Annotated in this window: 58 protein-coding genes (2 of these 58 running past the window's edge); 47 read left to right on the forward strand and 11 right to left on the reverse strand. The window is 65.0% G+C overall.

Going from position 1 to position 57,177, the window contains the following annotated elements:
• From ASG84_RS00575 to ASG84_RS00590, 4 genes are all read left to right on the forward strand, one after another.
• Nucleotides 1–16: the end of a helix-turn-helix domain-containing protein gene (locus ASG84_RS00575; protein WP_045198858.1), read on the forward strand. 452 nt of this gene lie to the left of the window's left edge; the window shows 16 of its 468 coding nt (coding positions 453–468); the start codon falls outside the window, past its left edge; the stop codon is at nucleotides 14–16.
• On the forward strand, nucleotides 9–797 hold the full coding sequence (locus ASG84_RS00580) for a heparin-binding hemagglutinin (protein WP_057475116.1): 789 nt from the start codon (nucleotides 9–11) through the stop codon (nucleotides 795–797). Before ASG84_RS00575 ends, ASG84_RS00580 begins: the two co-directional genes overlap by 8 nt.
• A gap of 72 nt (nucleotides 798–869) precedes the next feature.
• Nucleotides 870–1,157: a DUF2516 family protein gene (locus ASG84_RS00585; RefSeq protein WP_371828356.1), complete on the forward strand. Its 288-nt coding sequence runs from the start codon at nucleotides 870–872 to the stop codon at nucleotides 1,155–1,157.
• Nucleotides 1,158–1,238: 81 nt separating this feature from the next.
• Nucleotides 1,239–2,264 carry an alpha/beta fold hydrolase gene (locus ASG84_RS00590; RefSeq protein ID WP_057475117.1) on the forward strand — a complete coding sequence of 342 codons (1,026 nt, stop codon included), beginning with the start codon at nucleotides 1,239–1,241 and terminating at the stop codon, nucleotides 2,262–2,264.
• On the opposite strand, the gene purU is transcribed toward ASG84_RS00590, so the two are convergent.
• Both purU and ASG84_RS00600 read right to left on the reverse strand, forming a co-directional pair.
• Complete coding sequence (gene purU / locus ASG84_RS00595; protein ID WP_057475118.1) at nucleotides 2,261–3,145, reverse strand: formyltetrahydrofolate deformylase; 885 nt, start codon at nucleotides 3,143–3,145, stop codon at nucleotides 2,261–2,263. The genes ASG84_RS00590 and purU overlap by 4 nt on opposite strands.
• 13 nt (nucleotides 3,146–3,158) lie before the next feature.
• Nucleotides 3,159–4,001 (reverse strand): class I SAM-dependent methyltransferase, encoded by an 843-nt coding sequence (locus ASG84_RS00600; protein WP_057475119.1) that lies wholly within the window; start codon nucleotides 3,999–4,001, stop codon nucleotides 3,159–3,161.
• A 59-nt stretch (nucleotides 4,002–4,060) separates the two neighbouring features.
• Here ASG84_RS00600 and deoC point away from each other — a divergent pair, with 59 nt between their 5' ends.
• Nucleotides 4,061–4,711, forward strand: coding sequence for a deoxyribose-phosphate aldolase (gene deoC / locus ASG84_RS00605; protein WP_057475120.1), 651 nt, complete (start codon nucleotides 4,061–4,063; stop codon nucleotides 4,709–4,711).
• Between the two features lie 63 nt (nucleotides 4,712–4,774).
• Here the strand turns inward: deoC and ASG84_RS00610 are convergent, their stop codons facing one another.
• On the reverse strand, nucleotides 4,775–5,521 hold the full coding sequence (locus ASG84_RS00610) for an LmeA family phospholipid-binding protein (protein WP_057475121.1): 747 nt from the start codon (nucleotides 5,519–5,521) through the stop codon (nucleotides 4,775–4,777).
• Between the two features lie 110 nt (nucleotides 5,522–5,631).
• Here ASG84_RS00610 and ASG84_RS00615 point away from each other — a divergent pair, with 110 nt between their 5' ends.
• Nucleotides 5,632–6,219 carry a type IV toxin-antitoxin system AbiEi family antitoxin domain-containing protein gene (locus ASG84_RS00615; protein WP_057475122.1) on the forward strand — a complete coding sequence of 196 codons (588 nt, stop codon included), beginning with the start codon at nucleotides 5,632–5,634 and terminating at the stop codon, nucleotides 6,217–6,219.
• Nucleotides 6,220–6,271: 52 nt separating this feature from the next.
• Here ASG84_RS00615 and ASG84_RS00620 read toward each other — a convergent pair whose 3' ends face one another.
• The 3 genes from ASG84_RS00620 to ASG84_RS00630 form a co-directional block, all read right to left on the reverse strand.
• Nucleotides 6,272–6,970, reverse strand: a complete 699-nt coding sequence (locus ASG84_RS00620) for a class I SAM-dependent methyltransferase (RefSeq protein WP_057475123.1) — start codon at nucleotides 6,968–6,970, stop codon at nucleotides 6,272–6,274.
• Nucleotides 6,971–7,049: 79 nt separating this feature from the next.
• Complete coding sequence (locus ASG84_RS00625; RefSeq protein WP_057475124.1) at nucleotides 7,050–7,553, reverse strand: DUF2505 domain-containing protein; 504 nt, start codon at nucleotides 7,551–7,553, stop codon at nucleotides 7,050–7,052.
• Between the two features lie 11 nt (nucleotides 7,554–7,564).
• A complete protein-coding gene (locus ASG84_RS00630; RefSeq protein WP_057475125.1) occupies nucleotides 7,565–8,074 on the reverse strand; it encodes a DUF2505 domain-containing protein in 510 nt (169 codons plus the stop codon).
• 58 nt (nucleotides 8,075–8,132) lie between these two features.
• Between ASG84_RS00630 and ASG84_RS00635 the strand changes: the two genes are divergently transcribed.
• The 3 genes from ASG84_RS00635 (at nucleotide 8,133) to ASG84_RS00645 (ending at nucleotide 12,011) form a co-directional block, all read left to right on the forward strand.
• Nucleotides 8,133–9,149: a UDP-N-acetylmuramate dehydrogenase gene (locus ASG84_RS00635; protein WP_057475126.1), complete on the forward strand. Its 1,017-nt coding sequence runs from the start codon at nucleotides 8,133–8,135 to the stop codon at nucleotides 9,147–9,149.
• A 62-nt stretch (nucleotides 9,150–9,211) separates the two neighbouring features.
• Nucleotides 9,212–10,762 carry an MBL fold metallo-hydrolase gene (locus ASG84_RS00640; protein WP_057475127.1) on the forward strand — a complete coding sequence of 517 codons (1,551 nt, stop codon included), beginning with the start codon at nucleotides 9,212–9,214 and terminating at the stop codon, nucleotides 10,760–10,762.
• A gap of 52 nt (nucleotides 10,763–10,814) precedes the next feature.
• Entirely contained in the window at nucleotides 10,815–12,011 is a 1,197-nt protein-coding gene (locus ASG84_RS00645) for a L,D-transpeptidase (RefSeq protein ID WP_057475128.1), read from the forward strand.
• A gap of 100 nt (nucleotides 12,012–12,111) precedes the next feature.
• Here the strand turns inward: ASG84_RS00645 and ASG84_RS00650 are convergent, their stop codons facing one another.
• A complete protein-coding gene (locus ASG84_RS00650) occupies nucleotides 12,112–12,867 on the reverse strand; it encodes an SDR family NAD(P)-dependent oxidoreductase (protein ID WP_057475129.1) in 756 nt (251 codons plus the stop codon).
• A 334-nt stretch (nucleotides 12,868–13,201) separates the two neighbouring features.
• On the opposite strand from ASG84_RS00650, the gene ASG84_RS00655 reads away from it, so the two are divergent.
• From ASG84_RS00655 to ASG84_RS00700, 10 genes are all read left to right on the forward strand, one after another.
• Nucleotides 13,202–14,485 carry an ROK family protein gene (locus tag ASG84_RS00655; protein ID WP_200936472.1) on the forward strand — a complete coding sequence of 428 codons (1,284 nt, stop codon included), beginning with the start codon at nucleotides 13,202–13,204 and terminating at the stop codon, nucleotides 14,483–14,485.
• Between the two features lie 11 nt (nucleotides 14,486–14,496).
• On the forward strand, nucleotides 14,497–15,360 hold the full coding sequence (locus ASG84_RS00660; protein ID WP_057475130.1) for an alpha/beta fold hydrolase: 864 nt from the start codon (nucleotides 14,497–14,499) through the stop codon (nucleotides 15,358–15,360).
• A 98-nt stretch (nucleotides 15,361–15,458) separates the two neighbouring features.
• Nucleotides 15,459–16,787 carry a D-inositol-3-phosphate glycosyltransferase gene (mshA, locus tag ASG84_RS00665; protein WP_057475131.1) on the forward strand — a complete coding sequence of 443 codons (1,329 nt, stop codon included), beginning with the start codon at nucleotides 15,459–15,461 and terminating at the stop codon, nucleotides 16,785–16,787.
• A complete protein-coding gene (locus tag ASG84_RS00670) occupies nucleotides 16,784–17,281 on the forward strand; it encodes a YbjN domain-containing protein (RefSeq protein WP_057475132.1) in 498 nt (165 codons plus the stop codon). Before mshA ends, ASG84_RS00670 begins: the two co-directional genes overlap by 4 nt.
• A 58-nt stretch (nucleotides 17,282–17,339) precedes the next feature.
• Nucleotides 17,340–18,770 carry a nucleobase:cation symporter-2 family protein gene (locus ASG84_RS00675; protein WP_057475133.1) on the forward strand — a complete coding sequence of 477 codons (1,431 nt, stop codon included), beginning with the start codon at nucleotides 17,340–17,342 and terminating at the stop codon, nucleotides 18,768–18,770.
• Between the two features lie 75 nt (nucleotides 18,771–18,845).
• Entirely contained in the window at nucleotides 18,846–19,937 is a 1,092-nt protein-coding gene (locus tag ASG84_RS00680) for a BMP family lipoprotein (RefSeq protein WP_235581474.1), read from the forward strand.
• A 22-nt stretch (nucleotides 19,938–19,959) separates the two neighbouring features.
• Nucleotides 19,960–21,462, forward strand: a complete 1,503-nt coding sequence (locus ASG84_RS00685; protein WP_057475135.1) for an ABC transporter ATP-binding protein — start codon at nucleotides 19,960–19,962, stop codon at nucleotides 21,460–21,462.
• Nucleotides 21,446–22,675, forward strand: a complete 1,230-nt coding sequence (locus ASG84_RS00690; RefSeq protein WP_235581475.1) for an ABC transporter permease — start codon at nucleotides 21,446–21,448, stop codon at nucleotides 22,673–22,675. Before ASG84_RS00685 ends, ASG84_RS00690 begins: the two co-directional genes overlap by 17 nt.
• Nucleotides 22,672–23,940 carry an ABC transporter permease gene (locus ASG84_RS00695; RefSeq protein ID WP_057475137.1) on the forward strand — a complete coding sequence of 423 codons (1,269 nt, stop codon included), beginning with the start codon at nucleotides 22,672–22,674 and terminating at the stop codon, nucleotides 23,938–23,940. The genes ASG84_RS00690 and ASG84_RS00695 overlap by 4 nt, the downstream gene beginning before the upstream one ends.
• A gap of 99 nt (nucleotides 23,941–24,039) precedes the next feature.
• On the forward strand, nucleotides 24,040–25,629 hold the full coding sequence (locus ASG84_RS00700; RefSeq protein WP_057475138.1) for an AMP-binding protein: 1,590 nt from the start codon (nucleotides 24,040–24,042) through the stop codon (nucleotides 25,627–25,629).
• Nucleotides 25,630–25,722: 93 nt separating this feature from the next.
• On the opposite strand, the gene ASG84_RS00705 is transcribed toward ASG84_RS00700, so the two are convergent.
• Nucleotides 25,723–26,688, reverse strand: coding sequence for a glucosyl-3-phosphoglycerate synthase (locus tag ASG84_RS00705; RefSeq protein ID WP_057475480.1), 966 nt, complete (start codon nucleotides 26,686–26,688; stop codon nucleotides 25,723–25,725).
• Nucleotides 26,689–26,721: 33 nt separating this feature from the next.
• Complete coding sequence (locus ASG84_RS00710) at nucleotides 26,722–27,744, reverse strand: alpha/beta hydrolase (protein ID WP_057475139.1); 1,023 nt, start codon at nucleotides 27,742–27,744, stop codon at nucleotides 26,722–26,724.
• Between the two features lie 261 nt (nucleotides 27,745–28,005).
• On the opposite strand from ASG84_RS00710, the gene ASG84_RS00715 reads away from it, so the two are divergent.
• The 11 genes from ASG84_RS00715 (at nucleotide 28,006) to ASG84_RS00765 (ending at nucleotide 40,414) form a co-directional block, all read left to right on the forward strand.
• A complete protein-coding gene (locus ASG84_RS00715; RefSeq protein WP_057475140.1) occupies nucleotides 28,006–29,454 on the forward strand; it encodes a condensation domain-containing protein in 1,449 nt (482 codons plus the stop codon).
• Nucleotides 29,451–30,902 carry an MFS transporter gene (locus ASG84_RS00720; RefSeq protein WP_057475141.1) on the forward strand — a complete coding sequence of 484 codons (1,452 nt, stop codon included), beginning with the start codon at nucleotides 29,451–29,453 and terminating at the stop codon, nucleotides 30,900–30,902. The genes ASG84_RS00715 and ASG84_RS00720 overlap by 4 nt, the downstream gene beginning before the upstream one ends.
• A 104-nt stretch (nucleotides 30,903–31,006) precedes the next feature.
• Nucleotides 31,007–32,215: a lipase family protein gene (locus ASG84_RS00725; RefSeq protein WP_057475142.1), complete on the forward strand. Its 1,209-nt coding sequence runs from the start codon at nucleotides 31,007–31,009 to the stop codon at nucleotides 32,213–32,215.
• Nucleotides 32,212–33,978: a CocE/NonD family hydrolase gene (locus tag ASG84_RS00730; protein WP_057475143.1), complete on the forward strand. Its 1,767-nt coding sequence runs from the start codon at nucleotides 32,212–32,214 to the stop codon at nucleotides 33,976–33,978. Before ASG84_RS00725 ends, ASG84_RS00730 begins: the two co-directional genes overlap by 4 nt.
• A gap of 35 nt (nucleotides 33,979–34,013) precedes the next feature.
• The gene (locus ASG84_RS00735; RefSeq protein WP_442970895.1) at nucleotides 34,014–35,213 is read left to right on the forward strand and encodes a lipase family protein; all 1,200 of its coding nucleotides are present in this window, start codon (nucleotides 34,014–34,016) and stop codon (nucleotides 35,211–35,213) included.
• A gap of 167 nt (nucleotides 35,214–35,380) precedes the next feature.
• Nucleotides 35,381–35,914, forward strand: a complete 534-nt coding sequence (locus tag ASG84_RS00740; protein ID WP_156399332.1) for a DUF3558 domain-containing protein — start codon at nucleotides 35,381–35,383, stop codon at nucleotides 35,912–35,914.
• 12 nt (nucleotides 35,915–35,926) lie between these two features.
• Nucleotides 35,927–36,328, forward strand: coding sequence for a hypothetical protein (locus ASG84_RS00745; RefSeq protein ID WP_082520710.1), 402 nt, complete (start codon nucleotides 35,927–35,929; stop codon nucleotides 36,326–36,328).
• Nucleotides 36,329–36,483: 155 nt separating this feature from the next.
• Nucleotides 36,484–37,650: a low temperature requirement protein A gene (locus tag ASG84_RS00750; RefSeq protein ID WP_057475146.1), complete on the forward strand. Its 1,167-nt coding sequence runs from the start codon at nucleotides 36,484–36,486 to the stop codon at nucleotides 37,648–37,650.
• Between the two features lie 12 nt (nucleotides 37,651–37,662).
• Nucleotides 37,663–38,418, forward strand: a complete 756-nt coding sequence (locus ASG84_RS00755; protein WP_032380367.1) for a phosphoglyceromutase — start codon at nucleotides 37,663–37,665, stop codon at nucleotides 38,416–38,418.
• 137 nt (nucleotides 38,419–38,555) lie between these two features.
• A complete protein-coding gene (locus tag ASG84_RS00760; RefSeq protein WP_057475147.1) occupies nucleotides 38,556–39,728 on the forward strand; it encodes a sensor histidine kinase in 1,173 nt (390 codons plus the stop codon).
• Nucleotides 39,725–40,414 (forward strand): response regulator transcription factor, encoded by a 690-nt coding sequence (locus ASG84_RS00765; protein ID WP_057475148.1) that lies wholly within the window; start codon nucleotides 39,725–39,727, stop codon nucleotides 40,412–40,414. Before ASG84_RS00760 ends, ASG84_RS00765 begins: the two co-directional genes overlap by 4 nt.
• A 68-nt stretch (nucleotides 40,415–40,482) precedes the next feature.
• Here the strand turns inward: ASG84_RS00765 and ASG84_RS00770 are convergent, their stop codons facing one another.
• A complete protein-coding gene (locus ASG84_RS00770; protein WP_057475482.1) occupies nucleotides 40,483–41,235 on the reverse strand; it encodes a hypothetical protein in 753 nt (250 codons plus the stop codon).
• Nucleotides 41,236–41,313: 78 nt separating this feature from the next.
• Between ASG84_RS00770 and ASG84_RS00775 the strand changes: the two genes are divergently transcribed.
• From ASG84_RS00775 to ASG84_RS00815, 10 genes are all read left to right on the forward strand, one after another.
• Entirely contained in the window at nucleotides 41,314–42,267 is a 954-nt protein-coding gene (locus tag ASG84_RS00775) for a Ppx/GppA phosphatase family protein (RefSeq protein WP_057475149.1), read from the forward strand.
• Nucleotides 42,264–43,397, forward strand: coding sequence for a hypothetical protein (locus ASG84_RS00780; RefSeq protein WP_057475150.1), 1,134 nt, complete (start codon nucleotides 42,264–42,266; stop codon nucleotides 43,395–43,397). The genes ASG84_RS00775 and ASG84_RS00780 overlap by 4 nt, the downstream gene beginning before the upstream one ends.
• Nucleotides 43,398–43,408: 11 nt before the next feature.
• On the forward strand, nucleotides 43,409–44,251 hold the full coding sequence (locus ASG84_RS00785; protein ID WP_057475151.1) for a sugar phosphate isomerase/epimerase family protein: 843 nt from the start codon (nucleotides 43,409–43,411) through the stop codon (nucleotides 44,249–44,251).
• A gap of 22 nt (nucleotides 44,252–44,273) precedes the next feature.
• Complete coding sequence (locus tag ASG84_RS00790; RefSeq protein WP_057475152.1) at nucleotides 44,274–45,131, forward strand: thioesterase family protein; 858 nt, start codon at nucleotides 44,274–44,276, stop codon at nucleotides 45,129–45,131.
• Between the two features lie 18 nt (nucleotides 45,132–45,149).
• Nucleotides 45,150–45,965 (forward strand): pyrroline-5-carboxylate reductase, encoded by an 816-nt coding sequence (gene proC / locus ASG84_RS00795; RefSeq protein WP_057475153.1) that lies wholly within the window; start codon nucleotides 45,150–45,152, stop codon nucleotides 45,963–45,965.
• Nucleotides 45,966–46,092: 127 nt separating this feature from the next.
• Nucleotides 46,093–46,329, forward strand: coding sequence for a helix-turn-helix domain-containing protein (locus ASG84_RS00800; protein ID WP_008713658.1), 237 nt, complete (start codon nucleotides 46,093–46,095; stop codon nucleotides 46,327–46,329).
• Nucleotides 46,330–46,535: 206 nt separating this feature from the next.
• On the forward strand, nucleotides 46,536–46,637 hold the full coding sequence (locus ASG84_RS26760) for a 30S ribosomal protein bS22 (RefSeq protein ID WP_003402602.1): 102 nt from the start codon (nucleotides 46,536–46,538) through the stop codon (nucleotides 46,635–46,637).
• Between the two features lie 144 nt (nucleotides 46,638–46,781).
• Nucleotides 46,782–47,948 (forward strand): NAD-dependent epimerase/dehydratase family protein, encoded by a 1,167-nt coding sequence (locus tag ASG84_RS00805; protein WP_235581477.1) that lies wholly within the window; start codon nucleotides 46,782–46,784, stop codon nucleotides 47,946–47,948.
• A complete protein-coding gene (locus ASG84_RS00810) occupies nucleotides 47,941–48,981 on the forward strand; it encodes a lysophospholipid acyltransferase family protein (protein WP_057475155.1) in 1,041 nt (346 codons plus the stop codon). Before ASG84_RS00805 ends, ASG84_RS00810 begins: the two co-directional genes overlap by 8 nt.
• Nucleotides 48,982–49,003: 22 nt before the next feature.
• Nucleotides 49,004–49,492, forward strand: coding sequence for a GNAT family N-acetyltransferase (locus tag ASG84_RS00815; RefSeq protein ID WP_057475483.1), 489 nt, complete (start codon nucleotides 49,004–49,006; stop codon nucleotides 49,490–49,492).
• A gap of 9 nt (nucleotides 49,493–49,501) precedes the next feature.
• Here the strand turns inward: ASG84_RS00815 and ASG84_RS00820 are convergent, their stop codons facing one another.
• Nucleotides 49,502–50,437, reverse strand: a complete 936-nt coding sequence (locus ASG84_RS00820; RefSeq protein ID WP_235581499.1) for an HAD family hydrolase — start codon at nucleotides 50,435–50,437, stop codon at nucleotides 49,502–49,504.
• 286 nt (nucleotides 50,438–50,723) lie between these two features.
• Here ASG84_RS00820 and ASG84_RS00825 point away from each other — a divergent pair, with 286 nt between their 5' ends.
• From ASG84_RS00825 to ASG84_RS00855, 7 genes are all read left to right on the forward strand, one after another.
• Entirely contained in the window at nucleotides 50,724–51,005 is a 282-nt protein-coding gene (locus ASG84_RS00825) for a glutaredoxin family protein (protein WP_057475156.1), read from the forward strand.
• Nucleotides 51,006–51,160: 155 nt separating this feature from the next.
• Nucleotides 51,161–51,991 (forward strand): redox-sensing transcriptional repressor Rex, encoded by an 831-nt coding sequence (locus ASG84_RS00830; RefSeq protein ID WP_057475157.1) that lies wholly within the window; start codon nucleotides 51,161–51,163, stop codon nucleotides 51,989–51,991.
• The gene (locus tag ASG84_RS00835; protein WP_057475158.1) at nucleotides 51,988–53,400 is read left to right on the forward strand and encodes a glutamyl-tRNA reductase; all 1,413 of its coding nucleotides are present in this window, start codon (nucleotides 51,988–51,990) and stop codon (nucleotides 53,398–53,400) included. The genes ASG84_RS00830 and ASG84_RS00835 overlap by 4 nt, the downstream gene beginning before the upstream one ends.
• Nucleotides 53,401–53,405: 5 nt before the next feature.
• The gene (gene hemC / locus ASG84_RS00840) at nucleotides 53,406–54,374 is read left to right on the forward strand and encodes a hydroxymethylbilane synthase (protein WP_057475485.1); all 969 of its coding nucleotides are present in this window, start codon (nucleotides 53,406–53,408) and stop codon (nucleotides 54,372–54,374) included.
• Nucleotides 54,375–54,533: 159 nt separating this feature from the next.
• On the forward strand, nucleotides 54,534–56,096 hold the full coding sequence (locus tag ASG84_RS00845) for a uroporphyrinogen-III synthase (RefSeq protein WP_057475159.1): 1,563 nt from the start codon (nucleotides 54,534–54,536) through the stop codon (nucleotides 56,094–56,096).
• Nucleotides 56,097–56,171: 75 nt separating this feature from the next.
• Nucleotides 56,172–57,146, forward strand: coding sequence for a porphobilinogen synthase (hemB, locus tag ASG84_RS00850; RefSeq protein ID WP_057475160.1), 975 nt, complete (start codon nucleotides 56,172–56,174; stop codon nucleotides 57,144–57,146).
• Nucleotides 57,143–57,177, forward strand: the beginning of a protein-coding gene (locus ASG84_RS00855) for a hypothetical protein (RefSeq protein WP_057475161.1). Its footprint extends 589 nt past the window's final position; only the first 35 of its 624 coding nucleotides appear in the window; its start codon is at nucleotides 57,143–57,145; its stop codon lies beyond the right edge, outside the window. Before hemB ends, ASG84_RS00855 begins: the two co-directional genes overlap by 4 nt.

The raw sequence follows: 57,177 nt of genomic DNA on the forward strand, positions 1-57,177 counted from the left end.
GACACCCGATGTCTGATTCCAAGAACTTCGAGAACGTCAAGACCCCCATCTTTGCAGCCGTCGGTGCCGGCGACGCTGTCGTTCAGGCCGTGGCGGACGTCGTCGCTCAGGTGCGTTCGCGCGCCGAGACCCGCACCAACGAGGTCAACGCTCGACTCGCCGACATCTCCGAAGAGGTCACCGAGGGCGTGGAGAACCTCCGCGAGCGCCTCGCCGCCCTGCCCGCGGAACTCCCCGACGAGATCGCCGAACTGCGTGAGCGCTTCACCCCCGAAGAGCTGCGCAAGGTTGCCGAGGCCTACCTCAAGGTTGCCTCCGACCTCTACACCTCCCTCGCCGAGCGCGGCGAAGAGGCCGTCGAGCGCATCCGCCGCACGCCCGCCGTCGAAGAGGGCCTCGAGCGCGCCAACACTGCAGCCAACGACGTCGTCGACCTCACCGAGCAGGCTCTCGGAACCGTTGCTTCGCAGACTCGCGCAGTCGGCGAGCGCGCCGCAGCTCTCGCCGGCATCGCGTCGGACAAGGTTCGTGAAGGTGCCGAGGAGATCTCTGACGCAGCCGACGAGCTCGCCGAGAACATCGACGAAGCAGGCGACGAGGCCAAGGACAAGGCCATCAAGACTTCCGACAAGGTGAGCGGCGTCGCGGGAACGGTCGAGGCCAAGACCCGCAGCAACGCGAACTCGCCGATCAAGAAGACGCCGGCACCGGCCAAGAAGACGGCACCGGCACCGGCCGCGAAGAAGGCCACCCCGGCTCCGGCCAAGAAGGCTCCGGCGAAGAAGACCACTCGCTAAAGCATTCGTAAAGAAAACGACCCCTGCGCCGCGCGGTGCGGGGGTCGTTTCTCGTACACTGACCGCGTGAGCATCGCCGGCAGCTTCAGCTACTACATCCTTACCTTCCTGCAGATCCTCGGAGTGGTAGGTGCAGGATTCGCGATCTTCCACGCACTGCGTCAGCGCGCGGACGCTTTTCCTGCCGTGGACAAGCTGACCAAGAACGCCTGGCTGGCCATTCTGTTCGTAGGTCTGTTACTGATCCTGGTCTCCGGAGTGATCGGATTCCTGGGCATCATCGGCGTCGTCGCTGTGTGCGTGTATCTCGTCGACGTCCGACCCAAGATCGACAGCATCCAACGCGGACCCCGCTGGTAGGCAGGCGCATCGACGCCCACGAGATCGTGGGCGTACCGTCTACCGCACCCGCCAGGGGGTCGAGGTAGAGGGGATTTTTCTGTGGTTTCTCGCAAGGTAGTCGAACGTGTGCTGCTCGGAATCGGCGGCGCGGCCGCGGCTGCGTCGGTCGGTGCCTTCGTCGTCCGACGGCGTCGCCTGCATTCGTTCACCAAGACGACCGACGTGCGTCCCGACGAGCTTCTGCAGCACCCCACGATCGAGCCGCACATCACCGAGGTGGTCACCGACGACGGAGCTCATCTGCACGTCCGTAGCTACGGTGAAGCAGATGCCGAACCGATCGTCTTCAGTCACGGCTGGACGTGCTCGGCCGACTACTGGTTTCCACAGGTCAACGCCCTCGCCGATCGATACCGCGTCATCACGTACGACCAGCGTGGCCACGGCCGCAGCGATGTCGGAACGCGGCCGCTGAGCCCGGACGTGCTGGCCGACGACCTCGCCGCAGTGCTCGCCGCGACCGTCGTCGAAGACAACAAGGCCGTCCTGGCGGGGCACAGCATGGGCGGTATGTCGATCATGGCGTGGGCCGGAAACTACCCCGAACAGGTCGATCGACTCGTCAGTGCCGTGCTCCTCGCCAGCACCGCCACCGACTCTCTGGTCCGCGAGACCACCGTCATCCCGTTGCCGCAGCGCTTCCCGCGCGTTCCGGCACCGGTCGGTCGAGCCGTACTGAGCTCGGCGCTGCCGCTCCGGCCGTCACCGGTGACGCGTCAAGCCATCAAATACATCTCGATGGCCCCCGGAGCCACGGCAGCCGAGGTGGCGTTCTGCGAGAAGATCGTGCTCGAATGCGCCCCGCGCACACGAGGCATTTGGGGCGCGGCCATCAGCGACCTCGACATCCGCGAGGCGCTGGCGAACATGTCCGTACCCACCAGCGTCCTCGTCGGATCTGCCGACCGGCTCACCCCGCCGGTGCACGCCCGCAAACTGGCCCGCGCCCTGGACGATCACGACCACCTGAGCCGATTGATCGTGATCCCCGGCATCGGTCACATGAGCTCGGTGGAAGCTATCGACGAATTCAACACCGAAGTGGTGCGGCTGAGAAATCTCTAGCTGAACACCACGGTCTTGCGGCCGTGTACCAGCACCCGATCCTCCAGGTGCCAACGCAGACCACGGGAGAGCACCAGCTTCTCGATGTCGCGGCCCTGACGCACCATGTCGGTGGTCTCGTCGGAATGGTCGACCCGGATGACGTCCTGCTCGATGATCGGGCCCGCGTCGAGTTCGGCGGTGACGTAATGGCACGTCGCACCGATCAGTTTGACGCCCCGGGCAAAGGCTTGGTGGTAGGGCCGAGCACCGACGAACGACGGCAGGAAGCTGTGGTGGATGTTGATCGCCCGCCCCGCCCAGTGTTCGCACAGTGATTCCGGCAGCACCTGCATGAAGCGCGCCAGCACCACTGCGTGGGGGTCGTAGGAGTCGACCAGCGAGCGCACCTTCTCGAAGGCAGGCCCGCGCTCGGCCGGATCCTTGGCGAACTCGACGTGATGGAACGGTGTGCCGTGCGCGGCAGCGATCGGCTCGAGCGACTGGTGGTTGCCGATCACCGCGGAGATCTGCGCAGGCAGTTCGCCGCCCGCCGCGCGTCCGAGCAGATCGTGCAGGCAATGCGCTTCCTTGCTGACGAGCAGTACCACGCGCTTCGGTTCGCCCGAATCATGCAGTGTCCATTCGGTTTCCGGCCCGAGCTCGGCGGCTACCTCGGCGAACCGTGCGCGCAGATCCTCGATGCTCATATCCACCGACGACGCCCGCACGGCCTGCCGGGTGAAGAACCAACCGGTGTCTGGATCGGCGTGATACGCGGCCTCGACGATCCAACCGCCGACGTCGGCGAGGAAGGTCGAGATGCGGGCGACGATGCCCGTCTTGTCGGGGCAACCGAGAGACAGAACGTAGCGGCGGTCCTCGGACACGGAAGAACTCATGCCGACGATTCTCTCAGGGCGTGCGGACCCCGGTTGCCACCAGTGTCCCGAGATCGATCGAATCGATCCCGCGCTCGATCAGTAGCGCCGAGAACTCGGCCCTCATCTGCGTGCGCGTTCCGTCGTCGAACGGAGTGAGCGCACCGCGCAGGGCGCTGCCCAGCACGAAATCCCACACGAACGACGGGGTCGCCGGTACGTGGTTCGACAGCTCGACGATCCGGACGTCGGATGCGCCGGCTGCGGTGAGCCAGGCACCGAGGAGATCCGTTGTCTCCATCCTGCGGATCGGGTGATCGTCGAATCCCGCCGCCGGATCGGGTGCGCTGCCCGCGCTCGACGGCCAGTGTCTGCCGACCACGTCGAAGAATGCGGCCGAGTAATCCCGGACCGAGCCCTCGCGCCACACCGTCACTCCGACACGCCCGCCCGGGCGAACCAACGAGACGAGTCGCGCAAAATCCTGCTCGGGATCGGGAAGGAAGAAGATGCCGTACGAGCAGGCCAGCGCGTCGTATCCGGCATCCGGAACCGTCGACGGCGGCTCCCACTCGGTGGCGTCGGCGACGACGAAGTCGATGTTGCGCAACGCCCGATCGGTGGCCTTCCTGCGGCCCACCTCCAACAGATCGTCGGCGAGGTCGATGGCATGCACGACGCCGTCGGGTCCGACGGCGGCCGCTGCGGGAATTGCCGACGCCCCGGTGCCGGAGCACACGTCCAGAACGGCGTCGCCGGTAGCCAACTCGAGGGCGAAAGCGAGCGATTGCCCGGCCGGCCCCCAGACCTGCGGCGTCACCGCGTCGAATTCCCTGCTGGTGGCATTGAACGTGGCGGCGAGCGACTCTGCGGTCATGACCGAAAATCGTAGACCGACAGGGCTGCGATCGGCAGAGCTGTGAAAAGCTGGACCCTATGACACTCACCCGCGCCGCCCTCGCCGGAATGGTCGACCACACCCTGCTCAAGCCCGAGGCCACGACCGCCGACGTGAACGCTCTCATCGAGGAGGGACGTGAGCTCGGAGTGCTCGCGGTGTGCGTCTCGCCTTCGATGCTGCCGATTCGCGCCGAGGGAATGCTGACCGCCGTTGTCGCCGGATTCCCGTCGGGTAAGCATCATTCGTTGATCAAGGGATCCGAGGCGCGCCTCGCGGTGCAGCAGGGTGCCGACGAGGTCGACATGGTGATCGATGTCGGAGCCGCTATTGCGGGCGACTACAACGCCGTTCTGGCCGACATCGTGACAGTCCGTGAAGGCATCGGCAACGCAGTACTGAAGGTGATCATCGAATCGGCAGCGCTATCCGACGAAGCGATCGTCGAGGTGTGCCGCGCAGCAGAAACCGCGGGCGCGAACTTCGTCAAGACATCCACCGGATTCCATCCGGCAGGCGGCGCAAGCGTCGAGGCCGTGCGTCTGATGGCGGAAACGGTCGGCGGTCGGCTGGGCGTCAAGGCCAGCGGCGGCATCCGTACGACGGAGGCCGCCCTGGCGATGATCGACGCGGGCGCAACACGATTGGGGCTGTCGGGTACCCGTGCGGTGCTGGACGGTCTGAGCTAGAGCGACTTCGTCGCACGTGCACGGGACTTCGTAGCCCGCTACGAAGTTCCGTGCACATGGGGGCTAGGCGACGAGTGAGCAACCCTCGGGGGTCTGCTGATTCTGGTTCTGCTGAGTCGCGGGGATCGTGTACTGCCCGCCCTCGAGTGTGAGCTCGATACCGGAGTCGGTGACGGTCAGCGACGTCGGCGTCATGTCCAGCGGGTACGCCTGCAGGCTGTCGGTCAGCACTCCGACGACGGAGTCGACCAGGTCGGTGGGGATACCGAGACCCAGGATCGACGCGTCGACGGTCTGGAAGTCGACGCGGCCGTCGGCGACCTGCGGCTTGACGGTCAGGTTCGCGAGCGCGCCGACCGCGAATTGCAGGGTGCCCGCAGATGCATCCGAAGTGACGCCCGAGACGATCGCGCCGATGCCCTGGCTCTGCAGGGTGCGGGTGATGCCGTCGGTGGACCACGCGATGTCGGCACTCGAGCTGCCGATGGTGCCGCCGGAGTCTGCGGACTGGGTGAGGTTCAGATCGCGTGCCTCGGCATGCACGACCATGCCCTCGGCCGGCCCGAATCGCGCGTCGTCGCTGTCGACGGTGACCGACGAGACCTTCTTGTCCACCAAGGAGAGGAGTACCGGCTTGAGGCCGAGACCGACCTCGACCTGGCTGCCGAGCTCCGATTCGAGCTGGCCGGCGAGGCAGGACTTGATCTGCTGACGCACGAACAGCTCGCCACCGATGACGGCGACGAGGAGGACTACAACGACGGAGACTGCAATCAACGGCACGCTGCTGCGCTTGGCTGTGGAGGACATTCCCGGCAGTCTTCCCGATGATTCTGAGCAAGCTCTGTGAAACTCGCCGGACAGATGTCTCCGATACCAAAGTTTGTGATCTGTAACACATTTTGACGTAGGCTTGCGGCATGGGTACGACAGGACCGAGTGTGCAGGAACTGCACTCGCTCGCCACTCGCCAGGACGGCTATTTCACCGCCGAGCAGGCCGGGGAGCTGGGCTTCGATCCGGCTATGGTGCGCGTCAACCTGGCCACGAACACCTGGACCCGCGTCGAGCGCAACCTGTTCCGGCTGGGTCAGTGGCCCCACAGCGAGCTCGAGGTGTTCGCGATGTGGTGCGCCTGGTTCGGCGGCGAGGCAGTGATCTCGCACCAGAGCGCCGCCGAGCTGCACGGATTCGGTCACCTGCACCCACAATTCGTGCACTTGTGCGCGTTCGGAGACCTACGCCTGAGCGATACCCGCCTGGCGGTTCACCGTCTGCGGCTCGAACCTCGAGACGTCGAATCGGCCGGCACGTTCAACATCACCACGCCGGTACGGACGGTGCTCGATCTCGCCGCCGGGGGAATCTCGCAGCTGACCCTCGACGAGGTGGTGTGCGACGCGGTGGCGATCGGTCGCGTCGACCCGCAGGCGCTGTACTCCGAGGCCGCCAGCAGCACCGACCGAGTGGCCGAACGCGTCGAGCTGGCATTGTCTGCCTGCACGTAGCCACAGAATCGGGTGCAGCTGACCGCGCTCACCGCGGTCAGCTGCACCCGATTCACATAGCTGGGGCGACCGTCGACCAGGGAACTGTCAGCACGTTGTCTCGCATGCGGCGGCGGGGGAGTGTGATCGGAAGCCCCTGTTCGGCAAGTATTTTCAGAGCCGCGCGCCAGCGTAGGCGGGGACCGAACGGGGCCAGCGGCGCCGAGACCGACCACGCTCGATCAGCGCGCTGCAGTAGTTCGTGGATCAGCTCGCCCTCGATGTTGCGGTGTATCAACACCTTCGGGAGCCGCTCCGCGATGTCCGACGGCATCTCGACGTCGAAAGGATCCCAGGCCAGAGTCAGAGACCGCGGGCCATCGGCGTCGAGCAACACCCACGCGCAGCGTCGCCCCAACTCGTCACAGGTACCGTCCATAAGCAGGCCGCCGGGTGCCAGGCGGGACTGAATGCGTTGCCACGCAGCAGGAACCGCGTCCTCCGGATATTGCCGCAGAACGTTGAACGCGCGCACCAAATGTGGGCGCAGACCGGCCAATTCGAAACCACCGCGGGCGAACTCCACGCCATCACTCCCCGGGACGACGCGAGCGGGGTCGATCTCGAGGCCCGTCACGCGGATATCGGGTCTGATGGTGCGCAGTCGACCGGCCAGCTCGAGCGTCGTGTTCGGCATCGCCCCGTACCCGAGGTCTACGACGAGGGGATCCGGTGCTTCGCGCAGGACGCGTCGAACATCGGGGTTGTGCATCAGCCACCGGTCACTGCGACGCAACCGATTGATGCCGGTGGTGCCGCGAGTGATGACGCCTTCAGGCCCCTTCAGTGGGCTAGGCGTTCTTCTCGAGCCAGTCGGCGGTCACTTCACCTTCACCGCGCCACAGGTCGATGAGGTTGACCAGCATGAGCTGCTCGAGCTTGCCGCCGATGAACGGCAGGAACACCTTGGCCTCCGAGGAGGTGCGCAGGGTCGAACCGCCGTTGGTGGGGAAGAGCGAGGTGGTGCCCTTCAGTGAGCCGGGTCCGGCCGGAATCGACGCGTCGTAGTGCCCCGCCGTGGTTTCCCCGTACGCGTCGAAATGCACGTTGCGGGTGATGACCATGTCTTTCTTCATCACCGTCTGCGCGATGTCGGGCAGTTCGGTGCGTGGGATGACGTGGTGCATCACGATGTCGATTCCGGCGTCGGACACCTCGAAGCTCTTGAGCTCGTTCTCCGAGTACTTACGCATCTCCTCGATGCGCGCGTCCCAGTGATCACGACTGGACAGCGCTGCATAGACCTGCTGCGTCGAGTGGGTGAACCGGGCGGAGTAGTTCATTCGGCGAGCCATAGTGCGCCAGGTTAGCCGTTCGTGTTCGCGGCAATCCAGTTACCGGTGAAGTCCTGCTCGTTGTCGATCAACGCAAGTACCTGCTCGCTGATCATCGATTCGATTTTCCCGCCGAAGATGGGGACCTTGACCTCGGTGGTGCCGGCCAGTGCGACGGTGGTCGTGTCGCCCTTGGCGTCGAGGGTGGTGGTGCCGGTGATGCGTGCCGGTGCCCCTTCGACGGTGGCTCCGAAGGTGCCCGCGGCGTGCTTACCGTCGAACGGTCCCCAACTCTCGGTGCGCTCGATGATGAGGTCGCCCTTCTTGAAGGCGGTGACCGCGGATGGCAGCTCTTCCTCGGGGACCGACTGGGTCAGGACGACATCGATGGTGCCGTCGCCGACGGTGATGCTCTTCACGCTCGCACCGGGGCCGCCGATCTGCTCGATGCGGTCCTTCCAGTACTGCTCGGAAGTGAGTGCGGCGTGGACCTTGTCGGCGGAGGCGGGCACAGTCGAGCTGTGCTCAATGGGGCGAGGCATCCCCGGAGATTACCGGGTGACCCTTCACACACGTGCACGACCGGTAGCGTCAGAGTTCGTGCCTACTGCAATTTCGGAGCTCACCACTATTCGAGTGGGCGGCCCGGCCCGTGAATTCTGTGTCTCGGCGACGGGTGACGAGTTGGTTTCGCTGGTACGCGACGCAGATCGGGCCGGAACGGACGTGTTGGTCGTCGGCGGTGGATCCAACCTGGTCGTCGGCGACGACGGGTTCGATGGCCGGGTGATCCAGGTGACCGGCTCGCGGCTGGACATCGACGGCGAGATCGTGACGGTCGATGCGGGCGTCGAATGGGATGCCGTCGTGCAGGCGACGATCGATGCGGGGCTGTCCGGGATGGAAGCGCTCTCGGGGATCCCGGGCACCACCGGCGCGACGCCTATTCAGAATGTCGGGGCCTACGGTGCGTCGACGTCGGAGTTGCTGCACAGTCTCACCGTCTACGACCGGCAGACACAGGAGACGGCGGTGTGGACGCCCGAGCAGTGCGGTTTCGGGACGCACCGGTCGTCGGTGTTCAAGCGGTCCTCGCGATACGTGATTCTGGATGTGACGTTCGCGCTGAAGAAGACGACCGAGTCGCTACCGGTGCGCTACGCGGCACTGTCGGAGCGGCTCGATGTGCAGATCGGCGACGTCGTGCCGGTGCCGGACGTACGTGCGGCCGTACTGGCTCTGCGCGGCGAGCGGGGCATGGTGCTCGACGCGGGCGATCACGACACGTGGAGTGTCGGATCGTTCTTTCTCAACCCCGTACTGCCGGAGGTGCCCGAGCAGGCTGCCCACGCACCGAATTTTCCCGACCCCGCAGGTACCAAGATTCCCGCGGCCTGGCTGATCCAGAACTCGGGCTTTCCCCGCGGGTACGGCACCGAATTCGGACGCGGGACTGCGGCCCTGTCGTCCAAACACGTGCTCGCCATCACCAACAGGGGCGGGGCCACGGCGTCGGACATCATGGCGCTCGCCGCGCACGTCCGAGACGGTGTGCAGGAGAAGTTCGGTGTCACGCTGACGCCCGAGTGTGACCTCGTCAACTGCGCGCTGGGTTAGAGCCGCCCGAAACGGCGCATACGATGGAGCTTTGAAAAGCCCGGCTCGTAGGAGGTAAATCAGTGCAGGTCACCAGCGTGGGACATGCGGGATTCCATATTCGGACCGACGCCGGGAGCATCCTGTGCGATCCGTGGGTGAACCCGTCGTTCTACGCATCGTGGTTCCCGTTCCCCGACAACTCGGGCCTGGACTGGGACGAACTCGGTGATTGCGATTACCTGTACGTCTCTCACCTGCACAAGGATCACTTCGATCCACGCAACCTGGCCGAACACGTCAACAAGGACGCGACGGTGCTGTTGCCGGACTACCCGGTACTCGACCTCAAGCACGAGCTCGAGAAGCTCGGCTTCCACAAGTTCTACGAGACGACGGACTCGGTCAAGCACACGATCTCCGGGCCCAAGGGCGATCTCGACATCATGATCATCGCGCTGCGAGCACCCGCAGACGGTCCCATCGGCGACTCGGGCTTGGTCGTCTCCGACGGAAAGACCGTGGCGTTCAACATGAACGACGCACGTCCGGTGGACCTGGACGTGATGACCGAGAACTTCGGCCCCGTGGACGTGCACATGCTGCAGTACTCGGGCGCGATTTGGTACCCGATGGTCTACGACATGGTCTCGCGGGCCAAGAAGAACTTCGGCATCCAGAAGCGTCAGCGGCAGATGGATCGAGCGCGTCAGTACATCGAACAGGTCGGCTCCACCTGGGTGATTCCGTCGGCCGGCCCGCCGTGTTTCCTCGACGACGAGCTGCGCTTCCTCAACGACGTCTACGGCGACCCGGCCAACGTGTTCCCGGACCAGATGGTGTTTCTCGAGCAGATGCGCCTGCACGGACACGACAAGGGCCTGCTGATGATGCCGGGCACCGCGGCAACGTTCGACGGTTCCGAGCTGCTCTCGCACGAGCACCCCATTCCTACCGCCGAAGCTGAGGCCATCTTCACCACCGGCAAGGCCGAGTACATCGAGGCCTACGCCCAGCGTCAGGCGTCGGTCATCGCGGCCGAGAAAGCAGGCTGGGCTCCCGCCGAGGGCGAGCCGCTGCTCGAGCCGCTGCGGGGGCTGTTCGAGCCGATCATGGCGCAGACGGACCTGATCTGCGACGGCATCGGTTACCCCGTCGGGATCACGATGGGCGACGAAACCGTCGTGTTGGACTTTCCGAAAAGAATTGTGCGCGAACCGATTTCGGACGAGAAGTTTCGCTACAGCTTCACCATCCCGCCGGAACTGGTACGCACCGCAGTGCGTGACCAGGAGCCGGATTGGGTGAACTCGATCTTCCTGTCCACACGTTTCCGGGCCCGACGCGTCGGCGGCTACAACGAATTTCTGTACACGTTCTTCAAATGTCTCACCGACGAACGCATCGCCTACGCAGACGGCTGGTTCTCCGAGGCTCACGACGACACCGCCACGATCACGATGGGCGGTTACGAAATCCAACGCCGCTGCCCTCACCTCAAAGCGGACCTGACGAAGTTCGGCATCGTCGAGGGCAAGAAGCTCACCTGCAACCTGCACGGTTGGGACTGGAACCTCGAAACCGGCCGCTGTCTGACGTCGAAGGGTCATGAGCTGCGCACGCAGAAGTTGTGAGACTGCCCCCAAAAATTCGGGGTAGTTTGCAGACACAGGTACGTTGGATAACGTGCATGAGCAGGTAGAACAGACAAAACGGACGCGAGCGGTGTGGTTGATCGCCGTGCTCGTCGCCTTGGTGGCGCTGGTGGCAGGTTGCACCGTCGGATCCGGTGACGGAGGTTCGGGAGCTGCCGCTCCCACCACCGAGGCCGCGCCCGTCGCGCAGATTACCGCGAACCCGGCTGCCGGTGCCGTCGACGTCAGCCCCGTCGCGCCCATCTCGGTGTCCGTCACCGACGGAACACTCACCGACGTTGCCTTGACGAACCCCGAGGGCAAGGTCGTCCAGGGTGCACTGTCACCCGACAAGACCTCGTACGCAATCACCGAGCCCCTGGGTTACGGCGTCGAGTACACGTGGTCCGGCTCGGCCGTCGGAAAAGACAACAAGACCGTGCCCATCGACGGTGCCTTCACCACCGTCGAACCGGACAGCCGAACCTCGGTGAGCACCAACATCGGCGACGGCCAGGAAGTCGGCATCGCCGCGCCGATCATCTTGCAGTTCGACTCGGCGATCGAGGACAAGGCGGCCGTCGAGAAAGCGTTGACGGTGACCACCAACCCGCCGACTCCCGGCGCGTGGGCATGGTTCCCCGACGACAACGGCTCACGCGTGCACTGGCGTCCCACCAACTACTGGACGCCCGGTACGACGGTGTCGGTAGTCGCGAAGCTTTACGGCGTGAACTACGGCGGCGGCGCGTACGGCGCCGACGACGTCACGTTGAATTTCGGTATCGGACGCAGCCAGGTGGTCGTCGCCGATGCCACCAGCCACCGCATGCAGGTGGTCCGTGACGGCGCGACGATCATGGACATTCCCGTCAGCTACGGCGAGGGCAACGAGGACCGCAACGTCACCCGCAGCGGCATCCACGTCGTCACCGAGAAGCACGAGGACTTCCTGATGTCCAACCCGCCGTTCTACGAGAACGTGCGCGAACGCTGGGCCGTGCGCATCTCCAACAACGGCGAGTTCATTCACGCCAACCCGCTGACCACCGGCGTGCAGGGCGCGTCGAACGTGACCAACGGGTGTATCAACCTCTCCACCGAGGATGCCCAGGAGTACTTCGGTACGGCGATGTACGGCGACCCGGTGGAGGTCACCGGCACCCGCATCGACCTCTCTGCGGCGGACGGTGACCTGTACGACTGGGCCATCGACTGGCCGACCTGGGAGTCGATGAGTGCGGTGTGAGCGCTGCGCGCATGTGCACGGAAATTCGTAGTCCACTACGAATTACCAGTCACATGGGTCGTTCCGCAGGCTCCACTCCCGTGCACATGCGGCGAAGCCGCTACTTCCGAGAGAAGCGCCCCGGGCCGGCCTGATCGCGCGGCTTGATGATGATCTGATCGAGGTTGACGTGCGACGGTCGCGAGGCCACGAAGCCGATGACCTCGGCGATGTCGCTCGCCACCAGTGGCGTGATGCCCTGGTAGACCGCGTCGGCCTTGGCTGCGTCGCCGTCGAAGCGGACGAGCGAGAATTCGGTCTCGACGGCACCGGGTGCGACCTCGGTCAACCGCACCGGCTTACCCAGCAGTTCGCCGCGTAGCGTCCGATGCAGCACCGCCTGAGCATGTTTGGCGGAGGTGTACCCCGAGCCGTTGTCGTACGCCTCGAACGCCGCCACCGAGGTGATGGTGACGATGAGGCCGTCGCCGGAGTCGATCAGCTTGGGCAGCAACGACTTCGTGACCCGTAGCGTGCCGAGGACGTTGGTCTCCCACATCCAGCGCCAATCGTCGAGGTCGGCATCGATCACCGGTGCCAGTCCCTTTGCGCCGCCTGCATTGTTGACCAGGACGTCGACGCGGGGGATCACCGCAGCGAAGGCCGCCACCGAATCCTCGTCCGTGACATCGAGTTCCAAGGCCGTGCCACCGATGTCCGACGCCAACTCCTCGAGCCGGTCGAGTCTGCGGGCACCGATCACCACGTGGAATCCGTCGGCGGCGAGTTGGCGGGCGGTGGCCGCGCCGATGCCGGAACTCGCTCCGGTGACGACGGCAATTCGGGTATCGGGTGCGATCTGTTCGGGCGAGGTCATGGAGAAATTCTAGTTCGAGAGGCACAGCGTTTCTGGACGGGCCCGATTGGCCGATCTGGCTTCGAGTGCTAATTTGGGATTCATGTCCGCCAGCGAGACCACCGCGATGCGGGTCACCTATGTGACCGCGTCCCTCGGTTCTCGCCTGCCGCTTCCTCGGGAACTGTGTTGTCTCGGCCAAGGAATCTGTCTCTAGCCTTCTGCGCTACGGGCAGTCGATCCGCGCGACGTGGTCTTTCGTGACCACCGTGCTCGCCCCTTGACCTGCATCACTTCGCGCCGTCGTCGCTGATCATTCGCGACGACGGTCTCCACTGCTGAGGATCAACGACGGATGTCCGTAACCACGCTGCACCACCATCACGCTCGCTCCGCTCTGCGCTCGCCCGGACGGGCCACCGCTCCCGCATCGCGCGTCCAACTCGTCGCACCCGATCTACGCATCGTCGACAGCCCCGTGGCGTCGGTGCTCCGGGTGGCGTGCGTCGAAGGCCCCATCTCCCGCGACAGTGCTGCTCGCACAACAGGATTGAGCATTGCCACGGTCAACCGTCAGGTATCGGCTCTGCTCGGTGTCGGGCTGCTGCGGGAGCGCGCGGACCTGACGGCGTCGGGCGCAGTCGGACGGCCCCGGGTGCCGTTCGAGGTCAACCACGAACCCTTCTCCACGATCGGCATCCACATCGGTGCCGTCGTCACCGGCATCACGGTCAGCGACCTGCGCGGCCGCATCCTCGGCGCTGTCGAGATTCCGACGCCAGGTGGATCCTCCGACGCGGCCCTGACTTCCGTCACTCGCAGTGCCGGTGCCTTTGCCGGACGCTGGCATCGCCGTACACCGCTGTGGGTCGGGGTAGCCATCGGCGGCCGTGTCGACACCACGAATGGCACCGTCGACCATCCACGCCTGGGGTGGGAGAACGGCCGCGTCGCCGGCATCATCGGCGGCGGGCTAGGCCTTCCCATCTCGGTCTCCGGGCACGTCGAGGCGATGGCGGCCTCGGAATTGTTGCTCGCACCTCGACTGTCGGATACCGCGGCAGCACAGAGCGCAACCGGAACCTCCCTGTACTTCTACGCTCGCGAGACTGCAGGCATGGCTCTGACCATCGACGGCCGGGTCCACACCCCGGCGAGCGGGCCCGGGTCCATCGCCCACCTGCCCACCGGGTCGTCGGCGCTGTGCGGCTGCGGTAATCGAGGCTGCCTCGAGGCCTCCGTCAGTGATCGAGCGATGGTCGCTGCCGCTGTCGACCGCAAAATCCTTCAGCCGCAACCACGTCCGAGTATCGCTGCGGTGTACCAGGCAGCACAGAGCGGTTCGGAGGCGGCGCGAGAACTGTTGGTCGAACGCGCTCGGATACTGGGACGGACGGTGGCGCTGCTGCGGGACATGTTCAATCCGGATCGCGTTGTCCTCGGGGGTCAGGCGTTCACCACGTACCCGGCCGGAATCCCGCACGTGGGCGAGGCCTTCGCCGCGAATTCCACGTTGGCACGCCGGGATATTCGCGTCACCGGATTCGGCGACCGGGTGCAGGAATACGCCGCGACGGTGGTCTCGCTGAGCTCTCTGTACTCCGATCCGCTCGCGTCGATGCGCAGGGCCGCCGCGTAGGTTCACCTGTCATGAACAAGCCCGATACGAGCACCCCTGCAGCAGGACCGGTTCGCCAGACCACCGGGATCGACGGAGCCAACATCGTCTACCGCGTCAGCGGTGACCCTGATGCGAGGCCACTGGTTCTGCTGCACGGATGGGCGCAGAGCTCGGCGTGCTGGGGCGAGGGATTGCTGGCGGACTTGGCCGAGCGGTACCGCGTAGTGGCCGTCGACCTGCGTGGTCACGGCTACTCCGATGCCCCTACGACGGGGTACGCCGACTCGAAGATCTGGGCCGGGGACGTCGAGGCAGTGCTCGCTGCAGAGAGCATCACCGCCGACGCGGTGCTTCTGGGCTGGTCCTACGGCGGCCTGGTGATCTGTGACTATCTCGCCGAACACGGATCGGGCGCGGTAGCGGGCATCGTGCTCGTCGGCGCGATCACCAGCATCGGAAGGGGAGAAGCGGGCGGACGCGTGGGGACGGCCATGCGGGCGGCCATCCCCGGTGCGATGGCCGAGGAGCCGCGCGTTGCCATCAAGGCGCTCGGTAGCTTCGGGCACGCGCTGACCGGGCCGACAGAAGGCAAGGGCACGGAGGCGCAGGCGTTGTTCGGGTTGACGCTGTCCACGAGGCCACGGGTTCGGGCCGCCTTGTTCGATCGAGCGGTCGGCCACGACGACCTGCTGCGCAGCCTCGACATCCCGGCCTTCGTGCTGCACGGAACCGAGGACACCGTCGTCGACGTCTCTGCCGGACGGCACGCCGCGGAACTGATTCCCGCGGTCGTGGAGTCGTACTGGGAGGGCGTCGACCACGGACCGTTCGTCGCCGATCCCGAGCGGTTCTTCGTCGAGGTCAGCGAGTTCGTGGACGGTCTGAGTGTGTAACGACAGGTCAGTCTGGTCGCTCCGCAGGCTCCGCTCCTGCCCGGTCGTCTGAAGGGGTAGTTCTCGAGACGTAATGTGGAGGCGTGCACACTGAGGGAGTGACTGGACACCAGCTGAGCAGGGTCGCTGTGTTGTCCTTGCATACCTCCCCCCTGGCGCAACCCGGAACGGGCGACGCGGGTGGCATGAACGTCTACGTGTTGCAGAGCGCCAAAGAGCTGGCCAAGCGGGGTGTGGAGGTCGAGATCTTCACCCGGGCGACGGCGTCGACCGACGCTCCCGTCGTCGAGGCAGCGCCCGGAGTGTTGGTCCGCAACATCGTTGCAGGCCCGTTCGAGGGCCTGGACAAACACGACCTGCCCACTCAGCTGTGCGCGTTCGCGGCCGGGGTGTTGCGTGAGGAAGCTCGGCACGAACCCGGCTACTACGACTTGGTGCACTCGCACTACTGGCTCTCGGGGCAGGTGGGTTGGCTCGCACGCGATCGCTGGGGAGTGCCTCTGGTACACACCGCGCACACGCTCGCTGCCGTCAAGAACGCGTCGATGGCGCAGGGCGACTCACCGGAACCCGCGGCGCGCCAGATCGGCGAGCAGCAAGTGGTGGCCGAGGCAGACCGGCTGATCGCCAACACGACCGAGGAAGCGAAGTCCCTCGTGGAGATCTACGGGGCTTCGCAGGACGCGATAGACGTGGTTGCGCCGGGAGCCGATCTGGCGCAATACAATCCGGGGGACAAGCTCGCGGCCCGCGCCGAACTGGGTCTGAACCCGGACGAGTCGATCGTCGCCTTCGTCGGCCGCATCCAACCGCTCAAGGCTCCGGACGTGCTCATCGCCGCGGCCGCCGAAGTGCTGCAGCGAGATCCGTCCTCGCCGCTGCGGGTCCTCATCGTCGGTGGGCCGTCGGGCAGCGGGTTGGATCGGCCCGACAGTCTCATCGAGCTGGCCGAGAATCTCGGAATCACCCCGCGGGTGACGTTCATGCCGCCGCAACCATCGTCGCGTCTGGCGCAGATCTACCGCGCCGCGGATGTTGTTGCGGTACCGAGTTACAACGAATCGTTCGGCCTGGTCGCGATCGAAGCCCAGGCCTGCGGAACGCCGGTGTTGGCAGCCGACGTCGGCGGTCTCGGTGTGGCCGTGCGATCGGGCGAGACCGGACGGCTGGTGCAGGGACACCGCACCGAGGATTGGGCCGATGCGCTCGCCTCGATGCTGGCAGATCGAACTGCATTGGCGGACATGGCAACTGCGGCACCCCGACACGCCCGAAACTTCTCGTGGGAGCACACCGCGGACGGTCTTATCGAGAGCTACCGGCAGGCCAAATTCCATTTCGACCGTGGCGAGGCACCGAGTGAGTTCTCACCGCGACGCGTCCGAGGATTGTCGAAACTACGCAGATCAGGAGCAGTGACTGCATGAGCGAGACCGCCGAACTGATCGACCGGGTCCTGAAGGATCGCGAACTGGACTACACGCGGCGCGGCGAGGTGTTCACCGTCGAACTGCCCGGGGAACGCAAACTGAAGACGACGACGATGTTGACCGTCGGACATCACGGGGTGCGTATCGAGGCGTTCGTCTGCCGCAAGCCCGACGAGAACTTCGAGGGCGTCTACAAGTACCTGCTGCGTCGCAACCGTCGGCTGTACGGAGTGCACTACACCATCGACAAGGTCGGCGATATCTATCTCGTGGGCCGAATGTCGTTGCGGGCCGTCGACGGTGACGAACTCGACCGAATCTTCGGTCAGACCCTCGAGGCCGCCGACGGCGACTTCAACGTGCTGCTCGAACTGGGATTCGCGGAGTCCATCAAACGCGAATGGGCGTGGCGGGTCTCGCGCGGCGAATCGTTGGCGAACCTGAAGGCGTTCGAGCACCTGGTGGGAGCAGACAAGGCCGAGCAACCGTAACTCGCTCGAAATGGGTCGGTGTCGCTGCCCGTAACGTCCGGTTCATAACCTGATTGTCATGACCAGGCCTGAGGATGCCCGCCCGCCGGTGCTGCAGATGTTCGGTTACGGTCTGCAACACATTCTCTCGATGTTCGGTGGCGTCATCGCCGTACCGATCATCGTCGGTGGAGCGGCCGGCCTGTCCGGTTCCGATCAAGCCCTGCTGATTTCGTGCGCGCTGTTCGTCAGCGGCGTCGCCACCGTGCTGCAGACCGTCGGTATTCCGTACTTCGGGTCGCAACTGCCGCTGGTGCAGGGCATTTCGTTCGCCTCCGTCTCGACGGTACTGACGATCATCGGTAGTGCCGAGGACGGCCGAACCGGATTGCGCACGGTCCTCGGCGCAGTTCTGGTGGCCGCGCTCATCGGTTTGGCCATCGCGCCGTTCTTCTCGAAGGTCATTCGCTTCTTCCCGCCGCTGGTGACCGGCAGCATCATCACCGTAATCGGTCTGTCCCTGATGCCGGTCGCAGCGCGGTGGATCACCGGCCAGGAAATGGTGGGCGGTGCCCCGAACCCGAACTATCTCGATCCCGCCAATATCGGGCTGGCGATGTTCACCCTCCTCGCCGTGCTGGTGATGACCAAGATTCCGGGTCTGTCGAGGCTGTCGATTCTGCTCGGACTCGTTGTCGGCACCATCGCCGCGCTGATCGTCGGTAAAACCGACTTCGACGGTGTCGGCGACGCGTCCGTGGTGGCCGTACCGACGCCGTTCGCATTCGGGTCTCCGATCTTCGCCATCGGTGCGATCGTGTCGATGACCATCGTGATTCTGGTGATCATGGTCGAGACCACCGCCGACATCCTCGCCGTCGGTGAGGTCGTCGGAACCGACGTCGACTCCAAGCGCGTCGGAGACGGACTGCGCGCCGACATGGTGTCCTCGGCCGTCGCCCCGATCTTCAACACCTTTCCGGCGACGGCCTTCGCGCAGAACGTCGGCCTGGTGGCGATGACCGGCATCAAGAGCCGCTTCGTCGTCGCGGTGGGCGGCGGCGTGCTTGCGCTGCTGGGCCTTTCGCCGGTCCTCGCTGCAGTCGTCGGTGTCGTCCCGCTGCCGGTACTCGGCGGGGCAGGCATCGCCCTGTTCGGAACCGTCGCGGCCAGCGGCATCCGCACCCTCGGCAAGGTGAACTACGACAACAACTCCAACGTGGTCATCGTGGCGGTGACCTTGGCGTTCGGCCTCATTCCCGTTGTCGCGAGCGACTTCTGGGACAAATTCCCGGACTGGTTCGTCACCATCTTCCATTCCGGAATCAGTGCCGCCAGCATCGTCGCGGTGGTCCTCAACGTATTCTTCAACGTATTCAGACCCGGTACGCCGCCGAACCCATCGGTGGTGGCAGCCGGACCGGCAGTGATGGTGCGTGAGGACGAAGCACGAATACTCCGTGAAGGCGGCAGCTTGCCCGACAAAGCCGAGCCCAACAAGGACTCCTGAGTGAAATCCTGCGCACCCTCGCCCGCGCGAGTAGCGTCCCGAACCAGACGAAACACATCTAAATTGGAGGACATCTTGTCATTCGTTACCCGCACGAGTACGCGGAAGGCAGCACTCGGCGGCGTCGCGTCGCTCGGTGCCATCGCCCTGATCGCAGGCTGTGGATCCGCACCCGAGAACGAAGGATCGGGCGGAGGCGAATCCAGTGACTTCCTGCCCTGCATGGTCTCCGACAGTGGCGGATTCGACGACAAGTCGTTCAACCAGCTCGGGTTCGAGGGTTTGACCGAGGCATCCCAGGAGCTCGGCGTCGAGCCCCGCACCGTCGAGTCCGCGTCGCCCACCGACTACGCGCCCAACATCAACAACCTCGTCGATCAGGGCTGCAACCTCATCGTCACCGTCGGATTCGACCTGGCCGACGCGACCAAGGTCGCGGCCGAGGCGAACAGCGACATCGATTTCGCGATCATCGACGACTCGACCATCGATCTGCCGAACGTCAAGCCGCTGACGTACGACGCGTCGCAGTCGGCATTCCTCGCCGGTTACGCCGCCGCGAGCTACAGCACCACCGGAGTGGTCGGTACGTTCGGCGGCTCCCAGTTGCCGACCGTCACCATCTTCATGGACGGCTTCGCCGACGGCGTGAACTACTTCAATGAGCAGAAGGGCGAGGCAGTCCGCGTCATCGGCTGGGACGTGCCCTCGCAGAACGGCTCGTTCACCGGCGGATTCACCGCCAACGAGGTCGCCAAGAACACCGCCCAGGGCTTGATCGACCAGAACGCCGACGTCATCTTCCCGGTCGGTGGACCCATCTATCAGAGTGCGGCGCAGGCCATTCGGGACTCCTCGCGTCCGGTCGCCCTGATCGGTGCCGACGCAGACGTTTTCGAGTCCGACCCGTCGGTCGGCGACCTGTTGCTGACCTCGGTCACCAAGGGCCTCAAGACCAGCGTGGACGAGGTAGTCGCCAACTCCGGCGCAGATTCGTTCGACAACACCCCGTACGTGGGCACCCTCGAGAACGACGGCGTCGGCATCGCACCGTTCCACGACTTCGAGCCCAAGGTCGACCCCGCACTGCAGGGCGAGCTGGATACGATCAAGGCCGGCATCATCGACGGGTCCATCACCGTCGAGTCGCCGTCGGCACCCAAGTAGCACCAAGCGGTCGTAAAGGGATATGAAGCTCGAACTTCGCGGTATCACCAAACGATTCGGCTCGTTGATCGCCAACGACCACATCGATCTGAGTGTCGAATCCGGCGAGATCCACTGCCTCCTCGGCGAGAACGGTGCAGGCAAGTCCACGTTGATGAACGTGCTCAGTGGCCTGTATCGCGCCGAGGAGGGCCAGATTCTGCTCGACGACGTGGACCAGAATTTCGCCGGACCGGGCGAGGCGATGACCGCCGGCATCGGCATGGTGCATCAGCACTTCATGCTGATTCCGGTGTTCACCGTGGCCGAGAACATCGTGCTCGGTAACGAAACCACCTCGCTCGGTGGACGACTCGATCTCGTGGCAGCACGAAAGCTGGTACGAGAGATCTCCGCGAGGTTCGGCTTCGATCTCGATCCCGATGCTCTCGTCGACGACCTACCCGTCGGCGTGCAGCAGCGGGTGGAGATCGTCAAAGCACTGTCTCGTGAGGCCAAGGTGCTCGTGTTCGACGAGCCGACGGCAGTCCTGACGCCACAGGAAACCGATGATCTGATGAGGATCATGCGCGAGCTCGCGGCGTCGGGCACCACCATCGTCTTCATCACCCACAAGCTGCGCGAAGTACGCGAAGTGGCCGACAAGATCACCGTCATCCGGCTCGGCAAGGTCGTCGGCGAAGCGCAGCCGACCGCCAGCAACACCGAACTCGCGGCCATGATGGTGGGACGCGATGTGCAGCTGACCGTCTCGAAGGATCCCGCCGCTCCGGGAGCAGCAGCGCTGGTCGTCGAGAACTTGTCGGTGTTCGACGCCCAGGGCAACAAGACCGTCGACGACGTCAGCCTCGAGGTCGCGGCAGGGGAGATTCTCGCCGTCGCCGGAGTGCAGGGCAACGGTCAGACCGAATTCGTCGAGGCTCTGCTCGGGTTGCAGGACAACGTATCCGGAAAGATCAGCCTCGACGGTCGTTCGCTGGTCGGATCGACGGTGCAGGACGTGCTCGACGCCGGAGTCGGCTTCGTGCCGGAGGACCGTACCGTCGACGGATTGGTGGGGGAGTTCTCGATCGCCGAGAACCTGATGCTCGATCGCTCGAACAGCATGCCGTTCGTGCGGCGAGGAGCAGTCCAGCGTGACTACCTGGAGAAGTTCGCATCGGAGAAGCTGACCGAATTCGATGTGCGGGCACCGGGAATCGGGACCGCCGTCGGACGCCTGTCCGGTGGTAACCAGCAGAAGGTGGTGCTCGCACGCGAATTGAGCCGCGATCTGCGGCTGTTCGTCGCGGCCCAGCCGACTCGCGGAATCGACGTCGGGTCGATCGAATTCGTGCACAAGCGCATCGTCGCCACTCGGGATTCGGGGATCCCGGTCATCGTGGTGTCGAGCGAACTGGATGAGGTCTCCGCACTGGCCGACCGCATCGCCGTCATGTATCGAGGAGCAATCGTGGGAATCGTCCCCGGGGATACGTCCCGCGAAACACTCGGCTTGATGATGGGCGGTGAGCGTGGTGAATAGCGCCGAGCAACCCTCGAAGTCGCATGTGGTGCTTCGGCAGATCTTCACCGGCAGTGCCATCATCTCGGTTCTCGCAGTACTGCTCGCACTGATCGTCGGTGCCGTACTCATCGCCGCGACCAATACCGGTGTTCAGGAGTCGGCAGGCTACTTCTTCTCGCGCCCCTCGGACATGCTGAAGGCCATCTGGGATTCCGTTGCCGGGGCGTACTCGTCGTTGTTCCAGGGCTCGGTGTACAACTTCCGTCGACCCGGGTTCGAGAACGGCATCCGCCCGCTGACCGAGACTCTGACGTTCGCCACTCCCTTGATCGTCGCGGGACTCGGTGTGGCCCTTGCCTTCCGCGTCGGCATGTTCAACATCGGTGGTCGTGGCCAGATGCTCATCGCCGCGGCGTGTGCAGGCTGGGTCGGATTCGGAGTCAGCCTGCCCGCCGGCATCCATCTGCTGGTGGCCGTCGTCGCAGGCGTTGTCGGCGGCGCGGTCTGGGGTGGCATCGCCGGATTCCTCAAGGCCCGCACCGGTGCCCACGAGGTGATCGTCACGATCATGCTCAATTACATTGCGTTCTACTTCATTTCGTACCTCCTGCGTACCCCCGGCGCGCTACAGGCACCGGGATCGAACAATCCCAAGACGGCCCCCATCGAATCCACCGCCGTGTTCCCGAAACTCTTCGGCGACAAGTACAATCTGCACCTCGGGTTCGTGCTGGTCATCCTCGTGACCGTCGCGGTGTGGTGGCTGCTCGAGCGATCGAGCCTCGGATTTCGTTTCCGCGCCGTGGGCGAGAACCCGCACGCGTCACGCGTCGCCGGAATGAACGTCAACCGCATCTACCTGTACGCGATGATCCTGTCCGGAGCTCTCGTCGGCCTGGCCGGAGTTGCCCAGGTGCTCGGTACGGTCACCACCGGCTTCAGCGCCGACATCGACGCCGGCATCGGATTCGACGCCATCACCGTCGCTCTGCTCGGCCGATCGAAACCGTGGGGCGTGTTCTTCGCGGGAATCCTGTTCGGTGCGTTCAAGGCCGGCGGGTTCGCCATGCAAGCGGCCGAGGGCGTACCCATCGACATCGTGCTCGTCGTGCAGTCGGTGATCGTGCTGTTCATCGCTGCGCCGCCACTGGTGCGAGCGGTGTTCCGATTACCGAAACCAGGCGAAGAGAAGCTCGCGAAAGCCGAGACCGCGAAGGTCGGTGCACTGTGACCACCTCCGTCGACGCCCCCGCCGGGGTAGTACTCGGCCGCAGCTGGAAAGTGCCGTCGATCCTCGGGGTCGTGACGCTGCTCGCTCTGGTGCTGTTCGTGGTCCGAAAGGGCTCGGGCACCAGTACATTCGCGCTGGCCTCGGAGGGTGACTTCTTCGCACTGCCCGCCGTCGGCGTGCCGTCGTACGGCACCGGCCTGGTCGTGGTCGTACTGCTGGCCGTCATCACCGGCTACGCGGCGCTGCTGGCGACGCGGTACCGCTCGACGCCGCTGTGGTTGCTCGCCGTGTTCGCGGTGCTGTTCGTGTTCGGATTCCTTGCGTGGGCCGCCGACGGAGAGACCATCCCGGTGCCCGGATTGCTCATCGGCGCAGTCGCTTTGAGCACACCGCTCATCTTCGGTGCCATGGGCGGAGTGATCTCCGAGCGCGTCGGTGTCATCAACATCGCCATCGAGGGTCAGCTGCTGGCCGGTGCGTTCGTCAGCGCCGTCGTCGCGTCGATCACCGGTTCGACCTATGTCGCGTTGCTCGCGGCTCTGGTCGCCGGCGCACTGACCGCATCCCTGCTGGCGGTGTTCTCGATTCGCTACTTCGTCAATCAGGTCATCGTCGGTGTGGTGCTCAACGTGCTGGTCGTCGGACTGACCAGCTTCCTGTACTCGGTGGTGCTCACCAAGAACGCCGAGACGCTGAATTCGCCACCGCGCTTCGCGCGCATCGACATTCCGGTGCTCTCGCAGATTCCGATCCTCGGTCCGGTGCTGTTTCGACAGACACTGATCGTCTATCTGATGTACATCGCCGTGGCCCTGGTGTTCTTCGGTCTGTTCCGTACCAAGTGGGGTCTGCGACTACGTGCCGTCGGTGAGCATCCGCAAGCCGCCGACACCGTGGGAATCAACGTTGCCCGGACGCGTTTCTGGAACGTCTGTCTCGCCGGTGCCATCGCCGGGCTCGGCGGTGCGTACTTCACGCTCGGGTCCGTCGGAGCCTTCGGCAAGGAAATGACTGCCGGTGCCGGCTACATCGCACTCGCAGCGGTCATCTTCGGACGGTGGGACCCGGTGCGTGCCACATTGGCCGCACTGCTGTTCGGATTCGCGTCGAATCTGCAGAATGTGCTGGGCATCATCGGGTCTCCGGTGCCGAGCGAATTCATGTTGATGCTGCCCTACGTGGTGACCATCTTCGCCGTCGCGGGTCTGGTGGGTCATGTTCGAGGACCGGCCGCGGCGGGCAAACCGTATGCGTCCCGAAGTTAGCGCCCGCCCTACCTGACTCAGCGGTAGGGTCGCTGTCCGATGTGACCGCTTTCACTGTAAGGTTCGGTCATTGTTGCCGCAGTTTTTCGAAGGAGAGCCATGAGCTTCCGCAGTCCCTTTCCCGACGTCGAGATCCCGAATCTCAGCGTCTACGACTTCCTGTTCGGCTCCATCGCCGAGTCCGATCTCGACAAGCCGGCGCTCATCGACGGCACGTCGGGTGACGTCACCACCTACAAGACGCTGATCGGCCAGGTCGACGCCATTGCAGGTGCGCTCGCCGCGCGCGGACTCGAGGTCGGCGACGTCGTCGGACTGCATTCGCCCAACGTCCCCGCGTTCGCGTCGGTGCTGCACGGCATCCTGCGCGCAGGCGGAACCGCGACGACGATCAACGCCCTGTACACGGCCGAGGACATCGCCAAGCAGCTCACCGGCTCGGGCGCGAAGTTCCTGTTCACCGTCTCGCCGTTGTACCCGCAGGCGAAAGCGGCCGCGGACAAGGTAGGCATCGACGCCGATCACGTCATCGTGCTCGACGGTGCCGAGGGCCACCCGAATCTGCGCGATCTTCTGACCCAGGGCGCGCCTGCCCCCGAGGTCTCGTTCGATCCGGCCACACACGTCGCCGTACTGCCGTACTCCTCCGGTACGACGGGTGTGCCGAAGGGCGTCATCCTCACTCACCGCAATCTCGTCGCGAATGTCGCACAGATGGAACCGCGGGTGGGCATCGACAGCGACGACGCGATCCTGGCGCTGCTGCCGTTCTTCCACATCTACGGCCTGACGGTGCTGCTCAACATCGCGCTGAAGTTGCGTGCGCATCTGGTGACGATGCCGAAGTTCGACCTCGTCGAGTTCCTTCGCATCATTCAGGACCAGAAGCTGACGTACCTGTTCATCGCCCCGCCGGTGGCCGTCGCGCTCGCCAAGCATCCGATGATCGATCAGTACGACCTGTCCAGCGTGCACACCATCTTCTCGGGCGCGGCCCCGCTGGACGAGGAACTCGGCAAGGCCGTCGCCCGCCGCCTGAACACGCGCGTGCGTCAGGGATACGGCATGAGTGAGCTCAGCCCGGTCAGCCACGCGATCCCGTTCGATCGCGACGACATGCCGCTGAGCTCGGTGGGCCAGCCACTGGCCAACACCGAGAACAAGCTCGTCGACCCGGGCACGCTCGAGGAGATCGACCTGCCCACAGAGGGATTGAGCAAGCCCGGCGAGCTGTGGGTCAAGGGACCGAACGTGATGGCGGGATACCTCAACAACCCCACCGCCACCGCCGAGACCCTCGACTCCGACGGCTACCTGCACACCGGCGACATCGCCGTCGCGGACCACGAGGGCGTCGTCTACATCGTCGACCGCCTCAAGGAACTGATCAAGTACAAGGGCTACCAGGTGCCCCCCGCCGAGCTCGAGGCTCTGCTGCTGACGCACGAGGAAATCGCCGACGCTGCTGTCATCGGTGTTCTGGATGACGAGGGCGAAGAAATCCCCAAGGCATTCGTTGTCCTCCAGCAGGGTGCCACGATCGACGAGGAGGGCGTGATCGCCTTCGTCGCCGAGCGCGTCTCCCCGCACAAGAAGGTGCGACGCGTCGAATTCATCGACACGGTGCCGAAGTCGGCGGCGGGCAAGATCCTCCGTAAGGATCTGCGCGCGGCGGAGGCGGGTAAATAGGTTTCTGTTCCACGACAACACCCTGTCCCACGCGCTGTGGGGCGGGGTGTTTGTCGTTGTGGCGCTACGTTTTACGAGGTGTGCCGTGGCGGGTCAGGCGGGTGCACTCATGGCTGGGCGTCGCGTGAGGCGGTTGTAGTCTTCGACGGTGATCAGCGGTGGGCGGTCGACCGAGGACAGCGGTGCCACACTCATCGAGAGCTGAGATCCCGTGGTCGAGAAGGTGGTGAAACCGGCACCGGAGTCGCTCAGTCCCAACCGCGAGAACATGGTGGCGATGATCTGGCGACTCATGACGGCCAGCTCGGAGGTCGGCCGATTGCGATGGCGGCGCGTACCGAGTCCGACCTGACCGATAGTGCCCGCACCCGAACGGTGATACGTATCGAGCAGCAGTCCGATCTCGACGCCGTAACCCGGGGCGAAGGGCAGAGATTCCAGCAATTGGCGGGTGGCGGCGTACTCGCCGCCCAGCGGCTGGAAGACGCCGGCCAGCTCCGGGCGCAATGCCGTCAGCAGGGGCCGCACCGTCAACTGGGTGACGCGTCCGCCGCCGTCCTCGTCGGTGCTGTCGCCGATCGTGAGCGGCCGACGGTAGAAGCCTTTGACCAGTTCGACGCCCTCGTGCATGAGCAGCGGGCCGACGAGCGACGGCACGAAGTGCGAGCCCGGCTCGACCAGATCCGAGTCGACGAACACCACGATGTCGCCCGAGGTGGCCGCTACTCCTCGCCACAGGACTTCTCCCTTTCCGCCGACGACGGGTAGGCCTGGGAGCACCTCTTCCCTGGAGACGACCGTGGCTCCGGCCGCGCGCGCCCGAACAGCCGTACGGTCGGTCGATCCAGAATCGAGGACGACCACTTCGTCGATGAGACTTCCCAGATGGGGAGTCATGGAGGCAATGACGTCCGCGACGGTGTCCTCCTCGTCGAGGGCGGGAAGGACGACCGAGATAGTTCGCCCGCGTTTTGCCGCGATGATGTCGGCGAGCGGCCACGGCGAACGGGCCCAGGTTGCGGCAAGAGCAGGAGTGCCCACGGTGTCGGTTCGGCTCATCGAGTTTCCTTCGTCATCGCTGGAAGTCACGGCTCAGGAGGTACCGGTCGGCAATCCCATCGACGGCGCGATCACCGACCACGAGTCGTGCAGGTCTTGTTGCCAATAGGCCCACGAATGGGTTCCGTTGGGGCGGAAGTTGTAGGTGGCAGGGATGTTCAGCTCCTGCAAGCGCTGCTTCATCTGATGCGAACACGAATCGGTGGTCGCCTCGATGACGGCACCGACGGCAACCTGCTGGGCGAGCTTGCCGTAGTCACTACCGATGCCGGGCGCGCCGGGGACATCGAACGCGCCGGGTGCTCCCGTTCCGCTCGAGATGTACACCGCGACTCCGCGCAGGCCTTCGGCGTGGACGTACGGGTCGTTGTCCATCCAGGCGGCAGAACCGGGGGGACCCCACATGTTCGCGGTGGATCCACCGCCGCGCGCCTCGACCACGGACCTGACGTACATCTCGCCGACCGGGTCACTGGTTCGTGCACATCCGCTGTACGAGGCCACGGAGCGGTACACGGACGGGTGGGCGATGGCCAACTGCAGAACCGACGTCCCGGCCATCGAGATACCTGCGACCGAATTGACGCCGTTGCTCTCGAGCACTGCGTTCATCAACGGCGGCAGTTCGAGACCGAGAAACGTGGACCACTTGTTTCGGCCCAGCACCGGGTCGTCGTGCAACCAGTCGGTGTAGTAGCTCGCGGCGCCACCCCGTGGTACCACCACGTTGACGTTCTTGTCACCGAAGAAGCCCGCGATGTCGGTCTGATCGAACCAGCTGCTGCCGCCGTCGCCGCCGGCTGCGCCGTTGAGCAGGTAGAGGGTCGGTGCACCGGGTTCCACGGCTCGAAAGATGTCGACGACGATATCGCGGTCCATCGCCGCCGAATGCACGTGCACGATGTCGCGGCGTTCCCCGTTTCCTTCGATTCCGACGACCGACGACGCTGTCTCGGCACTTGCCACTGGTGCTGTGCCCGACGTGAGAACAACGACGGTCGCAAGCACACTCAGGGCCGAAACGGTCGCATCACGCAGGCGGTATCGGTCGATCATCTACCGTTCCTGACATCGTTGGGGCAGCGCGGAGCCTGGTTCTCGGTCTGCGCGATGAGTGTCCGACGTTAGAGCGATTGTCTGGCCTCCACCACAATCTTGACGATCATTCAGTTCTGACACAGATATCCCGGGCATTTTTGTCGTTTCTCCAAAATGCCGCGCTGTGGGGTGTTGTCCGTCTCGCTCGAATGATGCACTGGCCCCTCCGACGCACCCCACTGCGTTGCGTCGTATCTCTCCCTCTCGAAAGGTTGTGTCGTGGTTGCATTCGGACTCATCGACGAGTGGACGCCCGCTCCGGGACCACTCACCACGTGGTCACCTACCGACGCCTCGCGGGGCGCTGCCGCTGTAGCACCCGTTCATCCGGCACGTCCGTCCCACATACAGCAGGCGTACCTCGAGGCCGCGTTCCGCAATCGAGGATCGTCGTTTCGCTTTTCCAGGCTGTGCCTCGTCACGTTCCGCATCGAAGGAAAATTGGACAGCGCGGCCATGGGGCAAGCGTTCAATACGTTTGTCAAGCGCCATGATTCGTTCTCGAGCTGGTTCGAGACCACGGCGGCCGGATCGGTGCGCCACGTCGTCGACGTCGACGACATCGTGCTCGAGCCGACCGACTTCGGTGTGCCCGCGAGTGCGGACGATATCCGCCGCCACGTGCAGGACACCACTCCGGGTCCGGAGAGTTGGGACTGTTTCTCCTTCGGAACGATCGAGCACGACGACCATTTCGTGGTGTACGCAGCCGTCGATCACCTCGACACCGACGGTATTTCGCAGGCGCTGACGTACTACGAACTGGGACAGCTCTATCGCAACGCGGTGACCGGGGAGTCGAACGGACTGTTCACCCCGGGCAGCTACATCGAGTACTGCCGGCGCGAGCGCACCGAGAGCGACACCACGACCCTGGACTCCCCGGCTGTCCAGACCTGGATCGATCTGGTGACCGACAACGGTGGCGATCTTCCGACGTTCCCACTTCCGTTGGGGCGCAACAGTGTCGACTACACCAGGACGTCGCACAATTCGTTCCCGCTGTTCGACGGCGCGAAGGCCCAGGCCGTCGACGCGGCATGCGCGGGAGTGGGAGCCAAATTCATCGGAGGCATCTTCGCTGCGGCGGCGTTGGCGGAATACGAGTTGGCCGGCCGAGACACCTACCTGGGTCTGACGCCGAAGAGCACCCGGTCGTTGCCGGGCGAATTCGTCTCGGTCGGTTGGTTTTCGAGCCTCGTTCCCGTGCAGTTCGAAGTGGGCTCGCAGCCGACATTTCTGACCCTGGCAGTCCGGGCTCAGCAGGCCTTCGATTCCGGCAAACTGCTGGCGAACACCTCCTACCATCGAGTTCTCGAACTGGTCGGTCCGGAACACGGAATCACCACGCAACCGGGCTGGACCGCTCCGATGATCTCGTACGTCGACGTCCGAAAGCTGCCCGGCGAAGCCGAACTCGACGCGGCCGGGGCCGGCTTGTACGGAAACCGAGGTAGCTCGGAAGAAGTCTTCATGTGGATCAATCGATTCGAAGATCACACCGGCGTCGAATTTCTGTACCCGGGAACGGACGAGGCCGATCGGTCGATCGACCTCTACTTCGCCAAGATCTTCGAGATCTTCACTGCCGTGGTCGAATCGGGCGACTACGCACCGCAGCTCCCCGATGCGAGCACGCTCGAGCTTCCGGACGTCAGCAGGGTATGACAAAACGACACAGCGGCTCGTGGCTGACGCTGTGCGCCTGTTTGCTGGCCGTGTCGATGCAGATGATCGACGTCACGGCCGTCACCGTTGCGCTGCCCACGATCGCCCGAGACCTCGACGCGACCGGTGCACAGCAGGTCTGGGTACCAGCGGCGTACCTTCTGGCGTTTGCGTGCGCGCTCCTCACGATGGCGAGAGCAGGTGAGGTGTTCGGGCGCAGAAACACGTTCGTCGTCGGCACGGCACTGTTCGCGTCGACGTCGGTGTTGTGCGCGTACGCGCCCAGCATCGAGCTGCTGATCTGCGGTCGTGTCCTGCAAGGGATTGCGGGCGCGGCCATGTCGGCCCAGACCGTGGCCATCGTGACCGCAACCTACTCCGGGTCACGGCGTACCACTGCATTCGCCTTGTACGGCGGCACGGCAGGGCTCGCAGGTCTGGCCGGACCGGCAATCGGCGCGGTCCTACTTCACCTCGACATCCTCGGAACAGGATGGCGCGCACTATTTTTGGTCAACGTTCCGATTTCGATTGCCGCAATCGTCCTTGCTCGGCGATATGTCTCCGCGGGTTCCGGGCACGCGCTGTCGGCCGGCCTCTTCGATCCCATCGGGGTTGCCCTGTGGTCGATCGGTGCCGTGTCGATCGTGTACCCCATCGTGACGAGCTCGCGCCCGATGGACGCGGTACCCGCGCTCGGCATCGGCTTGGTTCTGTTGGTCCTGTTCGCGATGTGGGAACGGCACAGAACCGCGGCGGGTGCACACGTGATGGTCGATACCCGAGTCTTCGCCGAGCGGGGGTTCGCGTACGGATGCGTCGTCTCGGCGCTGGTGTACGGCACCTTCACCGGATTCGTGCTGACGATGTCGGTGACGTTGCAGACCGGACTGGGAGACAGTGCGACGACGGTGGGAGCCATCACGATTCCTTTTGCTCTCGGAGCCATCGTGGCGTCCTTGGCCGCGCCGATAGCGTTCCGCCGCTGGGACTCTCGCGTGGTGGCAGGAGGTGCAGCGACGATGGGCGCATCTCTGTTCGTCCTCGGTAGCGCCGTCGATTACCTCGATCGCCCCGGCTTTCCGTGGCCGATGACCGTCCCGCTGATTCTGGTCGGCGCCGGCCTCGGATCGGTGATCGCTCCGCTGCAGAGCACCATCGTGGCCCGGGTGACACCGGACGCCATCGGTTCCGCGTCGGGGATCATGCCGACGGTCCAGCAGGTCGGGTCGGCCGTGGGTACTGCGGTCGCCGGTGCCGTGTATTTCGCGTTGCTTCCCGTACAGGCCGCGGCACCGGATCATCTGGCCGCGCAGCAAACGGTGCTGTTCGGGCTCGCAGCGACGATGGCCGTGGCCACCGCTGTCGCTATGGCACTGCCGCCCGGCATCCGAGTCACCGCCGAGAGCGTCCACAAGCCTTTGACAGCAACCCGGAGGTCACCGTGACCGCCGGGCCCCCGAACGACAAGTTCCGATCCGAACATCGACGTGAGACTTCCCCGGTCCGAAGACTGGCCCGGGCCCAATGGAAATCGAGAAGAGCTTTCATCATGCGCCGCACCCTCTTGACCCTGACGACCGTCGTCGGGCTGATGTCGATGCTGTTCGTCGCCGCGCCACACGCATCTGCCGCGCCGACCGACCCGGCACCGGTCCCCGGGACGCTCTACGCGTCGGTACCGGATCTGTCCGGTTTCGCGAACGGTGATGTCGTTGCGAACAGGCGGTTTTCGAGTCCCCTGTACCCCGGGGCCGACATCTGGCAGCTCCAGTACCGATCCTCCGACTCCAGGGGCGACGCGATCGCCGCTGTGACCACAGTTCTCGCGCCGGCGAACCGCACACCCGGTGGGCCTCTGCTGTCCTATCAGCCGTTCGTCAACGCGCTCGGGTTGCAGTGCGCGCCGTCGGAATCGCTGTTCGGGGCCGATCCGACGACCGGTGTTCAGGAGCGTGAATTCCTCAACCTGGCCCTGATGCGTGGCTGGTCGGTCACAATTCCGGACCACCTCGGTCCCAAAAGTGCCTATGGCGCAGCCAAGCTCGGTGGTCAGATCACCCTCGACGGCATTCGTGCCGCGCAGCGTGTCCCCGAGCTCGGGCTGTCGGCCGGTCCGGTCGGAATGGCCGGATATTCGGGCGGCGGAATGGCGACGGCGTGGGCCGCAGCGCTCGCTCCGAGCTACGCACCCGAGCTGAATATCGTCGGTGCCGCTGCCGGAGGAGTGCCGGCCGATCTGGACAACATCGCCCGCGCGCTGGGCTTCCAACCGCACCAGGCATTCGGGCTCGCGTTTGCCGCGGCTCTCGGACTCGAACGCGAGTACCCCGACCGTCTACCGATCACGGCTCAGCTCAATCCCACCGGTCTGGCGTTGAAGGATCAGGTCTCGAATGCGTGCACACCGGTGATCCTCGCTACCGGAGCCTTCAAGAGTGCACTGGCGGTCTCGACCACCACGTCGTTGGTGGACAGTCCGGAGGCGCAGCAGATCATCGACGAGAACAGCCTGGTCAAGTACTCCGGTGTGCCGACTGCACCCACGTTTCTGTGGGGAAGCGACAACGATCCCTTGATTCCGATCGGGGCCCTGCGTGACACCGCTGCGCGATACTGCGCGAGTGGCGCGACGCTGCAATTCGACGTCGTACATGCCCCGCAGCACATTCAGGCGGCGTTCGAGGGTCTTCCTGCCGCGCTTACATTCCTGGACAACAGGTTTCGGGGTGTCGCACCGCCGACGAACTGCGTCCGATGAAGTTGTTCTCGACGGTCGTCGGTGTCACCGCGACCGCTCTGGTCGTGGCCGCCGCGCCTGCTCATGCCGCGGACCTTCCGGTGTTGGCTCCGCAATCGTTCGGCGACTTCTCGGTGCAGACTCGATATTTCGACGTCGCGGTGGGTCCGGATCGGGATCAACACTGCACCGTGGTGGGCGACATCTACGTCCCGACCGCTCTGGGACCGAACAACCGGGCCCCGGCCATCCTGACCAGCAACGGGTTCGGCGGATCCAAGGACGACCAAGCGGGTGCCGCGGCGAGATTCGCGACCCACGGTTACGTAGTTCTATCGTACTCCGCCTTGGGTTTCGGTGGCTCGACGTGCAAGATATTTTTCGCCGATCCCGATTACGACGGCATGGCGGCGTCGGACCTCATCGGGTACCTTGCCGGTGACAGCGAAGGCGTGTTCACCGACGCCGCGCTCTCCGTCGAAGCCCCTGTTCTGGATGTGGTCAGCCTCGATGCTCCGCAGGACCCCCGCGTCGGCTATCTCGGTGGTTCCTACGCCGGCGCAACGGGATTGGCGGCAGCTTCGGTGGATTCTCGACTCGATACCGTCGCATCGATGATCACGTGGAACGACCTGGCTCGTTCGCTGGCCCCGGACGGAGCCGGGCGTAGGTCGGTCGGCCCGGTCAAGAGCGTGTTCGGTTCGGCTTTTCTGGCGGCCGGTGCCATTCTCACCGGCCCGGGCGGGTACGCAGCCGATCCGGCGCGGGCACAGGGGTGCCCGAACTACGCCCAGTGGGTGTGCGACGCCGCATCCGCCTTCGCTGCCAATCGCGAACCGGACCCGGGAACGCTGGCGGCGATGCGTCACGTCTCACCCGTGGACTATCTCGATCGAGTGGACGTTCCGGTTCTGCTCACGCAGGGCCAGAAGGATTCACTGTTCAGCCTCGACGAAGCAGCCGCAACGTTCGAGACTCTGCGGGCGCGCGGAGTGGAGACGTCGATGGTCTGGCACTCGTGGGGGCACAACGATCGGAAAGGTTATCCGGGAGAATTCGACATCAAGGCCCCCGACCCGTTCAATCAGCACGAAGCGGCACTGGTGGGCAATTGGCTCGACCGACACCTCAAGGATCGTGACGTCGACCCGGGGCCGGCATTCACCTACTTCCGGGACTGGGTGCCCTACAGCGGTGTCGCGTCGCCGGCCTACGAGGAATCGGACACATTTCCTGTTGGTGCCAGACGCACATTCGCAGTGGCAGACGGCACGTTGTCCGAGGGTGTTGCCACGAACGATGCTTGGACGCAGACGATTCGGGATGCGGGTTCGCCGGTGCACACCACAGTGGGGCTACCGAACATCGCCGCAGAGGTTCCCGTTCCTCGGGTCTCGCTACCAGGTTCCGCAGCGACCTGGACAACCGCGCCGCTGGCCGAACCGGTCGACGTCGTCGGCGCTCCCGAGCTGTCCATCAGCCCCACGACGTCCGGGCCTGCGACGGTCTTCGTCACCGTGCTGGACATCGCACCCAACGGTGCACGGAGTCCCATTCACGGGCTCGTTGCACCCGCCGTCCTCACCGGATCCGCAGAACCGGTGACGATCTCGCTCCCCAGCATCGTCCATCGATTCGACCGCGGCCATCGCATCGGCGTCGACATCACCGCGTCCGATCCGTCCTTCGCCGGTGGACCCGGCCCGGCGGACGTCACCTTCTCCTCGACGGATCCGATCAACCAATTCTCCTTGCCCACAGTGCCCATGAACACAGTGCCGTGACACTTCGATTTGCTTACTCCGAAAGGCTCGCCGTGATCCGAAAACTTTTTGCCCTGGCTTCCATTCTGGTGGCGCTCTGCGCGTCCCTGTTCGCAACGGGCGCAACAGCTTCGGCTGCTCCTGCGCCGACTGCCCCCGATCCTGACGTCTTCTATGCGGCACCGGCCGACATTGCCGATCACGCACCGGGTGACATCCTCGCCAGCCGTCGCGCCGACGCCTGGATGTACCCCAACACCGACATCTGGCAGCTCAAGTACCGGTCGACCAACTCCGCCGGTGCTCCCGTTGCTGCGGTGACCACCGTGCTGATGCCGCGAGGTAGAGGTGCGGGAACGCCGCTCGTGTCGTATCAGGCTGTCATCAATGCTCTGGGCGTCAAATGCGCACCGTCGCACGGTCTATTCACGTACGAGATCGGTGAGTCTCCGAGCCTGTACGTCGGCATGGTCGCGCGCGGATGGGCGGTGGCGGTGCCCGATTACCTCGGACCGACCGGTGCTTACGGCGCTGCCGAGTACGAAGGTCGGTTGACTCTCGACGGTGTTCGCGCCGTGCAGAACTTCGAGCAGTTGCCGCTGAAGGACAGCCCCGTCGCTCTGCTGGGCTACTCCGGCGGTGCGCTGGCAACATCATGGGCCGGTGCCATGGCACCCACCTACGCCCCCGAGCTGAACATCGTGGCCAGCGTGCACGGTGGAACGCCCGCCGACCTGGGATTGATCGCAAAGAACCTGGGCTACAGCGCGATTCCGCACCCCGCTTTCGGTATGGCACTCGCGGCGTCGCTGGGACTGGAGCGCGAATACCCGACCGAGTTCCCCGTCTCGGAGAACTTGAATGCGGCGGGCCTGGCACTACGAGATCGCGTCAGCAACGAATGCCGGCGCCCCATCATCATCGGCGGAGCGTTCAAGAGCGCGAGAGATCTGTCCAAAGTCGACATCGCATCGCTGCCCTCTGCGCAGGCCGTATTGAAGAAGAACAGTCTCGTCGACTACGAAGGCGTCCCCACGGCGCCGGTGTACATCTGGCACGGCATCAACGACTTCATCACCCCGTTCGCGCCGGTGAAGGAGACGGTCGATCGCTACTGCGCAGCGGGTGCCACCGTTCAGTTCCGGGCTTACCCGTTGGCGGAGCACTTCAGTGGTTCGCTGGTCGGATTGCCCGAGGCCTACGCCTACGTGGACGCACGATTCCGAGGTGAGCCGGCACCGTCGAATTGCGGTTGATCACCTGTCGGTGGTGTCCTCACACCCTTTTTGTCGACTGCGCGCCCTTGCTCCGAAGTGAGCGGGGGCGCGCAGTCGGTAGTAGGGGTGTGAGGTCGCCGTGGAACCGGGCCGATGTACGCCGCGTCCAACCAGGTGTGAGTGCAACGCGGTGCTGGGTGACGGGTGTGGCCGGCGTGATGGTGCTGGTCGCCGGATGTGGTGAATCGACGACGGATGCGCGGGCGGCTGAGCCGCCGACGTCGGCGATTGCTGCGCCGATCGCGGCTGAGCCCTGGGATCCGTGCACCATCCCGGACAGTGCCGTCGAGGCGGCGGGATTGGATGTGGGGAGCAAGACGTCGACGTTGGTCGGAGACAGGCCGATCTCCACCGATTGGATGATCTGCTCCTGGAGGAACCCCGATCCAGGTTCCTGGTACTTCCTCGGAGTGTTCTCCTCGGACCACGATCTCGCGTACCTGAAAGGAAACGATCAGTTCGGCGAGTTTGCCGAAGTCGACAACGCTGGTGCCGTGCAGTTTCGGCGAACCGCCAATTACGACGAGGTCAGCTGTGGTGTCGCGTACGAAGTGGTCGGGGGGATCGTCTACTTCATTCTCGACGGGCGTGCTTCACGCGAGCCGCAGGGCGATCCATGTGTTGAGGTCGAGCGGGTTGGAAGAGCGCTCCGCCCGTTGTTACCACCATCGAGCCGATAGTGAGGAGCTGCTGTGGAATCAGGGCCGAATGAACTTGGGGCTGCGATGCTGACCTGGCGGGGATTGGCTGCGCAGGCTGATTCGGGACAGCTGCAAATCCCGGAGGGCGTCGCGTCTCAGTGCGACAAAGTGTGCGCAGATTACGTCTTGCACCTCGAGTTGATGCTGGAGAAGACGAAGTGGTTGGTCGACACGGACGCATATGGCACTCTTCCGTCAGCACAGATGTTGGGTGCGAAGTTCAAGCGACTGGCCGATGGCGAACAAGGCTCGGCCGCTGTTGTCATCCGTCAGCACATCGAGGTCATCGAATTGATGAGCTCTGTTTTTCGCCGTTATTTCGTCGAAACCGACGCTGTCGACCAGAGTGTCGGAGCTCGGATCGGCGGTATCGGATCAGCTCTGGGGGAGTAGGCCCGCAACCTCACACCCTTTTTCTCGACCTCCCACCCCTGTTATGCCCTGAACCCCGGCGCGCGGTCGGCAAAAAGGGTGTGAGGTCCCGCAACTAATCGCCCTGCATGACTTAGTCTGCGTTCGTGAATCTCTCCACTGGGCGTCTGGTGCCGATGCGGCCGCGTGATCCGAACGAACCACATCGTGCAGCGAGTCCGCTCGAATTGTTCTTCGACCTCGTGTTCGTCGTGGCCGTGAGTATCGCTGCGGTGGAGCTCCATCACGCGCTCACCGAGAACCACGTTGCCGACGGTCTGCTCAGCTACGCGCTCGTGTTCTTCGCCATCTGGTGGGCGTGGATGAACTTCACGTGGTTCGCCACGTCCTTCGATACCGACGACTGGCTGTATCGGACGTTGACCGTCGTACAGATGGCTGGTGTGCTGGTGCTCGCCGCCGGAGTCGAATCGGCGTTCGTGGACAAGAACTTTGCGATCGTGGTGCTCGGCTACGTCGTGATGCGCGTGGCCATGGTGACGCAGTGGGTTCGAGCGTCTCGGTCGAGTGAGTACAGGAAGACTGCACTGTCGTACGCGATAGGCATTGCGGGAGTGCAGGTTCTGTGGATTCTCTGGCTGCTGCTGTTCGACGGCACGGTGGCCGTCGTCCTGTTCTTCGTCCTGGCAGCTGCGGAGATGTCGGTTCCATTGATCGCCGAACGCAGTCGCTCGACGCCATGGCATCCGCACCACATCACCGAGCGCTACGGGCTGTTCACGCTGATTCTGCTCGGCGAAAGTCTGCTTGCATCGGCCAACGCCATCATCGAAGCGCTGCACGACGAGACCGCCCTGGCACCGTTGGTCTCGATTTCCGTCCTCACCCTCGTCGTCACCGCGAGCCTGTGGTGGATCTACTTCTGGCCGCCGCATCACCGGGCTATCGGAAAGTTCGGCAACTCGCTGATCTACGGCTACGCGCACTACTTCATCTTCGCGGCCGCAGGCGCGTTCTCGGCCGGCATCGAGGTGGAGATCGATGTGCTCACCGAACACAGCAAGCTGGGCGACGTCGCCGCCTCGTTCACCGTCACGGTTCCGATCGCGATATTCGTCCTCGGAGTCTGGCTGATCGCCATCCGAGCCCACGCGGACCGCGTCGTCAACATCGCAGTTCCGGCAGGCGCACTACTCGTGCTGTTCGACCCCGTCATTCCCATCCCGATCACTCTCACCGCCGTCGTCATGATCGTGGTCGTCGGCGCGCTCGTCGCACGCAGGCCACTCGACCCCCCAGAGTTAGGTCGTTCCGCAGGCTCCACTCCCCAGAGTGGAACATGAGAAACTGATCGCATGAGTATCGGAACCCTGATTCTGCTCCGCCACGGCGAGAGCGAATGGAACGCGTCCAACCAGTTCACCGGCTGGGTCGACGTGCGACTGACCGAGAAGGGGGAGGCCGAGGGCAAGCGCGCCGGCCAGCTCCTCGCCGAGGCGGGTGTACTGCCCGACCTGCTGTACACCTCGCTGCTGCGTCGCGCGATCAGCACCGCGAACCTCGCGCTCGACGCGGCCGACCGCCACTGGATTCCCGTCGTACGCGACTGGCGTCTGAACGAACGGCACTACGGCGCGCTGCAGGGCTTGAACAAGGCCGAGACCAAGGACAAGTACGGCAACGAGCAGTTCATGCTGTGGCGTCGTAGCTACGACACCCCGCCGCCCGCCATCGAGGTCGGCAGCGAGTTCAGCCAGGATGCAGATCCCCGATACGCCGATCTGGACAGCGTTCCGTTGACAGAATGCCTCGCCGACGTCGTCGAGCGGCTGATCCCGTACTTCGAGGAGACGATCGTCGCCGACCTGAAGGCAGGCAAGACCGTGCTCGTCGCCGCGCACGGCAACTCACTGCGCGCGCTCGTGAAGTACCTCGACGAGATCTCCGACGCGGACATCGCCGAACTGAACATTCCCACCGGCATCCCACTGCAGTACGACCTCACCGAGGTCGACGGGAAGCTGAAGCCCACCAACCCGGGCGGCACCTACCTCGATCCGGAAGCAGCGGCCGCAGGTGCGGCTGCCGTGGCAAACCAGGGTGGTAAGTAACTCCACCGCGCACAAACCGGCAGTTTGTCGAAACTGCAGGTGAACGAACGAAGAACACTGCCGACGAGGACTATGACGACCAGGGAAATGCCTGCACCCTGCGTATGTGAGCTGTCCATCGAACGTACGATTCCGGTGTGAGTGTCGCATCGGCCGTACTACTGGCAATTGCCGCGGCCTTCGTGGGATACCTCGTCGGCGGTGTTCTTATTCCGTACCTCAACACTCGGCACTCGGAGCGTCGCCGCGCCACGTCCGGCTTGACGATGTCGCAGGTACTGGACCTGATCGTGCTCGCGTCGGAGAGCGGCATCGCCGTCGTCGATCAGTTTCACGACGTCGTGCTGTCGAATCCGCGGGCCGAGGAGCTCGGTTTGGTGCGTAACCGTTCCATCGACGAACGCGCCTGGGCGGCCGCGACTAAGGTGCTGTCCGACGGGAATCCCGTCGAAGTCGATCTCAGCTCCAAAGCCCCGCGACCGGGACGCGACAAGATCGCCGTCCGTTGCGTCGCGCGCCTGCTCAGCAAAGAAGACCGACGTTTTGTGGTGCTCTTCGCCGACGACGATTCCGAGCAGGTGCGAATGGAAGCCACGCGTCGCGACTTCGTGGCCAACGTCAGTCACGAACTCAAGACACCGGTCGGTGCGATGAGTCTGCTGGCCGAGGCGCTTCTCGAATCCGCCGACGATCCGGATTCCGTTCGGCACTTCGGTGGCAAGGTCGTCGCCGAATCCAAACGCCTGGGCAACATGGTGACCGAGCTGATTGCGCTGTCGCGTCTGCAGGGGGCCGAGAAGCTGCCCGACCTGGAAGTCGTCGACGTCGACACCGTCGTCAACGAGGCCATGGACCGCTCCAAGCTCGCCGCCGAGAACGCCGGGATCTCCGTCACTACCGATCACCCGAGCGGACTCGAAGTACTCGGCGACCAAGCGCTACTGGTGACCGCGCTCGCCAACCTCATCCAGAACGCGATCGCCTACTCGTCCAACGGCTCACCAGTCTCGGTCAGTCGGGCACTGCGCGGCTCGAACGTCGCGTTCGCCGTCACCGATCGCGGAATCGGTATCGCCAAAGCGGACCAGGAACGCGTTTTCGAGAGATTCTTCCGCGTCGACAAAGCTCGGTCGCGGGCCACCGGCGGCACGGGCCTCGGCCTGGCCATCGCCAAACACGTCGCAGCCAACCACAACGGCAGCATCTCGTTGTGGAGCAAGCTGGGCACCGGATCCACCTTCACCCTCCAGATCCCCGCGTACTTCGAAGAAGAAGACGACGCTGCGGTTACAGAAAGAGAGAATCAGTGACCAACGTTCTGATCGTGGAAGACGAAGAGTCGTTGGCCGATCCACTGGCCTTCCTGCTCCGCAAAGAAGGGTTCGACGCCACCGTCGTCGGCGACGGACCATCGGCCCTGGCCGAATTCGACCGCGCCGGAGCGGACATCGTGCTGCTCGATCTCATGCTCCCCGGGATGAGCGGCACCGATGTGTGCAAGCAATTGCGTTCGCGCTCAGGCGTTCCCGTCATCATGGTGACCGCACGCGACAGCGAGATCGACAAGGTGGTCGGGCTCGAACTGGGAGCGGACGACTATGTCACCAAGCCGTACTCGGCACGCGAGCTCATCGCGCGTATTCGCGCCGTTCTCCGCCGCGGCAGTGACGCCGAGGTCGACGGCGGAGTCGACACCGGAGTGCTCGAAGCCGGCCCGGTGCGAATGGACGTCGAACGACATGTGGTGATGGTGGGATCCGAGCAGATCACGTTGCCGCTCAAGGAATTCGACCTGCTCGAGTACCTACTGCGTAACTCGGGTCGAGTGCTCACCCGCGGACAGTTGATCGACCGGGTGTGGGGAGCCGACTACGTGGGTGACACCAAGACGCTGGACGTGCACGTGAAGCGACTGCGCTCGAAGATCGAGGCAGACCCGGCCAAGCCCGAGCATCTCGTCACCGTGCGGGGTCTGGGCTACAAGCTCGAGGGGTAGAGCCTGCGGCATGTGAGCGGAAATTCGTAGTGGGCTACGAATTTCCGTGCACCTGCGGCGAAGCCGCTCTACCGGCGCTGCGCCTCACGCGTGGCCGGATGGATCGCGATCAGACCCAGGCCACGGCGACGCTTGCACAGTGACGCCAATTCGTCGTAGGCCGCTTTGCCGAGCAGCTCGGTCAATTCCGGCTTGTAGGACTCGAACACCTGCTTCGCGCCGACGTGAGCGTCGGGGGAGCCGGAGCAGTACCAGTGCAGATCTAGGCCGCCCTCGCCCCAGCCGCGTCGGTCGTATTCGCCGATGGTGGTCTTGAGAATCTCCGAGCCGTCCGGCCGCGTCACCCAGTCCTGAGTGCGCCGGATCGGCAGCTGCCAGCAGACGTCCGGCTTGACCTCGAGCGGTTCGATGCCCTTGCGCAGCGCCATCGAATGGAGCGCGCAGCCGATCCCGCCCTCGAATCCGGGTCGGTTCTGGAAGATGCACGCACCCTTGTACCGGCGCGTTCGCAGTGACTGCTCGTCGTCGAGATCGTCGTATTCGACGTATCCCTTCTTGCCCAGACCCTTGTCCATGAGCTGCCAGTCCTGCGGGGTGAGCAACTTCACCGACTCGTCGAGCTTGCGCTTGTCGTCCTCGTCGGACAGGAATGCCCCGTGCGAGCAGCATCCGTCGTCCGGCCTGCCCTCGACGGTTCCCTGGCATGCCGGAGTGCCGAAGACGCAGGTCCAGTTGGACAGGAGCCACGTCAGATCGGCGGCGATGAGGTGTTCCGAATTATCTGGATCGGGGAATTCGACCCACTCTCGCGGGAAATCCATCTCGACCTCTGCAGCGAACGGTGGCTGCTCACGACCTGCTGTCACAAACGACGACGCTAGACCCAGTACCGTGGACCTGTGCGATTAGGGGTGCTCGACGTCGGTAGCAACACGGTGCATCTGCTTGTCGTGGACGCCCACCGCGGCGCTCACCCCACCCCGATGAGTTCGAGCAAGGCGACGCTGCGCCTCTCCGAGAACACCGATGCGCACGGAAATATCACCCCGGTGGGCGCGGATCGCCTCGTGAACGAGGTTCGTGAGTTCGCCGCCATCGCCGAACGGTCGGGTTGCAGTGAACTGATGGCATTCGCCACCTCCGCAGTGCGAGACGCCTACAACTCCGACGACGTACTGGCGCGAGTACTCGCCGAAACCGGCGTGACCCTGCAGACCCTCTCCGGCGTCGACGAAGCGCGGCTGACATTTCTCGCGGTTCGACGCTGGTACGGCTGGAGCGCCGGCCGCATCCTCGGACTCGACATCGGCGGCGGATCGCTAGAACTGGCCAGCGGAAGCGACGAGAATCCGGACGTCGCGTTCTCTCTGCAGCTCGGTGCCGGTCGCCTCACCCGCGATTGGCTCGACGAGGATCCACCGGGCAAGCGTCGTATCGCGGTTCTCCGTGACTGGCTGGACGCGGAATTGGCGACCCCAGCGAAGGAGCTGCTCGCAGCCGGCGACGCCGACCGGGCCGTGGGAACGTCGAAGACATTCCGTTCGTTGGCTCGCTTGACCGGTGCCGCGCCCTCCGCGGCCGGTCCGAGGGTGACGCGGACGCTCACCGCGAGCGGCTTGAGGCAACTCATAGCCTTCATATCGCGGATGACGGCCGCCGACCGTGCAGAATTGGAAGGCGTCAGCGCCGACAGGTCGCCACAACTGGTGGCCGGGGCATTGGTAGCGGAGGCGAGCATGCGGGCATTGTCGGTGGAGTCACTCGAGATCTGCCCGTGGGCGCTGAGGGAAGGTTTGATTTTGAGGAAGCTGGACACCGAAACCGACGGCGATCTGGTGGGGAGTTCGAGATGAGCGAGAACAATCCAGAAGACACCGGTCAGATCTCGGTTGCCGAGCTGTTGGCCCGAAACGGCCAGCAGACGAACCTGAGTTCGGGTGGTCGCCGTCGTCGAGGAGTCAAGGGCGGCATTTCCGTCGCCGAGCTCACCGGTGAAATCCCGGTCGTCCGTGACGAGCCGGGCAGCCGTATCGCCCCGGTTGTAGACGCGCCGCCCCCGGCCGCTCGCGTCGAGGCCGTCGACGACCGTGTGACGGACGACGACCGTGTGACACCCGACGACCGTGTGACACCCGACGCGCCCGCATCGCCGTCCTCGCGGCCCCAGCCGGCCAGGCCGAAGAGCGCTCGCCCGTCCGCGTTTCAACCGGCCGGTAAGCGCGAGAAGCAGCAGCCCGAGCCCGAACTGCTGTCCGGCTCCACCACGGTCGCCGGTGACCTCCTGAACCGGTCGCACGACGACACCGAGCGCGGTCAACGCCCGGCTGCACCCACCACGCCGAACAGGCAGCCGTACGGATCGACCGCAGCCGAACAGGGACGGAACCGCAAGCCCACTGGCTTCGCAGCGCCGCGCCAGGTCGAGGTGGCCGAGACCGATACCGACGTCACCCCGCGAGCAGCGGTCCTCGACGCCGAGGACGTCGCCAAGACGGTGGTGTCTCCGCGTATTGCGCGCACCGACGATACGGAATCCGACGCGACCGGCAAGGTCGTGTCCACCGACGCACCTGCGACATCCGCTGCCACCGAGGCCGTCGATCTCGTCGAGACGAATACAGGGCGCGACAAAGAGGACGACACTGCTGCGGAACCGGAGGCCGACGCGAGCCCGGGGACCCGATCCGGCCGCCGTGCTTCGGCCGCCAAGGGCAAGGGCGGTGCCGTTCGGCAGTGGCTCGTGCTCGTCGGCCAGGCCGTGGTGGCCGTTGTTGTCGGCGCGCTGCTGTTCAAGGGCTTCGAGCAACTGTGGGACGTACTTCCGTGGGTCGCCCTGGTGCTGTCGGTGTTGGTGATCGTCGGTCTCGTCGCAGTGGTGAGAATTCTGCGACGCACCGACGACCTGATATCGATCGTGATCGCGATCGCCGTGGGTGTGTTCGTGACGCTCGGTCCGCTCGCCTTCCAGCTCAGTACCGGCTGAGCTGACACCGAATGGCACCGCAGCGAATACACGTAGGCCTGTCCACGGCCTCGGTGTACCCGCAGAACACCGAGGCGGCGTTTCGTTACGCAGCCGAACTCGGCTACGACGGCGTGGAGCTGATGGTGTGGGCCGAGTCGGTCAGCCAGGACGTCGACGCGGTGGCCGCACTCTCGCGGGAATATTCGATCCCGGTGCAGGCCATTCACGCGCCGTGCCTGTTGATCTCGCAGCGGGTGTGGGGCTCGGATCCGATCGCCAAACTGGCGCGATCGGTCGAGGTGGCCGAGAAACTGGGTTCGGCTACCGTCGTCGTGCATCCGCCGTTCCGCTGGCAACGTAAGTACAGCGAGGGCTTCGCCGATCAGGTAGCGGAACTGGAGGCGAACTCGCACGTGGTGGTCGCCGTCGAGAACATGTTTCCGATGCGTGCCGACAGACTCTTCGGACGCAAGGAGAAATCTGCGCAGCGACTGGAACGACGGGGTGGCCCGGGAGCAGCCCTGTCGGCGTTCTCCCCGTCGTACGACCCGACGGATGTCGGCCACGGTCACTACACCCTCGACCTCTCGCACACGGCCACCGCAGGCTCCGACGCCCTCGAGATGCTCGATCGGATGGGCGATGGCCTCGCGCACCTGCATCTGGCCGACGGCCGAGGCGCGTCCGTCGACGAGCATCTGATCCCCGGGCACGGCAGTCAGCCGTGCGCGGAGGTGTGCACCGAACTCGTGCGCCGCGGCTTCGACGGTCAGGCAGTGATCGAGATCAACACGCAGAACGCGCGGACGGTCCCCGAGCGTTCCTCGATGCTCGGACAAGCACTGCAGTTCGCCCGCGCACACCTGTCCTGAGGCCGCCGGTAAGTTGTCGGGAATGAGTTCTGCCAGCCCTTTCAAGGCCGCCACCACCCTGACCGCGCTCGACGTCACTGCCGACACTGCGTCGTTCGCCGGCGCGATCGACTCCACCTGGACCATCGGTCCCAAGGTGCATGGCGGGGCCATGCTCGCGGTGTGCGCCGCGGCAGCGCGTCAGCAGATCGTCCTGACCGACCCGGAGCAGGCCGAGATCCAGCCGCTGGCGGTGAGCGTCAGCTACCTTGCCGCTCCAGATCCCGGCGAGGTCGCGCTCACGACGGTGGTGCGCAAGCGCGGCCGCCAGGTCTCCCATGTGGACGTCGAACTCACGCAGGCCGGACGCGTTGCCGTGCGGGCGGTGGTGACGCTCGGTCGACCGGATTCCGAGAACCCGCACCACGAGACGCCGACGTCGCTGGCGCAGATGGCCGTGGAGCCTCCCGCAGAGACCCTCGCGGTGGCGGGCGATCACCCGATGGCCTCCATCGTGCACGTCGCCAAGGGCTGTGAGATGCGTATCGATGCGTCGTCGGCGTCCTTCCTGACCGGTCAGCAGGGCGAGGCGGAGATCAGATTGTGGGTGCGTCCCTTCGCGGGCGACGAGGCCGACGTCGACACGGCCGTGCTGTTCGCACTGATGGCCGGGGACATCTCCGCTCCGGTGACCATGAACCGCGGAATGTTCGGTTGGGCTCCGACCGTGCAGTTGACGACCTACCTTCGGCGCCGTCCGGCACCGGGGTGGCTGCGCGTGGCTGCGACCAGCACCGTCATCGGCAGCACGTGGTTCGAGGAGGACCACGTGATCCTCGACTCGACCGGTGCTGTCGTGGTGCAGAGCCGACAGTTGGCGATGGTGCCGCGCTCGAACTGACATGGCAGGCTTGGCCGCATGACGAGAATTGCAGTGATCGGCGGCGGACGGATCGGCGAGGCGTTGATTGCGGGACTCCTCGAGTCCGGCCACGCAGTGCGCGATCTGGTGGTCGCCGAGAAATCCGAGTCCCGCGCCAAGGAAATCGCGAAGGAATTCGGCGTACTGACCACCACCGTCGCCGATGCATCCGAGGGTGCCGACGTGATCGTGCTGGCGGTCAAGCCGGCCGACGTCGATACCGCGCTGACCGAAATCACGAAGATCGAGCTCGACGGCGATCGCGAACAACTGATTGTCTCGCTGGCCGCAGGCGTCCCCACCACCAAATTCGAGCCCAAGCTCCCCGCCGGCTTCCCGGTCGTTCGGGTCATGCCCAATACCCCGATGCTCGTGGGGGAGGGCGTCAGCGTGTTGGCACCGGGCAAGTACGCCCGCGCCGAGCACCTCGAACTGGTCCGTTCCATCCTCTCGGCCGTCGGCAAGGTCGTCGTGGTCAAGGAACATCAGCTCGACGCCGTGACGGCCGTATCCGGATCGGGTCCGGCCTATTTCTTCCTGGTCGCCGAGTCCATGATCGACGCGGGAGTGGGCCTGGGATTGCCGCGCGACGTGGCGTCGGCGCTCGTGATTCAGACGATGGTGGGGGCCGGGGCGATGCTGGATCGGTCCGACGAGAGCGCGAACGAACTCAGATACGCCGTGACCTCGCCGGGCGGTACGACGGCCGCAGCAGTGCGAGAATTGGAACGAAATGGCCTCCGAGCAGCGTTTTTCGATGCTCTCGGTGCTGCCAACGCCCGATCGATTGAGATGGGCATCACAGCGGATTGAAAAATCTTTTCCCCACTCCCGTCGCAGTAACCCCATCTGTCCCTATAGGCTCGGGGGCAGCACGTGCGTGTCTGTTCGGCAGGAGGGGAAGCCTGCCGCATGAGACGTGCCGGAGGTATGTGGATTGATGGCGTCTATAAACAAGCCGTCCAAGGGTTCGTCCCCGGACGGTCAACCGGCTCTGGCCGGAACGCAGTTCCTCACTGTCGCTGAAGTGGCGACGTTGATGAGGGTTTCGAAAATGACCGTGTACCGGCTGGTACACGGCGGAGAATTGCCCGCTGTACGAGTGGGTCGGTCTTTTCGTGTGCACGCCAAGGCGGTGCACGACTATCTCGAGACCTCGTACTTCGACGCAGGCTAGTAGTGCACGCGGGGCCGGTTTCGTAAGTGCCGGTTCGGACCGGTAGGATTGGCGCTCGTCGTGCCAGCCAGCCGGTGTGCAGCCGTGGGCGAGTACGTGGCCCCAGCGCCAGCTCGGTAACCGCAGCTCTGTTGGGCTTGGTTGTCAGGTAGGCGTACGCAAACGGCGTGCGCGAAAACGCTAGAGAAGAACGTGAGGACACCCGCATGGGTTCAGTGATCAAGAAGCGTCGCAAGCGCATGTCGAAGAAGAAGCACCGCAAGCTGCTTCGTCGTACCCGCGTGCAGCGCAGGAAACTCGGCAAGTAACTCTGCCGGCATAGCTTTCACCAGGAGGCCCGTCACCATCGGTGGCGGGCCTCCTGGCGTTCGAACGTGGGCTTCGCTTCTTACCCTCGCGTCTGCCCATCGATCCAGTAGGCTTTGGGCCGGAGCCGATGTTGGGGGTGCGCAGTGAGTCCGAGCGATCGTGGTGTTGCCGCGCCCCGAGTAGTTCTGGTGACCGGGGCCAGTCGTTTTCTCGGTGGATACCTCGTCACCAGACTGGCCCAGAACCCTCAGATCGAGCGGGTGATCGCCGTCGATGCGCTGTCGCCGAGCAAGGATCTGCTCCGACGCATGGGCCGTGCCGAGTTCGTTCGTGCAGATATCCGAAACCCGTTGATCGGCAAAGTGATTCGAAATGCCGGGGTGGATACCGTCGTACATGCTTCCACCGTGGCCAAGCCCCCCAAATCCGGCGGCCGCGCCACGATGAAAGACCTCAACGTGATCGGCGCGATGCAGCTGTTCGCGGTGTGCCAGAAATCCCCGACGGTGGAGAAGGTGGTACTGCGGTCGTCGTCCTCGGTGTACGGCTGCAGCGCGAAGGATCCGGTGAAGTTCACCGAGGAGATGAGCGCCCGACGCCCACCGAGCGGTGCGTACGCGCGGGACACCATCGACATCGAGGGCTACGTTCGCGGACTGGGCCGTCGACGACCGGACATCGCCGTGTCGATCCTCCGGATGGCACCGCTGATCGGCCCACGATTGAACGGCACCATCTCGCGGTACCTGACCTCGCCGCTGATCCCGAGCATCATCGGCCGCGATGCACGTATGCAGTTGTTGCACGAAGAAGACGCCCTCGCCGCGCTCGAGCGCGCCACCATCGGTGGTCCGGCGGGCACGTTCAACATCGGTGCCGACGGCACGATCATGCTCTCGCAGGCCATCCGCCGGGCCGGACGCGTGCAGGTGCCGGTTCCGTTTCCACTGTTCAAGAGTGTCGGCCGCGCTCTCATGGGCGGCATGATGCGCGAATTCACCACCGAACAACTCGACTACTTCCACTTCGGCTGTGGCCTCGACACCACTCGGATGCGTTCGGTCCTGGGCTTCGAGCCGCGGTGGACAACGGTTCAGGCATTCGACGACTTCGTCCGCGGCGCTGCATTGCGCCCGGTCATCAGAACCGAGTGGGTGGACGGCATCGAGAATCGACTGCTCTCGGCTGTCGATACCGGTGCGTCCACGGCGCGCGCGCTGGCATCGCTGCGTAGCTCGGACACAATGCTTACTTCGGACAGAATGCTGACGTCGGACAGAGTGCACGGTTCGGGAGGGACGGGTGAGTGAAGTGGCCAAAGTGATTCCGCTGCACGGTGGCCGCTCGGTCCGTGCGTCTCAGGGTTCGCGCGAACGGCACCCCTCCGCCTACACCGAGCCGCGTGAGCCGACGCCACTGCTCGACCCCGCCCCCGCAGCCGCGCCCGTTCCGGCGGCGGCGATCCCGACTCCGTTGCTCTCGATGATCGACGACACCAAGACCGCTGTCGTGGACCAGATCTCTTCCGTTGCCGAGTTCGTGCGCAGGCGTCTGGCCGGCGACTACAGCGTCGACGAGTTCGGCTACGACCCACACTTCGCCGACGCCATCTGGCTTCCGCTGCTGCGGCCGCTGTTCGAGAAGTGGTTCCGCGTCGAAGTCAAGGGCCTCGAGAACATCCCGTCGGACGGCGGCGCACTCGTCGTCGCCAATCACGCAGGCGTGGTACCGGTCGACGCGTTGATGGCGTCGGTCGCGGTGCGGGATCACCATCCGGCGCATCGTCCGCTGCGAATGTTGGCCGCCGACATGGCTTTCGAGATGCCCGGCGTCGGTACCATCGCCCGCAAGGCCGGGCACACGTTGGCGTGCAACCCCGATGCCGAGCGACTGCTGCGTACCGGCGAACTGGCAGCGGTGTTTCCCGAGGGCTTCAAGGGCATCGGCAAGCCGTTCAGTGAGCGCTACAAATTGCAGCGATTCGGCCGTGGCGGGTTCGTCTCGGCGGCTCTGCGAACGGGGGCACCGATCATCCCGTGCTCCATCGTCGGCTCGGAGGAGATCTACCCGAAGATCGGCGACATCGCGCCACTGGCTCGACTGATGGGTATGCCGTACTTTCCGGTCACACCGTTCTTCCCGCACTTCGGTCCGCTGGGACTTATTCCGTTGCCGTCCAAGTGGTACATCGAGTTCGGCAAGCCGATTCGTACCGACTCGTACGACGCGACCGCGTTCGAGGATCCGATGGTTCTCTTCGAGCTGACCGACCAAGTCCGCGAAACCATCCAGCACACGCTGTATCGACTGCTGGCCAAGAGGCGCAACGTCTTCCTGGGGTGAACGCACGGGTTATCCTGTGCCCGTGCACATTCGCGACACCACCACCGACGATCTGCCCGAGATTCTCGACATCCACAACGATGCTGTCGCCAACACGACTGCCATCTGGGACGAGGAACAGGTGGACCTCGCCGATCGCACGGCGTGGTTCGACGGCCGCATCGCCGCGGGATACCCCGTCCTCACCGCCGAGGTCGACGGCCGGGTGGCCGGATACGCGTCTTACGGGCAGTGGCGGGTCAAGAGCGGTTACCGGCACTCGGTGGAGCACTCGGTGTACATCCACCGAGACTTCTATCGGCGGGGCCTGGCCAGTGCGCTGCTGAGCGAATTGATCGAGCGGGCCAGGGCAAGCGACGTGCACGTGCTGGTGGGGTTCATCGAGTCCGAGAACACCACATCGATCGCGCTGCACGAGAAATTCGGCTTCGCCACCGTCGGGCAGATGCCGGAAGTAGGCGTCAAGTTCGGCCGATGGCTCGACCTGACCCTGATGCAGCTGACGCTCTGACCGGATGGGTCAAGCCTTGCGACGGCCGACCACGGCAGCGAGTCCGCCGCCCACTGCGCCCAGGGCCAACGCCGTCGGAACGCCGATCTTGGCGGCCTTGCGTCCGGTGCGGTAGTCGCGAATTTCCCAGCCCCGGTTCTTGGCCAGCTCACGCAGGTCCGGATCGGGATTGATCGCCACGGCGGTGCCGACCAGCGAGAGCATCGGAACGTCGTTGTGGCTGTCCGAATACGCGGTGCACCGCTTGAGGTTGAGGCCTTCACGGACCGCGAGCGAGCGCACCGCGTGCGCCTTGCCGATGCCGTGGAGGATGTCTCCGACGAGGCGGCCGGTGAACACCCCGTCCGTGCTCTCGGCGACGGTTCCCAGTGCCCCGGTGAGGCCGAGCCGCTTGGCGATGATCTGAGCCAGCTCCAGGGGAGTGGCCGTGACCAGCCACACCTGCTGGCCGGCGTCGAGGTGCATCTGCGCGAGAGCACGAGTACCGGCCCAGATCTTGTCGGCAATGACCTCGTCGTAGATCTCTTCGCCGAGCGTGGTCAGTTCGGAGGTGGGACGACCCTTGATGAACGAGAGCGCCTTTTCTCGGCCGCTGGCCACGTCCTCGCTGTTCTCCTTGCCGCTGACCCTGAATTTGACTTGCTGCCAAGCGAATTGAGCCAGGTCGCCGCTGGTGAAGTACTTGCGAGCGGCCAGCCCGCGAGCGAAGTGGATGATCGACGCGCCCTGGACCATGGTGTTGTCCACGTCGAAGAAGGCCGCAGCGGTGAGATCCCGCGGAATCGCACCCTCGGATTCGATCTGCAATGCGAGGGCGGCGTCGGCACTGGCCTGGCCGGCCACATTGGCACGGACCTCGGCATCGGACGGACCGAAGGGGTTGCGAATCCTGCGAATGCGCCGCTTGAGCTGCTTGTCCTCGCGCGGATTCTCGGTGTCGACCATGTCGATGTCGGGCGTGGCCTCGATCGGCAGGTCGGTTCCCCCGTCACTCACTTCGGTCCTCTTCCTACTCGAGTACTCGATGCAGCCCAGTCGGTTACCGAAGCTTCCCACTCGGTTGTTCCAGCAGCCCACTCGGTTACTCCAGCAGCCCACTCGGTTACCCATGCAGCCTAGTCGCGGGTCCGACAGGACCGGCGGGGGACAAGCGAAGCCGGGTGAGAGCGTGGTCCGGCGGCATGGCGGTCTGTGACGTTCGTCTCCATTGCGGACGTGTCACAGTGGACGGATGCAGACGACTCCCCCCAGCGTGGCTCTTCTCACCCGCGCAGGCTGCCATTCGTGCGCCCACGCACTGCAGGTGTTGACCGAGGTGTGCGGCGAGTTCGACGTGGCCGTGACGGTCGTCGACGTCGACGAGGCGGCAACGGAATCGCCTGACCTGCGTGCGGAGTACGGGGACCGAGTGCCGGTGGTACTGCTCGACGGCATCGAGCACAGCTACTGGGAGGTGGACGTGCCCCGATTGCGGGCCGATCTGGCACGGGCAGGGCACCCTAAGAACGTGTGATTCGTCTCCGTGTGCAGGTGAGGGCCGGTCTGCGCAACTTTGTTCATTCGTTCACAAGCGGTTACCGTGGTGTGAACAGCATTCGTGAAATAGACACGAACGCAGGATCAGCGTGAAGACCGGCATCGACGCCGTTCGGACGAGGAGCCCCAGACGTGACCGAAGAGCGCCCGTCGCCCAGCGGCGTAGAGCGGGTCATCCCTCAGGCTACGGTCACCCGTCTCGCGACCTACCTGCGGGTCCTCTCGATCCTCGCAGACGAGGGCGTTCTCATCGTCTCCAGTGAAGAATTGGCCACCGCAGCAGGCGTCGGATCGGCCAAACTTCGCAAAGATCTTTCCTTTCTCGGCCCCAACGGCGTTCGCGGTGTCGGCTACGACGTTGCGCGCTTGCGCGCCAAGATCGAAAGTGCACTCGGACTCGATCGCGGCCACCGCGTCGTACTGGTGGGAGTCGGCAATCTGGGACAGGCGCTGGCCGGATACGGCGGATTCGCACGTCGCGGCTTCACCATGGTCGGTCTCTTCGACCGCGACTCGGCGCGCGTGGGCACCGACGTCGACGGCCTGATCGTCCGGCACGTCGACGAACTCGACAAGGCCTGCCGTGAACTCGAAGCCACGATCGGCGTCATCGCCACCCCCGACGACGCCGTGCACGTCGTCGCCGAAAAGCTCGTTGCCGGCGGCGTCGAGTGCATTCTGAGCTTCTCGCCGATGGTGCTCGACGTTCCCGAACACGTCGAGGTACGGCGCGTGGATCTGGCCGTGGAGATGCAGGTCCTCTCCTTCAACAGCTCCCGCAACATGTCCGAACCGGGCGACGTGACCGTGCCGACCGTCGTGACTGCGCCTCGGCCACAGCCGGTCTCACCGCCTCCACTCACGTCCACGGCACGTCTGGGCCGCAGTCACGGCCCGCGCATCGCCGGTAATCCAAGCCCAGTCAACAGTTCGACAAGAAACGGATCGGTGATTGCACCGTGAGTGTCCTTCTCGTCGGGATATCGCACCGTAGCGCTCCCGTCGCAGTTCTCGAGCGTGTCGCCATCACGGACACCGATCGCCCGAAACTGACCGACAAACTGATGGCCAGCGGAAGCATCTCCGAGGTCATGGTGGTGTCCACGTGCAATCGGGTCGAGATCTATGCCGTCGTCGACGCCTTCCACGGGGCGTTGACCGCCGTCGGCGAAGTACTCGGTGAGCACTCCGGACTCGAGGTCGCGGACCTGACCAAGCACGCCTACGTGCGCTACAGCGAGGCTGCCGTCGAGCATCTGTTCGCAGTGGCCAGCGGCCTGGACTCGATGGTCATCGGCGAGCAGCAGATCCTCGGCCAGATCCGGTCGGCATACGCGGCCTCGGACGGGCAGCAGGCCTCCGGGCGAGTGCTGCACGAACTGGCTCAGCAGGCGCTGCGCGTCGGCAAGCGAGTACACAGCGAAACCGGGATCGACGCCGCCGGAGCTTCGGTGGTCTCGGTGGCGCTCGATCGCGCCGCCGCGATGTTCGGCGGTTCCCTCGCCGGTCGCAAGGCCGTCGTGCTCGGAGCCGGAGCCATGGGTGGCCTCGCCGTCGCGCACCTCGGCCGCGCCGGAATCGGCGGCCTCACCGTCGTCAACCGCACCCGCGAGCGGGCCGACCACCTGGCCGAGACCGCCGTCTCGAATGGAATCGCGGCAACGTCGGTCGCCCTCGAAAATCTGCCCGACGCGGTGGCCGCCGCCGACATCCTCATCACCTGTACCGGTGCGGTGGGGGCCGTGGTCTCCATTGCCGATGCTCACCTCGCGCTCGTCGGCCGCGATGCCGAGCACCCTCTGGTGATCTGCGACCTCGGACTGCCTCGCGACGTCGACGCCGCGGTGGCTCAGCTGCCGGGCATCACCGTCTTCGACATGGAGTCGCTGCAGCGTGACCCCGCCGCGGGTGCTGCGGCGAACGACGCGTCGGCGGCACGCGAGATCGTCTCCAGTGAACTCTCGGGTTACCTTGCGGGACAACGACTTGCCGAGGTCACCCCCACTGTCACCGCGCTGCGTCAGCGCGCTGCCGAAGTGGTCGAGGGGGAGTTGTTGCGTCTCGAGTCGCGGCTGCCCGGGCTCGATTCACCGCAGCGCGACGAGGTGGCCCGTACCGTGCGCCGGGTAGTCGACAAGTTGCTGCACTCGCCGACAGTGCGCGTCAAGCAGCTCGCCAGCACCCCGGGCGGGGACTCCTACGCCGCTGCATTGCGAGAGTTGTTCGAGCTCAGCCCCGGTTCGGTCGATGCGGTGGCTACGCCGATGGAGATCGGCTCGCTGGAGCTGGTCGACGACTTCACCGCCAGCCGTACCGATCTGCGCTCGGATTCTCACCCCGGCGGCACCGCCGGTCAGGAGCGGTCGGAGTGAGCAACATCGTCAAGATCGGCACGCGCGGAAGCCTTCTGGCGACCACTCAGGCCGACACCGTGCGCGTGGCTCTCGCCGCAGCAGGGGTCGAGGCCGAACTGGTGATCGTCAAGACTGCAGGCGACCTGTCCGCCGCACCCGTACAGACCATCGGCGTCGGTGTCTTCACCGCAGCGCTGCGCGAGGCACTCGCCGACGGCACCGTGGACATCGCCGTGCACTCGTACAAGGATCTGCCGACGGCAGCCGACGACCGGTTCGTCATCGCGGCCATCCCGGCCCGCGAGGACCCCCGGGATGCCCTGGTGGCCCGCGACGGGCTGGTGCTGGGCGAGCTGCCCACGGACGCGAAGGTCGGTACCTCCGCACCCCGTCGGATTGCTCAATTGCGCGCTCTCGGACAGGGATTGGACGTCCGTCCGCTGCGAGGCAACCTCGACACCAGGATCGGGAAGGTGGCGTCGGGCGAGCTCGACGCCGTCATCGTCGCCCGCGCCGGACTGGCCCGCATCGGCCGACTCGACGTCGTCACCGAAGCACTCGATCCGGTGCAGTTGCTACCGGCACCCGCCCAAGGTGCCCTCGCTGTCGAATGCCGTACCGGCGACACCGATCTCGCGGCGGCCATCGCCACCCTCGACGACGCCCACGCGCGTGCCGCGGTGGCAGCCGAACGTGGACTGCTGGCCGAACTGGAAGCCGGCTGCACCGCTCCGGTCGGCGCGATCGCCGAGGTCGTCGAATCCATCGACGAGGACGGCCGCATCTTCGACGAACTGTCGTTGCGTGGCTGCGTAGCCGCAATCGACGGCAGCGACACCATCCGCGCGTCGATCGTCGGATCACCCGACCGCGCCGAGGAGCTGGGCCGGGAATTGGCCCGCGAACTGCTCGATCTCGGTGCCCGCGAACTCGTTTCAGTCACCGAACCAGCGCAGGCCGGTTCTCAGTTACAGGGTGGATCTCATGTCTAGGGCCATAACCGCACCCGTCCGCGGACGCGCCAAACGCACGGCGACCCGTCCGGTCGTACGGAGAGAGTCGATCGCCACCGCTCGACTCATTCCGAAACGGGGCACGGCAACCCCGATAGAACTGCAGTACCCACACAAGACAGCACTGGAGAACAACCGATGAGCCCAGTCCGCAAGAACACCAACGGACGGATCCTGTTCGTGGGATCCGGGCCCGGTGACCCGGCTCTGCTCACGGTCCGGGCACGTGAAGTGCTCGGAGCGGCCGAGCTCGCATTCACCGATCCCGATGTCGACAAGGGCGTCACCGCGCTCGTCGGTGCCGATGTCCCACGGGACGCGGAGACAGGTGAGAACGGTGTCGAGGTTCGTCCGGCGCTCGGCGAGCCTTCCGAGGTCGCCAAAACGCTTCTCGCCGAGGCCAAGAACGGCCACGACGTGGTTCGCCTCGTCTCCGGCGATCCGCTCACCACCGATTCGGTGATCGCCGAGGTCAGTGCCGTCGCCCGGACGCACGTGCCATTCGAGGTGCTCCCGGGCCTGCCCGCGGGATCCGCAGTGCCCAGCTACGCCGGTATGGCACTGGGCTCGGGCCACACCGAGGCCGACGTCCGCGGCGAAGTCGACTGGGCAGCGCTCGCTGCTGCTCCCGGTCCGCTGGTGCTGCACGCGACGTCGGGTCACCTGGCCGAAACCGCCAGTGCCCTCGTCGAACACGGTCTCGCACCGCAGACGCCTGCAGCCATCACCGTTCGTGGCACCACCCGTCAGCAGCGCACCGTCGAGGCAACGCTGGCGACTCTGAACGACGCCGGATCCGAGCTCGTCGGGTCCCTCGTAGTCACCGTCGGCAAGGTCGTCTCGGGCCGAAACAAGATGTCCTGGTGGGAGTCTCGCGCACTGTACGGCTGGACCGTGCTGGTGCCGCGTACCAAGGACCAGGCCGGCGAGATGAGCGATCGCCTCGTCACGCACGGAGCCATCCCCATCGAAGTTCCGACGATCGCCGTCGAGCCCCCGCGCAGCCCGGCTCAGATGGAGCGTTCCGTCAAGGGCCTCGTCGACGGCCGCTACCAGTGGGTCGTCTTCACCTCCACCAATGCCGTCCGGGCAGTGTGGGAGAAGTTCGAGGAGTTCGGCCTGGACGCCCGCGCGTTCTCCGGCGTCAAGATCGCGTGCGTCGGTGAGGCAACCGCGGCGAAGGTGCGCTCGTTCGGTATCAATCCCGAACTCGTGCCGTCGGGGGAGCAGAGCTCACTCGGACTGCTCGAGGATTTCCCGCCGTACGATGAGGTGTTCGATCCGGTCAATCGAGTTCTGTTGCCGCGTGCCGACATCGCGACCGAAACGCTCGCCGAAGGCTTGCGCGAACGTGGCTGGGAGATCGACGACGTCACCGCGTATCGCACCGTTCGGGCAGCGCCGCCGCCCGCCGAGACCCGCGAGATGATCAAGACCGGCGGATTCGACGCAGTGTGCTTCACGTCGAGCTCCACCGTCCGGAACCTGGTCGGCATCGCCGGAAAGCCGCACGCCCGCACACTCGTTGCGTGCATCGGTCCCAAGACCGCCGAGACGGCTGTCGAGTTCGGTCTGCGCGTGGACGTGCAGCCCGAGTCGGCTCAGGTCGGACCTCTGGTCGAAGCGCTCGCCGAGCACGCAGCTCGCCTGCGCGCCGAGGGTGCACTGCCCCCGCCGCGCAAGAAGTCACGTAGGCGCTGACGCGCCTCGTGCGCGTTGTGCGTAGTTCTGACTACGCATAACGCGCACGACGAACGAAGTGAGGCAGGTTCAGCCGTGTTCCCCACCGATCGCCCCCGCCGCCTGCGCCGTACTCCGGCGCTGCGGCGGCTCGTAGCCGAAACGTCCTTGGAGCCGCGGCATCTGATACTGCCGATGTTCGTGGCCGACGGCATTTCCGAGCCGCGGGAGATCAGCTCGATGCCAGGGGTGTTCCAGCACACGCTGGACTCGCTGAGCGTTGCAGCCGAGGAGGCCGTGACGGCAGGCGTCGGCGGCGTCATGCTGTTCGGTGTGCCGAAATCCGAGGACAAGGACGAAATTGGTTCGGGGGCAACCGATCCGGACGGAATCCTGAACCGTGGATTGGCTCGGCTGAAGGCCGACCTCGGAGATTCGACGGTCATCATGGCCGATACGTGTCTGGACGAGTTCACGTCACACGGTCATTGCGGGGTGCTGGGGGAGAACGGTTCGATCGACAACGACGCCACCCTGCTGCGCTACGTCGACATGGCCGTCGCGCAGGCGGACGCGGGTGCTCACCTGCTCGGACCCAGCGGAATGATGGACGGTCAGGTCGGTGCGATCCGCGCCGGACTGGACGCGGCGGGCCACGTGGACGTGGGGCAGCTGGCGTACTCCGCGAAGTACGCCTCGGCCTTCTACGGCCCGTTCCGCGAAGCCGTGGGCTCGTCGTTGCAGGGCGACCGCCGCACGTATCAGCAGGACGCGCGGAACCGCCGTGAGGCCACTCACGAGGTGGAACTCGATCTCGCCGAGGGTGCCGACATGGTGATGGTCAAGCCGGCCATGTCGTATCTCGACATACTTCGCGATGTGGCCGAGATGTCGCCGGTTCCGGTTGCGGCGTATCAGATCTCCGGGGAATATTCGATGATCACCGCCGCCGCGCAGAACGGATGGATCGATCGCGACGCGGCGGTGTTGGAATCGCTCGTCGGAATACGACGTGCGGGTGCCGACGTGGTACTGACCTACTGGGCAACCGAAGTGGCGGGCTGGCTGTGAACGATTTTCCACCGGGAAACAACCCCGACAG

The sequence above is a fragment of the Rhodococcus sp. Leaf278 genome (assembly GCF_001426085.1).
In the GTDB taxonomy this organism is placed as follows: Bacteria; Actinomycetota; Actinomycetes; order Mycobacteriales; family Mycobacteriaceae; genus Rhodococcoides.

Excerpts from the sequence above, each read along its gene's own strand:
- ASG84_RS00580 (WP_057475116.1), top strand. The coding sequence starts at position 9 with ATGTCTGATTCCAAGAACTTCGAGAACGTCAAGACCCCCATCTTTGCA.
- purU (WP_057475118.1), bottom strand. The coding sequence starts at position 3,145 with ATGAGTTCTTCCGTGTCCGAGGACCGCCGCTACGTTCTGTCTCTCGGT.
- ASG84_RS00600 (WP_057475119.1), bottom strand. The coding sequence starts at position 4,001 with ATGACCGCAGAGTCGCTCGCCGCCACGTTCAATGCCACCAGCAGGGAA.
- deoC (WP_057475120.1), top strand. The coding sequence starts at position 4,061 with ATGACACTCACCCGCGCCGCCCTCGCCGGAATGGTCGACCACACCCTG.
- ASG84_RS00610 (WP_057475121.1), bottom strand. The coding sequence starts at position 5,521 with ATGTCCTCCACAGCCAAGCGCAGCAGCGTGCCGTTGATTGCAGTCTCC.
- ASG84_RS00615 (WP_057475122.1), top strand. The coding sequence starts at position 5,632 with ATGGGTACGACAGGACCGAGTGTGCAGGAACTGCACTCGCTCGCCACT.
- ASG84_RS00620 (WP_057475123.1), bottom strand. The coding sequence starts at position 6,970 with ATGCACAACCCCGATGTTCGACGCGTCCTGCGCGAAGCACCGGATCCC.
- ASG84_RS00625 (WP_057475124.1), bottom strand. The coding sequence starts at position 7,553 with ATGGCTCGCCGAATGAACTACTCCGCCCGGTTCACCCACTCGACGCAG.
- ASG84_RS00630 (WP_057475125.1), bottom strand. The coding sequence starts at position 8,074 with ATGCCTCGCCCCATTGAGCACAGCTCGACTGTGCCCGCCTCCGCCGAC.
- ASG84_RS00650 (WP_057475129.1), bottom strand. The coding sequence starts at position 12,867 with ATGACCTCGCCCGAACAGATCGCACCCGATACCCGAATTGCCGTCGTC.
- ASG84_RS00655 (WP_200936472.1), top strand. The coding sequence starts at position 13,202 with ATGTCCGTAACCACGCTGCACCACCATCACGCTCGCTCCGCTCTGCGC.
- ASG84_RS00660 (WP_057475130.1), top strand. The coding sequence starts at position 14,497 with ATGAACAAGCCCGATACGAGCACCCCTGCAGCAGGACCGGTTCGCCAG.
- ASG84_RS00670 (WP_057475132.1), top strand. The coding sequence starts at position 16,784 with ATGAGCGAGACCGCCGAACTGATCGACCGGGTCCTGAAGGATCGCGAA.
- ASG84_RS00675 (WP_057475133.1), top strand. The coding sequence starts at position 17,340 with ATGACCAGGCCTGAGGATGCCCGCCCGCCGGTGCTGCAGATGTTCGGT.
- ASG84_RS00685 (WP_057475135.1), top strand. The coding sequence starts at position 19,960 with ATGAAGCTCGAACTTCGCGGTATCACCAAACGATTCGGCTCGTTGATC.
- ASG84_RS00700 (WP_057475138.1), top strand. The coding sequence starts at position 24,040 with ATGAGCTTCCGCAGTCCCTTTCCCGACGTCGAGATCCCGAATCTCAGC.
- ASG84_RS00705 (WP_057475480.1), bottom strand. The coding sequence starts at position 26,688 with ATGAGCCGAACCGACACCGTGGGCACTCCTGCTCTTGCCGCAACCTGG.
- ASG84_RS00710 (WP_057475139.1), bottom strand. The coding sequence starts at position 27,744 with ATGATCGACCGATACCGCCTGCGTGATGCGACCGTTTCGGCCCTGAGT.
- ASG84_RS00720 (WP_057475141.1), top strand. The coding sequence starts at position 29,451 with ATGACAAAACGACACAGCGGCTCGTGGCTGACGCTGTGCGCCTGTTTG.
- ASG84_RS00725 (WP_057475142.1), top strand. The coding sequence starts at position 31,007 with ATGCGCCGCACCCTCTTGACCCTGACGACCGTCGTCGGGCTGATGTCG.
- ASG84_RS00730 (WP_057475143.1), top strand. The coding sequence starts at position 32,212 with ATGAAGTTGTTCTCGACGGTCGTCGGTGTCACCGCGACCGCTCTGGTC.
- ASG84_RS00750 (WP_057475146.1), top strand. The coding sequence starts at position 36,484 with ATGCGGCCGCGTGATCCGAACGAACCACATCGTGCAGCGAGTCCGCTC.
- ASG84_RS00755 (WP_032380367.1), top strand. The coding sequence starts at position 37,663 with ATGAGTATCGGAACCCTGATTCTGCTCCGCCACGGCGAGAGCGAATGG.
- ASG84_RS00770 (WP_057475482.1), bottom strand. The coding sequence starts at position 41,235 with ATGGATTTCCCGCGAGAGTGGGTCGAATTCCCCGATCCAGATAATTCG.
- ASG84_RS00780 (WP_057475150.1), top strand. The coding sequence starts at position 42,264 with ATGAGCGAGAACAATCCAGAAGACACCGGTCAGATCTCGGTTGCCGAG.
- ASG84_RS00785 (WP_057475151.1), top strand. The coding sequence starts at position 43,409 with ATGGCACCGCAGCGAATACACGTAGGCCTGTCCACGGCCTCGGTGTAC.
- ASG84_RS00790 (WP_057475152.1), top strand. The coding sequence starts at position 44,274 with ATGAGTTCTGCCAGCCCTTTCAAGGCCGCCACCACCCTGACCGCGCTC.
- proC (WP_057475153.1), top strand. The coding sequence starts at position 45,150 with ATGACGAGAATTGCAGTGATCGGCGGCGGACGGATCGGCGAGGCGTTG.
- ASG84_RS00800 (WP_008713658.1), top strand. The coding sequence starts at position 46,093 with ATGGCGTCTATAAACAAGCCGTCCAAGGGTTCGTCCCCGGACGGTCAA.
- ASG84_RS26760 (WP_003402602.1), top strand. The coding sequence starts at position 46,536 with ATGGGTTCAGTGATCAAGAAGCGTCGCAAGCGCATGTCGAAGAAGAAG.
- ASG84_RS00820 (WP_235581499.1), bottom strand. The coding sequence starts at position 50,437 with ATGGTCGACACCGAGAATCCGCGCGAGGACAAGCAGCTCAAGCGGCGC.
- ASG84_RS00825 (WP_057475156.1), top strand. The coding sequence starts at position 50,724 with ATGCAGACGACTCCCCCCAGCGTGGCTCTTCTCACCCGCGCAGGCTGC.
- ASG84_RS00845 (WP_057475159.1), top strand. The coding sequence starts at position 54,534 with ATGAGCCCAGTCCGCAAGAACACCAACGGACGGATCCTGTTCGTGGGA.